This is a genomic window from Halomonas sp. LES1 (assembly GCF_031846005.1).
Classification (GTDB): domain Bacteria; phylum Pseudomonadota; class Gammaproteobacteria; order Pseudomonadales; family Halomonadaceae; genus Halomonas.
The window spans coordinates 1-56,140 of the sequence record NZ_JAVRGC010000011.1 but is presented as its reverse complement, the minus strand read 5'-3'; the positions used below and the strand labels follow the sequence as shown (position 1 = coordinate 56,140).

General features: G+C 65.6%; 48 protein-coding genes and 2 tRNA genes. 21 read left to right on the top strand and 29 right to left on the bottom strand.

Annotation, left to right across the window (positions count from 1 at the left end):
- Positions 1-793: 793 nt before the first annotated feature.
- On the bottom strand, positions 794-1,993 hold the full coding sequence (tyrS, locus tag RM463_RS17155) for a tyrosine--tRNA ligase (protein WP_195688478.1): 1,200 nt from the start codon (positions 1,991-1,993) through the stop codon (positions 794-796).
- Positions 1,994-2,107: 114 nt separating this feature from the next.
- Here tyrS and RM463_RS17150 point away from each other — a divergent pair, with 114 nt between their 5' ends.
- Positions 2,108-3,247: an anhydro-N-acetylmuramic acid kinase gene (locus tag RM463_RS17150; RefSeq protein ID WP_195688479.1), complete on the top strand. Its 1,140-nt coding sequence runs from the start codon at positions 2,108-2,110 to the stop codon at positions 3,245-3,247.
- Between the two features lie 22 nt (positions 3,248-3,269).
- Here the strand turns inward: RM463_RS17150 and RM463_RS17145 are convergent, their stop codons facing one another.
- The gene (locus RM463_RS17145) at positions 3,270-4,415 is read right to left on the bottom strand and encodes a PilT/PilU family type 4a pilus ATPase (RefSeq protein ID WP_195688480.1); all 1,146 of its coding nucleotides are present in this window, start codon (positions 4,413-4,415) and stop codon (positions 3,270-3,272) included.
- A gap of 56 nt (positions 4,416-4,471) precedes the next feature.
- Positions 4,472-5,500 carry a type IV pilus twitching motility protein PilT gene (locus tag RM463_RS17140; RefSeq protein ID WP_311430734.1) on the bottom strand — a complete coding sequence of 343 codons (1,029 nt, stop codon included), beginning with the start codon at positions 5,498-5,500 and terminating at the stop codon, positions 4,472-4,474.
- A gap of 80 nt (positions 5,501-5,580) precedes the next feature.
- Between RM463_RS17140 and RM463_RS17135 the strand changes: the two genes are divergently transcribed.
- From RM463_RS17135 to RM463_RS17110, 6 genes are all read left to right on the top strand, one after another.
- Positions 5,581-6,288 (top strand): YggS family pyridoxal phosphate-dependent enzyme, encoded by a 708-nt coding sequence (locus tag RM463_RS17135; RefSeq protein ID WP_195688482.1) that lies wholly within the window; start codon positions 5,581-5,583, stop codon positions 6,286-6,288.
- Positions 6,289-6,362: 74 nt separating this feature from the next.
- On the top strand, positions 6,363-7,187 hold the full coding sequence (proC, locus tag RM463_RS17130) for a pyrroline-5-carboxylate reductase (RefSeq protein WP_195688483.1): 825 nt from the start codon (positions 6,363-6,365) through the stop codon (positions 7,185-7,187).
- A gap of 52 nt (positions 7,188-7,239) precedes the next feature.
- Positions 7,240-7,833 carry a YggT family protein gene (locus RM463_RS17125; protein WP_311430733.1) on the top strand — a complete coding sequence of 198 codons (594 nt, stop codon included), beginning with the start codon at positions 7,240-7,242 and terminating at the stop codon, positions 7,831-7,833.
- Positions 7,834-7,875: 42 nt separating this feature from the next.
- Positions 7,876-9,033, top strand: coding sequence for a homoserine O-acetyltransferase (locus RM463_RS17120; protein WP_195688485.1), 1,158 nt, complete (start codon positions 7,876-7,878; stop codon positions 9,031-9,033).
- Positions 9,030-9,626: a methionine biosynthesis protein MetW gene (gene metW / locus RM463_RS17115; RefSeq protein ID WP_195688486.1), complete on the top strand. Its 597-nt coding sequence runs from the start codon at positions 9,030-9,032 to the stop codon at positions 9,624-9,626. Before RM463_RS17120 ends, metW begins: the two co-directional genes overlap by 4 nt.
- Positions 9,627-9,682: 56 nt before the next feature.
- The gene (locus tag RM463_RS17110) at positions 9,683-10,138 is read left to right on the top strand and encodes a DUF4426 domain-containing protein (protein ID WP_195688487.1); all 456 of its coding nucleotides are present in this window, start codon (positions 9,683-9,685) and stop codon (positions 10,136-10,138) included.
- Positions 10,139-10,180: 42 nt separating this feature from the next.
- Here the strand turns inward: RM463_RS17110 and sfsA are convergent, their stop codons facing one another.
- Both sfsA and RM463_RS17100 read right to left on the bottom strand, forming a co-directional pair.
- Positions 10,181-10,939 (bottom strand): DNA/RNA nuclease SfsA, encoded by a 759-nt coding sequence (sfsA, locus tag RM463_RS17105; protein WP_195688488.1) that lies wholly within the window; start codon positions 10,937-10,939, stop codon positions 10,181-10,183.
- A 9-nt stretch (positions 10,940-10,948) separates the two neighbouring features.
- Positions 10,949-12,109, bottom strand: coding sequence for a pyridoxal phosphate-dependent aminotransferase (locus RM463_RS17100; RefSeq protein ID WP_195688489.1), 1,161 nt, complete (start codon positions 12,107-12,109; stop codon positions 10,949-10,951).
- A 253-nt stretch (positions 12,110-12,362) separates the two neighbouring features.
- Between RM463_RS17100 and dksA the strand changes: the two genes are divergently transcribed.
- The 11 genes from dksA (at position 12,363) to RM463_RS17045 (ending at position 24,816) form a co-directional block, all read left to right on the top strand.
- The gene (gene dksA, locus RM463_RS17095) at positions 12,363-12,800 is read left to right on the top strand and encodes an RNA polymerase-binding protein DksA (protein ID WP_311430732.1); all 438 of its coding nucleotides are present in this window, start codon (positions 12,363-12,365) and stop codon (positions 12,798-12,800) included.
- 84 nt (positions 12,801-12,884) lie between these two features.
- Positions 12,885-13,787: a tRNA glutamyl-Q(34) synthetase GluQRS gene (gluQRS, locus tag RM463_RS17090; protein WP_195688490.1), complete on the top strand. Its 903-nt coding sequence runs from the start codon at positions 12,885-12,887 to the stop codon at positions 13,785-13,787.
- A gap of 16 nt (positions 13,788-13,803) precedes the next feature.
- Complete coding sequence (locus tag RM463_RS17085; protein ID WP_195688491.1) at positions 13,804-13,980, top strand: hypothetical protein; 177 nt, start codon at positions 13,804-13,806, stop codon at positions 13,978-13,980.
- An 89-nt stretch (positions 13,981-14,069) separates the two neighbouring features.
- Positions 14,070-17,006, top strand: a complete 2,937-nt coding sequence (locus tag RM463_RS17080; RefSeq protein ID WP_195688492.1) for an ATP-binding protein — start codon at positions 14,070-14,072, stop codon at positions 17,004-17,006.
- Positions 17,003-18,406: a sigma-54 dependent transcriptional regulator gene (locus RM463_RS17075; RefSeq protein WP_195688493.1), complete on the top strand. Its 1,404-nt coding sequence runs from the start codon at positions 17,003-17,005 to the stop codon at positions 18,404-18,406. Before RM463_RS17080 ends, RM463_RS17075 begins: the two co-directional genes overlap by 4 nt.
- An 897-nt stretch (positions 18,407-19,303) precedes the next feature.
- Positions 19,304-20,710, top strand: coding sequence for a polynucleotide adenylyltransferase PcnB (pcnB, locus tag RM463_RS17070; protein ID WP_195688494.1), 1,407 nt, complete (start codon positions 19,304-19,306; stop codon positions 20,708-20,710).
- A complete protein-coding gene (gene folK / locus RM463_RS17065) occupies positions 20,707-21,207 on the top strand; it encodes a 2-amino-4-hydroxy-6-hydroxymethyldihydropteridine diphosphokinase (protein ID WP_195688495.1) in 501 nt (166 codons plus the stop codon). The genes pcnB and folK overlap by 4 nt, the downstream gene beginning before the upstream one ends.
- A 112-nt stretch (positions 21,208-21,319) precedes the next feature.
- Positions 21,320-22,111: a 3-methyl-2-oxobutanoate hydroxymethyltransferase gene (gene panB / locus RM463_RS17060; protein ID WP_195688496.1), complete on the top strand. Its 792-nt coding sequence runs from the start codon at positions 21,320-21,322 to the stop codon at positions 22,109-22,111.
- Between the two features lie 91 nt (positions 22,112-22,202).
- Positions 22,203-23,051 carry a pantoate--beta-alanine ligase gene (panC, locus tag RM463_RS17055; RefSeq protein ID WP_195688497.1) on the top strand — a complete coding sequence of 283 codons (849 nt, stop codon included), beginning with the start codon at positions 22,203-22,205 and terminating at the stop codon, positions 23,049-23,051.
- Positions 23,052-23,079: 28 nt separating this feature from the next.
- Positions 23,080-23,460, top strand: a complete 381-nt coding sequence (panD, locus tag RM463_RS17050; RefSeq protein ID WP_195688498.1) for an aspartate 1-decarboxylase — start codon at positions 23,080-23,082, stop codon at positions 23,458-23,460.
- A 180-nt stretch (positions 23,461-23,640) separates the two neighbouring features.
- Positions 23,641-24,816 carry an acetyl-CoA C-acetyltransferase gene (locus tag RM463_RS17045; protein WP_195688499.1) on the top strand — a complete coding sequence of 392 codons (1,176 nt, stop codon included), beginning with the start codon at positions 23,641-23,643 and terminating at the stop codon, positions 24,814-24,816.
- Between the two features lie 107 nt (positions 24,817-24,923).
- On the opposite strand, the gene pnp is transcribed toward RM463_RS17045, so the two are convergent.
- From pnp to rlmE, 15 genes are all read right to left on the bottom strand, one after another.
- The gene (gene pnp / locus RM463_RS17040; protein WP_195688500.1) at positions 24,924-27,059 is read right to left on the bottom strand and encodes a polyribonucleotide nucleotidyltransferase; all 2,136 of its coding nucleotides are present in this window, start codon (positions 27,057-27,059) and stop codon (positions 24,924-24,926) included.
- Positions 27,060-27,374: 315 nt separating this feature from the next.
- On the bottom strand, positions 27,375-27,644 hold the full coding sequence (gene rpsO / locus RM463_RS17035; RefSeq protein WP_110070029.1) for a 30S ribosomal protein S15: 270 nt from the start codon (positions 27,642-27,644) through the stop codon (positions 27,375-27,377).
- A gap of 78 nt (positions 27,645-27,722) precedes the next feature.
- Positions 27,723-28,640: a tRNA pseudouridine(55) synthase TruB gene (gene truB, locus RM463_RS17030; protein ID WP_195688501.1), complete on the bottom strand. Its 918-nt coding sequence runs from the start codon at positions 28,638-28,640 to the stop codon at positions 27,723-27,725.
- A complete protein-coding gene (gene rbfA, locus RM463_RS17025) occupies positions 28,640-29,047 on the bottom strand; it encodes a 30S ribosome-binding factor RbfA (protein ID WP_132042116.1) in 408 nt (135 codons plus the stop codon). The genes truB and rbfA overlap by 1 nt, the downstream gene beginning before the upstream one ends.
- Before the next feature lie 16 nt (positions 29,048-29,063).
- Entirely contained in the window at positions 29,064-31,592 is a 2,529-nt protein-coding gene (infB, locus tag RM463_RS17020; protein WP_195688502.1) for a translation initiation factor IF-2, read from the bottom strand.
- 117 nt (positions 31,593-31,709) lie between these two features.
- On the bottom strand, positions 31,710-33,200 hold the full coding sequence (gene nusA / locus RM463_RS17015; protein WP_195688503.1) for a transcription termination factor NusA: 1,491 nt from the start codon (positions 33,198-33,200) through the stop codon (positions 31,710-31,712).
- A gap of 82 nt (positions 33,201-33,282) precedes the next feature.
- Positions 33,283-33,744 carry a ribosome maturation factor RimP gene (rimP, locus tag RM463_RS17010; RefSeq protein ID WP_195688504.1) on the bottom strand — a complete coding sequence of 154 codons (462 nt, stop codon included), beginning with the start codon at positions 33,742-33,744 and terminating at the stop codon, positions 33,283-33,285.
- 243 nt (positions 33,745-33,987) lie between these two features.
- Positions 33,988-34,064 (bottom strand) — tRNA-Met (locus tag RM463_RS17005).
- A gap of 142 nt (positions 34,065-34,206) precedes the next feature.
- Positions 34,207-34,293: transfer RNA gene (locus tag RM463_RS17000), tRNA-Leu, on the bottom strand.
- Between the two features lie 34 nt (positions 34,294-34,327).
- Entirely contained in the window at positions 34,328-34,690 is a 363-nt protein-coding gene (gene secG / locus RM463_RS16995) for a preprotein translocase subunit SecG (protein WP_195688505.1), read from the bottom strand.
- Positions 34,691-34,694: 4 nt separating this feature from the next.
- Positions 34,695-35,444 (bottom strand): triose-phosphate isomerase, encoded by a 750-nt coding sequence (gene tpiA / locus RM463_RS16990; protein WP_311430731.1) that lies wholly within the window; start codon positions 35,442-35,444, stop codon positions 34,695-34,697.
- Between the two features lie 90 nt (positions 35,445-35,534).
- Positions 35,535-36,893, bottom strand: a complete 1,359-nt coding sequence (gene glmM, locus RM463_RS16985) for a phosphoglucosamine mutase (RefSeq protein WP_195688507.1) — start codon at positions 36,891-36,893, stop codon at positions 35,535-35,537.
- A complete protein-coding gene (gene folP / locus RM463_RS16980; protein WP_311430735.1) occupies positions 36,893-37,678 on the bottom strand; it encodes a dihydropteroate synthase in 786 nt (261 codons plus the stop codon). Before folP ends, glmM begins: the two co-directional genes overlap by 1 nt.
- 228 nt (positions 37,679-37,906) lie before the next feature.
- Positions 37,907-39,892: an ATP-dependent zinc metalloprotease FtsH gene (gene ftsH, locus RM463_RS16975; RefSeq protein ID WP_311430730.1), complete on the bottom strand. Its 1,986-nt coding sequence runs from the start codon at positions 39,890-39,892 to the stop codon at positions 37,907-37,909.
- A 202-nt stretch (positions 39,893-40,094) separates the two neighbouring features.
- The gene (gene rlmE, locus RM463_RS16970; protein WP_195688510.1) at positions 40,095-40,754 is read right to left on the bottom strand and encodes a 23S rRNA (uridine(2552)-2'-O)-methyltransferase RlmE; all 660 of its coding nucleotides are present in this window, start codon (positions 40,752-40,754) and stop codon (positions 40,095-40,097) included.
- 167 nt (positions 40,755-40,921) lie between these two features.
- Here rlmE and yhbY point away from each other — a divergent pair, with 167 nt between their 5' ends.
- Complete coding sequence (yhbY, locus tag RM463_RS16965) at positions 40,922-41,248, top strand: ribosome assembly RNA-binding protein YhbY (protein WP_195688511.1); 327 nt, start codon at positions 40,922-40,924, stop codon at positions 41,246-41,248.
- 246 nt (positions 41,249-41,494) lie between these two features.
- On the opposite strand, the gene greA is transcribed toward yhbY, so the two are convergent.
- The 6 genes from greA to RM463_RS16935 all read right to left on the bottom strand — a co-directional run bounded on the left by greA (position 41,495) and on the right by RM463_RS16935 (position 48,899).
- Positions 41,495-41,971, bottom strand: a complete 477-nt coding sequence (gene greA / locus RM463_RS16960; protein WP_299233770.1) for a transcription elongation factor GreA — start codon at positions 41,969-41,971, stop codon at positions 41,495-41,497.
- On the bottom strand, positions 41,968-45,198 hold the full coding sequence (gene carB, locus RM463_RS16955; RefSeq protein ID WP_311430729.1) for a carbamoyl-phosphate synthase large subunit: 3,231 nt from the start codon (positions 45,196-45,198) through the stop codon (positions 41,968-41,970). Before carB ends, greA begins: the two co-directional genes overlap by 4 nt.
- Positions 45,199-45,267: 69 nt before the next feature.
- A complete protein-coding gene (gene carA, locus RM463_RS16950) occupies positions 45,268-46,416 on the bottom strand; it encodes a glutamine-hydrolyzing carbamoyl-phosphate synthase small subunit (protein WP_311430728.1) in 1,149 nt (382 codons plus the stop codon).
- Positions 46,417-46,845: 429 nt separating this feature from the next.
- Complete coding sequence (gene dapB / locus RM463_RS16945; protein WP_311430727.1) at positions 46,846-47,652, bottom strand: 4-hydroxy-tetrahydrodipicolinate reductase; 807 nt, start codon at positions 47,650-47,652, stop codon at positions 46,846-46,848.
- A gap of 57 nt (positions 47,653-47,709) precedes the next feature.
- Positions 47,710-48,624, bottom strand: a complete 915-nt coding sequence (locus RM463_RS16940) for a DMT family transporter (RefSeq protein WP_311430726.1) — start codon at positions 48,622-48,624, stop codon at positions 47,710-47,712.
- Positions 48,621-48,899 (bottom strand): DUF2218 domain-containing protein, encoded by a 279-nt coding sequence (locus RM463_RS16935; protein WP_311430725.1) that lies wholly within the window; start codon positions 48,897-48,899, stop codon positions 48,621-48,623. The genes RM463_RS16940 and RM463_RS16935 overlap by 4 nt, the downstream gene beginning before the upstream one ends.
- A 179-nt stretch (positions 48,900-49,078) precedes the next feature.
- Between RM463_RS16935 and corA the strand changes: the two genes are divergently transcribed.
- Positions 49,079-50,044 carry a magnesium/cobalt transporter CorA gene (corA, locus tag RM463_RS16930; RefSeq protein WP_311430724.1) on the top strand — a complete coding sequence of 322 codons (966 nt, stop codon included), beginning with the start codon at positions 49,079-49,081 and terminating at the stop codon, positions 50,042-50,044.
- Between the two features lie 109 nt (positions 50,045-50,153).
- On the opposite strand, the gene dnaJ is transcribed toward corA, so the two are convergent.
- The 3 genes from dnaJ to grpE all read right to left on the bottom strand — a co-directional run bounded on the left by dnaJ (position 50,154) and on the right by grpE (position 54,096).
- A complete protein-coding gene (dnaJ, locus tag RM463_RS16925) occupies positions 50,154-51,305 on the bottom strand; it encodes a molecular chaperone DnaJ (RefSeq protein ID WP_311430723.1) in 1,152 nt (383 codons plus the stop codon).
- A gap of 104 nt (positions 51,306-51,409) precedes the next feature.
- On the bottom strand, positions 51,410-53,341 hold the full coding sequence (gene dnaK / locus RM463_RS16920; protein ID WP_299233784.1) for a molecular chaperone DnaK: 1,932 nt from the start codon (positions 53,339-53,341) through the stop codon (positions 51,410-51,412).
- A 125-nt stretch (positions 53,342-53,466) separates the two neighbouring features.
- Positions 53,467-54,096, bottom strand: coding sequence for a nucleotide exchange factor GrpE (gene grpE, locus RM463_RS16915; protein ID WP_311430722.1), 630 nt, complete (start codon positions 54,094-54,096; stop codon positions 53,467-53,469).
- A 274-nt stretch (positions 54,097-54,370) separates the two neighbouring features.
- Here grpE and recN point away from each other — a divergent pair, with 274 nt between their 5' ends.
- Positions 54,371-56,044 (top strand): DNA repair protein RecN, encoded by a 1,674-nt coding sequence (recN, locus tag RM463_RS16910; protein ID WP_311430721.1) that lies wholly within the window; start codon positions 54,371-54,373, stop codon positions 56,042-56,044.
- Positions 56,045-56,140 lie beyond the last annotated feature (96 nt).

Below are 56,140 nucleotides of genomic sequence, written 5' to 3'. Positions count from 1 at the left end.
ATGACGAGTCGCTTGCCTTGATGGTTCTGTGACATGATCACCGAGCCATCGACAAGCGCCCACATGAATTACCTGATCGATTGTTAAAGAGCGGCTCACGTCTCGTTGAGAGCGGAGCGTCTCGCTTACTGTCGAGCCGTCGCTTTATCACCTGGTACCGAACTGCATACCGAAGAAGCGGCGGTCTCGCCAGCGCCCTGCGAGGAAGGCGTATTCTACGTGACTGGCTGTCATTGTCAACCCGGCGAAGCATTCCGAGGAACCTTGCGAGCGACCGACACCTTTCGACACTCAACCCTTGAAGGGTCGTTTCGAGAGGATCGCCGCGGAGGCCTTGAGGCCGCCGTCACGAGTGGCGCACATTCTAGCGAATCTGCCGCGACTGTCAACCGGTGTTTCTCGACGCTTTGCGAAAAAACCATTGCAGAACAGTCACTTCTGCCACCTCCACCGCCTGCAACGTTTGCCCGTCGCCGGCAGCGGATGCGTACTTTACGGCTTTCCCCGCGGGTCCGCAAGGCCTTCCTGTAAAAAAGTTTCAGGGACCTGATAAATGGTCGAAGCCGGCGCCTCGGCTCGCACCCAGCCCATCCACAGCCCCTCATCGAAACACCTTGTGGATATCCTGGCTGAGCGAAGTCTTCGGTTAACGTCGTCGCCTGAAAGAGGGCTGAAAAAAGAAGGCCGAAAGAAGTGAAGAGATAAAAGCGAGAGATAACCGCCAGAAACAGCGGCGCCCGCACTCGGCGGGCGCAACGTCCTCGTCGACCGTGGCCGACCAGGCCCTCCTTCGTTACTTGAGCGTCACGCGGGCATAGCGCTTCTTGCCCGCCTGAATCACATAGCTCTTCCCGGTATCCAGCATATGATCACGTTCGACGGCCTCGCCATCGACCTTGACGCGCCCATTACCGAGCATGTCCTTGGCCTGGGCACTGTTCTTGGTCAGTCCGGAGCGATTGAGCACGGTGGCGATCGGGGCCTGGGCGCTACCCTCGAAGTCCACCTCGATCTCGGGAAGGTCCTCGGGAAGCTCTCCATCGGCGAGCTGGTTCCCCGCGGAACGGTGGGCGTTGGCGGCGGCCTCGTCACCGTGATAGCGGCCGATCAGCTCTCGCGCCAGCTCCATCTTGATATCACGCGGGTTGGCACCGGCCTCCACGTCTCGCTTGAGCGCCTCGATCTCCTCGTTGGGCTTGAGAGAGAGCAGTTCGAAGTAGCGCCACATCAGGCTGTCGGGCATGGAGACCAGCTTGTTGAACATCGACCCCGGCGTCTCGTCGACCCCGACGTAGTTGCCCAACGACTTCGACATCTTCTGCACGCCGTCGAGCCCCTCGAGCAGCGGCATGGTAATCACCACCTGCGGCTGCATGTCGAAGTGCTTCTGGATCTCGCGCCCCATCAGCAGGTTGAACTTCTGGTCGGTACCGCCCAGCTCGATATCCGCCTTCAGGGCCACGGAGTCGTAGCCCTGGACCAGGGGGTAGAGGAACTCATGGATGGAGATCGACTGGCCGTTCTTGTAGCGCTTCTCGAAATCGTCGCGTTCGAGCATGCGGGCCACCGTGCTCTGCCCGGCCAGCTCGATCATGTCGGCGGCACTCATGGCGGTGAACCACTCGGAGTTGAAGCGCACCTCGGTCTTCTCGGGGTCGAGGATCTTGAACACCTGCTCCTTGTAGGTCTGGGCGTTGGCCTTGACCTCCTCCTCGGTAAGAGGCTTGCGAGTGACGTTCTTGCCGGAGGGGTCGCCGATGCGGCCGGTAAAGTCACCGATCAGGAACACGACCTCATGGCCGAGGTCCTGAAACTGGCGCATCTTGGTCAACAGCACGCTGTGGCCCAGGTGCAGGTCGGGTGCCGTGGGGTCGAAGCCCGCCTTGATGCGCAGCTTGCGCCCGGACTCCAGCTTCTTGACCAGCTCCTCTTCCAGCAGGATCTCCTGGGTGCCCCGCTTCAGCAGCGCCAGTGCGCTCGCCACATCGCTCATCGTCTCCCACTCCACGTATCAGGTTGCTCGACCCCTCGGGGCCATATCGAATGGGGCAGAATGGTAGCATGTGTCGATGCGTCGCGCTGACACCATATTGCTCGAGGGACCGCCATGACTCTTTATATCGGCCTGATGTCCGGCACCAGCCTGGATGGCGTAGATGCCGCCCTGGTGGAGATCGACGACGAGCCAACGGCCGGCCGGCCCAGGCTGCTGGCCAGCCATGCCGAACCGATGCCGGCTCGACTGCGCACGCTGTTATGGCAGCTCTGCCACGCCGACCACGTCGCCTTCGCCGAGCTTGCGGCGGCGGAGGAAGCCTTCTGCAAGCTTCAGGCAGAGGCCGTGGCCGCACTTCTGACCGCCAGCCATGTACCGAACGAGAGAGTGGAAGCCATCGGCAGTCATGGCCAGACCATCGAGCATGCGCCGCATGGCCATGCCGGCGGTCCCGCCTACACCCTGCAGCTCGACAATCCCAGCCGGCTGGCCGAGCTTACCGGCATCGCGGTGGTGGCCGACTTCCGTCGCCGTGACCTGGCGGCCAGTGGCCAGGCCGCCCCCCTCGCGCCGGCCTTTCATCAGGCGCTGTTCCGGGCCCCTGACGAGTGGCGGCTGGTGCTTAACCTGGGGGGCTTCGCCAACCTGACGCTGCTGCCACCCGAGGCGGACAGCCGTGCGCCGCTGGGATTCGACTCGGGGCCGGCCAACGCCCTGCTGGACGCCTGGCACGCACGCCATCGCGGCGGCGCCTTCGACCCCGATGGCGCCTGGGCAGGCTCCGGTCGGGTTGACGACACACTGCTGGCAGCCCTGCTGGAAGAGCCCTTCTTTCACCTGCCGCCGCCACGCAGCACCGGCCGTGAACTGTTCCATCTCGACTGGCTGGCAGAACACCTGAATGGCAGGGAGCGCCCCGAGGATGTGCAGGCAACGCTGGCCGAGCTGACGGCAACGAGCGTCGCCCTGGCCGTGGAGATGGCCCGGGAGCGCCTCGCTGCCCCGCCTCCGACGCTGCTGATTCCCTGCGGCGGCGGTGCCCATAATCGCGACCTGCTGAGTCGGCTGGCACGTCGCCTTCCCGACACGCCCCTGGGCGACTGCGCCGAGTGGGGCTGGCCCGCCGACTGGCTGGAAGCCGGCGCCTTCGCCTGGCTGGCCTGGCGCCGCCTGGCGGGCCTGCCGGGTAACCTGCCCAGTGTGACCGGGGCCACAGGCCCTCGCGTACTGGGCGGCGTCTTCGCCCCCTAGGAGCGCCCCACGCGGAGGCGCCTCAGAAGTCGTCCTCGCTGCGCAGCGAGAGTGACGCGGCAGCCTCCTTGGCCTGATCGACTCCCTTGCTGCCCGCACCACCGCCAAACTTGATCATCATGCGCAGGTCATTGGGCGAATCGGCATGCACCATGGCCACTTCCTCGGAAACCCTACCCGCCGTGTAGAGGTCATAGAGCGCCTGATCGAAGGTCTGCATGCCAAGGTCCCGTGAACGGGCCATGACGTTCTTGATCTCGGAGACCTCCCCCTTGCGCACCAGGTCACCGATCAACGGCGAGTTGAGCATGATCTCGATGGCCGGGCAGCGCCCGCCATCCAGTGTGGGCAGCAGTTGCTGAGCGACGATGGCACGCAGATTGAGCGACAGGTCGAGCCATATCTGGGCGTGCCGTTCGATGGGAAAGAAGTTGATGATGCGATCGAGGGCCTGGTTCGCATTGTTGGCGTGCAGGGTGGCCAGACAGAGGTGACCAGTCTCGGCAAAGGTCAGGGCATGCTCCATCGTCTCGCGGCTACGCACCTCGCCGATCAGGATCACATCCGGCGCCTGGCGCAGGGTGTTCTTCAATGCCACCTCGAAGGACTCGGTGTCGATTCCCACCTCGCGCTGGTTGATGATCGCCTTCTTGTGCGGATGTATGTACTCGATGGGGTCCTCGACGCTGATGATATGGCCGCCCAGCGTCTCGTTGCGCTGCTGGATCATCGATGCCAGGGTGGTCGACTTGCCGGTGCCGGTCCCTCCCACCACGAACACCAGGCCCCGCTTGTTGTTGACCAGATCACCAAGAGTGGTGGGCAGCGACAGCTCTTCCAGATGAGGAATATCGAAACCGATGCGCCGGATCACCATCGCCTTCTGGTTGCGCTGTTGAAAGGCACTGACTCGAAAACGCCCCTTGCCCTTGCGGCTGAGTGCAAAATTGGCCTCCCGCTCGGCCGTGAAGCGGGCCTGCATCGACTCCGGAATGGTGACATTGACCAGCTCGTTGACCTGCTGAACGCTGAGTCTCTGCTCACCCAGGGGCGTGAGCCGCCCTGCCATCTTGAGAGTGGGAGGGGCCCCCACCGAGATCAGCAGGTCCGAAGCGTCCTTGTGCACCATGATATCCAGCAGCTGATTGAGCCACTCTTGAGCCGTCATATCCCCGCCCCCTCTACCTGTATCGTTATTCTCTTCTGCTCTGCGCAACTGTCTGTTCAGATGATGCCCTTGGCCTTGGTTTGGGCCTCGTCACGTGCCACCACGTTGTCCGCCACCAGCTTGGCCATGGCGGCATCGAGGGTCTGCATGCCCTGGTTGCCACCGGTCTGGATGGCCGAGTAGATCTGCGCCACCTTGTCCTCTCGAATCAGGTTGCGCACCGCCGAGGTGGCAATCAGGATCTCATGGGCTGCCACCCGACCACCGCTCATGCGCTTGAGCAGCGTCTGGGAGACCACCGCCTGCAGCGACTCCGAGAGCATCGAGCGCACCATCGACTTCTCGTCACCGGGAAAGACATCGATGATCCGGTCGATGGTCTTGGCCGCGGAGGTGGTATGCAGGGTGCCGAACACCAGGTGACCGGTCTCGGCCGCGGTCAGCGCCAGGCGAATGGTTTCCAGGTCACGCAGCTCGCCGATCAGGATGATGTCCGGGTCCTCGCGCAGGGCACTTCGCAGCGCCGGGGCAAAGCCGAGAGTATCGCGGTGTACCTCACGCTGGTTGACCAGGCAGCGCTTGCTGCGGTGGACGAACTCCACCGGGTCCTCGATGGTGAGGATATGCTCGTAGCGATGGTCGTTGATGTAATCGATCATCGCCGCCAGGGTGGTGCTCTTGCCCGAGCCGGTGGGGCCGGTGACCAGCACCAGGCCGCGTGGCAGCATGGAGAGCTGGCGGAATGTCTGGCCCATCCCCAGATCCTCGAACGTCAGTACCTCGGTGGGAATGGTGCGGAACACCGCCCCCGCGCCACGGGCCTGGTTGAAGACGTTGACACGGAAGCGCGAGATACCCGGCACCTCGAAGGAGAAGTCGGTCTCGAAGTACTCCTCGTAGTCGCGACGCTGGCGATCCGCCATGATGTCGTAGATCAGCTTGCGGACTTCACGATCTTCCATGGCCGGCACATTGAGCCGCCGGATATCGCCATCCACGCGAATCATCGGCGGCAACCCGGCCGACAGGTGGAGGTCCGAGGCGTTCTGCTTTGCCGAGAACGCCAGCAGTTCGGTAATATCCATGCGTTTTCCCTGCTCCCGATAGGATGCGTCTTGTTGTGAGGCCCAATATGTGTGAGGTCCAGTATGACAGAGCTTGAGACATGACCGAGCCGGCCGTCTCCGAATCCCTTGCCGCCGCACGGCAACGCCTGGCCGATGCCCTGAAGGCGGCCGGCCGCCCGGTCGCCGATGCACGCCTGCTGGCGGTGAGCAAGACCAAGCCCGCCGCGATGATTCGTGAGGCCTGGCACCTGGGCCAGCGCGACTTCGGCGAGAACTACGTCCAGGAGGCGCTGAGCAAACAGGACGAGCTCGCCGAGCTCGAGGGTATCGTGTGGCATTTCATCGGCCCACTGCAATCCAACAAGAGTCGAGAGGTAGCCGAGCGTTTTTCCTGGGTCCATAGCGTAGACCGTGAGAAGGTTGCCCGGCGCCTGAACGATCAACGTCCCGCGTCACTCGCCCCTCTGAGCATCTGCCTGCAGGTCAATATCAGCGCCGAATCCTCCAAGTCGGGAGTGAGTCTCGCCGAGTTGCCCACGCTGGCCGAGGCGGTGCTGACCATGCCGCGCCTCCGCCTGCGCGGACTGATGGCGATCCCCGCTCCGGCCAAGGGTATGGAGGCCCAGCGTGCACCCCTGGCCCGGCTACGCGAGGCCCTTGAAGAGCTCCGTGAGCGCTTCCCCGAGGCACCGCTGGACACCCTCTCCATGGGCATGAGCGACGACCTGGAGGCCGCCGTGATGGAGGGCGCCACCCTGGTACGCCTGGGTACCGCCGTCTTCGGAGCAAGACAACGACATGAGTGACCCAATGCCGCGGTCGCCGGCGGCGGCCACCTACCCCGAATAGCACACCATCCCGAATAGCACAGGACCTCCCCATGGCAAACCGAATCACCTTTATCGGCGCCGGCAACATGGCCGGCGCCATCATCGGCGGCATGATCGATAGCGGCTTCCGCGCCGGCGATATCACCGCCACCTCTCCCGATGACACCATGCTGGCCCCTCTTCGTGAGCGGCTCGGCATCAATACCGCCACCGACAACGCCGCGGCGGTGAGCGATGCCGATGTGGTGGTGCTGGCGGTCAAGCCACAGATCATGCGCCAGGTATGCGAGGGACTGGGCGAGGCCATTCAGGCGCGTCGGCCGCTGATCGTCTCGGTCGCCGCCGGCCTGCCCGCCGCGACCCTCGAGCGCTGGCTGGGCGATGACCTGCCGCTGGTACGCTGCATGCCCAACACTCCCTCGCTGGTCGGCGCCGGTGCCGCCGGGCTCTACGCCAATGCCAGGGTCGACGAGACGCAACGGCAGCTGGCCAGCGAGCTGATGGAGGCCGTGGGGCTGGTGGAGTGGGTAGACGATGAGGCACTGCTGGACGCCGTCACCGCCGTATCCGGCAGCGCGCCCGCCTACTTCTTCCTGATGTTCGAGGCCATGGAGGAGGCCGGCATCCGCCAGGGGCTTCCCGCCGAGACCGCTCGCCGACTGGCGATGCAGACCGCCTATGGTGCGGCGAAGATGGCCATGGCCAGCGACAAGACGCCGGCCGAGCTCAAGCGCAACGTGATGTCACCCGGTGGCACCACTGAGCGTGCCATCGAGCACCTGGAGCAGGCCGGCCTGCGCACCACCCTGGCCGAGGCCATGGACGCCTGTTCGGCTCGCGCCCGCGAGATGGCCGACGAACTCGACGAGAACTGAGCGGCGTGTCGACACGCTACCCAACTTCAAGCCAATTCTAAGGAGGGCCCATATGGGCAGCCAACTGGGCAGCGCCGGCCTGATGCTGGTCAACACCCTGATCAATATCTACATCTTCCTGTTGATGCTGCGCTTTCTGCTGCAGGCATCCCGGGCCGACTACTTCAACCCCATCAGCCAGTCGGTGGTCAAGGTCACCCAACCGGCGGTGCGCCCCTTCCAGAGCTTTCTGGGACCGGTGATGGGCCGCTTCGACCTGGCCACCCTGGCCTGCGGCCTGGTGATCAAGGCGGTCGGCATCGTGCTTATCCTGCAGATCGCCGGGTTCGGCATGCCATCCATCGCGGGGGTGGCCATCGGCGCCGTGGCGGCGCTGGCCAACGCCATTCTCAAGATCTACTTCTTCGCCCTGATCGTGATGATCATCCTCAGCTGGGTGGCGCCCAACGCCAGCCATCCGGGCGCCCTGCTGGTGATGCAGCTGCTCGAGCCGATCATGGCACCGGTGCGAAAGGTGATACCGCCGCTGGGCATGATCGACCTGTCACCGATCTTCGTCTTCATCGCCATCAGCCTGATCGATGGTATCGTGGTGGCCTCGCTAACCCGAGCCGCCGGGATCGCCGGGGCCCTGGTAGGCCTCTGACGAGAGCGGCGAACCCTGCAACGACTGGACATGGAAGGACCAATGCCCGAGATCGCACGCGACTCGGTCGGCCTGGTGACGCCCCAGACGGCGCACTTCGACGACCCCCTGGACCTGGCCTGCGGCATGACACTGCCGGCCTACGACCTCGTCTACGAGACCTACGGCACCCTCAACGCCGAGCGCTCCAACGCCGTGCTGATCTGTCATGCGCTCTCCGGCCATCACCACGCCGCCGGCTACCACGACGCCGAGGAGCGCAAGCCGGGCTGGTGGGATGCGCATATCGGTCCTGGCAAGTCCATCGACACCGAGCGTTTCTTCGTGGTCTCGCTCAACAACCTGGGCGGCTGCCACGGCAGCACCGGCCCCAACAGCATCAATCCGGCGACGGGTCGCCTGTGGGGGCCGGAGTTCCCCATGGTGACCGTGAGCGACTGGGTCCACAGCCAGGCCCGCCTGGCCGACCGCCTGGGGATCACGCGCTTCGCCGCGGTCATCGGCGGTAGCCTGGGCGGGATGCAGGCACTGCAGTGGGCCCTGAGCTACCCCGAGCGCGTCGGCAGCGCCGCGGTCATCGCCGCCACGCCCAAGCTGTCGGCCCAGAACATCGCTTTCAACGAGGTGGCGCGCCAGGCCATCCGCTCCGATCCCGAGTTCCACGACGGCTGGTATGCCGAGCATTCGGCGATACCCCGACGCGGGCTCAAGCTGGCACGCATGGTGGGGCATATCACCTACCTCTCGGAAGATGCCATGGGCCACAAGTTCGGTCGCGACCTGCGTAACCATGACTTCAACTTCGGCTACGGCGTCGAGTTCCAGGTCGAGTCCTACCTGCGCTATCAGGGCGACACCTTCTCCACCTCCTTCGACGCCAACACCTACCTGCTGATGACCAAGGCGCTGGACTACTTCGACCCGGCGGCGGCACATGGCGGTGACCTGGCCCGCGCCCTCGCCCCGGCCCGCTGCCCCTTCCTGGTAACCAGCTTCACCACCGACTGGCGCTTTCCGCCCTCGCGCTCCAGGGAGCTGGTCGATGCCCTGATCCGCGCCGGCAAGCCGGTCAGCTACGCCAACATCGAATCGAGTCACGGCCACGACGCCTTCCTGATGCCCGAGCCCCGCTACCAGGCGGTGTTTGCCGCCTTCATGTCGCGGGTGGCTCGGGACCTGGGGCTGGAGGAACGCCCATGAATCGCCCGGACCTCAAGCTGATCCATGAGTGGGTGCCGACCGGCGCCCATATCCTCGACCTGGCCTGCGGAGATGGCACCCTGCTGGCGACCCTCGCTCGCAGCAAGGGGGTGACCGGCTACGGCCTGGAGATCGACCCCGAGGGCATCACCGCCTGCATCGCCAAGGGAGTCAATGTCATCGAGCAGAACCTCGACGACGGGCTGGCCAACTTCGATGATGGTGCCTGTGACCTGGTGGTAATGACCCAGGCCCTGCAGGCCCTGCGCCGTCCCGATCTCGCCCTCGACGAGATGCTGCGGGTGGCCGGCGAGGCGATCATCACCTTCCCCAATTTCGCCTACTGGCGCCACCGGGTCCATCTGGGCATCCGTGGCTACATGCCGGTCTCCAAGTCGCTGCCTCACGCCTGGTACGACACGCCCAACATTCATCTCTCGACCTTCAACGACTTTGAACAACTCTGCCGCGACAAGGGTCTGATCATCGTCGACCGAGCAGTGGGCATTGGCGACCACGAGGGCCACTGGACCTCGCGGCTATGGCCCAACCTGTTCGGCGAGATCGCCATCTTCCGGGTCGCCCGCGGCTGACCAGGAAGGGTCCAGTGAATGACGGCAAGAGGGGTAAGCGCATGAGGAGTCAGCGCATGACGCGAGGCATCCTGTCCGCCCTGCTCGCGGGCACTCTGGCACTGCTGGCCAGCACCGCCGCCGCCCAGCAGTTCGAGCAGATAGGCGACGTCCAGATTCACTACAGCGCGGTGAGCACCAGCTTCCTGCCCGAGGCAGTGGCGCGTGAACACCAGATCCAGCGCAGCCCGGCACTGGCGCTGCTCAACGTCAGCGTGCTCGAGGAGCGTGAAGACGGCACCACCCGCAACGTGCCCGCCAGGGTCGATGGTCGGGTCGGCGGCATCGGCGAGAGTGACGACGGCAGGCCGCTGAGCTTCCGCACCCTGCGCATCGGCGACACCCCCTCTCAGGTGGCGGTGTTTCGTATCGACGACGGGGCGCCGATGCGCTTCGACCTGGAGGTGTTCCACGACCGCAACGCCGAACCGGCCCAGTTGCAGTTTATCCAGCGCTTCTATATCGACCGTTAGCGACCGGGGTGCGGCGCCGGCCGCCGCACTCTCGACGCTTCCTCAGCCGCTATAGCGGCGCTCGAGTGCCACCGGCAGTTCGACATCCAGATGGATATCGACCGGCCTCCCGTCACGCCGCTGCACCCGGCAGCGCTGCGCCAGCACCTCCACGCCGTTCGCCGCTGCCTCGCGCAGGGTAGCCGCATAGGCGGGATCAAGGTGCTCGGCGGGAGCCACGTCGGGGATCCCCTCGTGGGCCACGCAGAACAGCAGCACCGCACGCTGCCCCGCCTGCGCCAGGCCCATCAGTGCCTCCAGGTGCTTTCTGCCCCGCTCGCTCACCGCATCCGGAAAGTAGCCGTGCCCATCGGGCTCCCTGAGCGTCACCTGCTTGACCTCCACGAAGGCCGTGCCACGCTCGGGATCGTCGAGCCGGAAGTCGATCCGCGAGGCCTTCTCTCCCTGAGTGGCAACCGCAACCTCGCGCCGCAATTCGGCATACCCGGCGAGCGCCGGGACCCGCCCGGCACGCAGCGCCCCCTCGACGATGCGGTTGGCCCGCCCGGTCTGCACCGAGGCCATCGCCAGGCTGCCATCGGGCTGCGGCAGCTCGATCAGCTCCCAGGTCCAGGCCAGCTTGCGTTTCGGGTTGTCGCTGGGCGATAGCCATACCCGGCAACCCGGAATGTTCACCGCTCGCATGGAGCCGGTATTGGGGCAGTGAGCCACCACCTCGCGGCCATCGTCGAGAAGCACATCGGCCAGGAAGCGTTTGTAGCGGCGCAACAGCACGCCTGGCACCAGCTCGGGATACGCCATGTTCGCCATCTACTGGCGCGCCACGAAGCGTTCGAGTCGGCTCACCGCCTCCTCCAGGCGCTCGATGCCGGTCGTGAAGGCAATACGTACATGCCGTTCGCCGCCCTGCACGGCGAAGTCGACTCCCGGCGTGATGGCGACATTCTCCTCCTCCAGCAGGCGCTGGCAGAAGGCCTGGCTATCGTGGCTGTAGCGGGAAATATCCAGCCACAGGTAGAAGGCCCCCTGGGGCGGCAGCGAGGGAGTGAGGTCGAGCCGCGAAAGTCCGGCCAGCAACGCATCCCGGCGGCGTCCCAGCTCGACTCGGCGCTCCTCGAGAATGGCGCGACAGTCGGGCGCGAAGGCGGCCAGGGCAGCATGCTGGGCCGGGGTGGGGGCGGCCAGGAAGACGTTCTGGGCCAGCCGCGTCAGCGGCTCGACTGCCTCCTCGGGCGCCAGCAGCCACCCCAGGCGCCAGCCGGTCATGCCGAAGTACTTGGAGAAGCTGTTGACCACGAAGGCATCGGGAGTGATCGAGGCCACCGAGAGGGGCTCGAGGTCATAGCAGAGGCCCTGGTAGATCTCGTCCACCAGCAGATGACCGCCGCGTCCGGCCACGGTCTCGGCCACCGCTGCCAGTTGGCCGGCATCCAGCATATGACCGGTAGGGTTGGAGGGCGTCGCCAGCATCGCCAACCGCGTTGTCGCCTGCCAGTGGGACTCGACCAGCCCGGCATCCAGCTGCCAGCCACTCTCCGGCCCGACCGGCACGACATCCACCTCGGCCCCGGCCAGGGCCATGAAGTGACGGTTGCAGGGATAGTTGGGATCGGCCATCAGCACCCGGTCACCGGGCCCGGCCAGCAGCTGGCTGGCCAGCAGCAGCGCGCCGGAAGCACCGGGGGTGACCAGGATGCGTCGCGGATCCACCTCGGCACCGAAATGGTCCGCGTAGTGGCCGGCGATCGCCTCGCGCAGGGCTGGTAACCCAGCCGCCGGCGTGTAGCGGGTGTGACCCGCCGCCAGGGCGGCCTGACCGGCGGCGACCACCGGCTCGGGGGTCGGGAAGTCCGGCTCGCCGACCTCCAGATGGATCACATCATGGCCGGCCGCCTCGCGGGCCTGGGCAGTTTCCAGCAGGCTCATCACCCGAAAGGGGGCGACCTGATCGACTCGGGGGCTCCAGGCCATGGCAGGACTCCTGTCGTTGGGCCAACATGCCAGGGAGTCAATCCTCCCACGGCACGGTCAAAGTGTGGTGTCACTGGGCCCTAGTGTAGCGACTTTGGTGGCAAGATCGCAGCCATATGCCCAGTCGAGCTTGCAAAGATAGGGTTTATCGGCTAAACAAGCATGCCTTTGGCGTGAGATATCTTGCCAGGCGGCGAGTATCGATCAGCAGTCACACCAGTAACGAGGCAGCACCATGCCAGGAGGCAGCACCATGCCAGTAGCCGACAAGAAAACGGAAGCTCCCGAGAAGTTCACCCCCTACGAACCGGCGGCGGGTGAGGAGTACATGAACGAGAAGCAGCTGGAGCATTTCCGACAGATCCTGCTGGGCTGGAAACAGGATCTCATGGAAGAGGTGGACCGCACCGTGCGCCATCTGCAGGAGGAGGCAAACAACTACGTCGATCCGGCCGATCGCGCCACCCAGGAGGAGGGCTTCAGTCTGGAGCTGCGCACCCGGGACCGCGAGCGCAAGCTGCTCAAGAAGATCAACGAGACGCTCGACATGATCGACGAGGACGACTACGGCTTCTGCGAGGCCTGCGGCGTCGAGATCGGCATTCGCCGGCTGGAAGCCCGTCCCACGGCCACCCTGTGCGTGGACTGCAAGACGCTGGCCGAGCTCAAGGAAAAGCAGCTGGGCGGCTGATCCGGCGATGCCGGTGCTGTGGCTGATCCTTCATGACGGGCACCCCAGGGTGCCCGTCTGCGCATCTGACGCCTGGAAATCTGCATGAGTCTCTACCGCGGACGCTTCGCCCCCACTCCTTCGGGAGCACTGCACTTCGGCTCGCTGATTGCGGCCCTGGCCAGCTTCCTGGATGCTCGGCAGGCCGGTGGCGAGTGGCTATTGCGCATCGAGGATATCGACCCGCCACGCTGCCCGGCCGGTGCCGCCGACGAGATCCAGCGCCAGCTGGAGGCCTTTGGACTGCAGTGGGACGGTCCCGTACTCTGGCAGCACGCCCGTGATGACGCCTATCAGGCCGCCCTCGAACGCTTGACCGATCAGGGTCTCGCCTATCCCTGCAGCTGCTCGCGCAAGCAGTGGCGTGACCACCCCGTCTACCCCGGCTGGTGCCGCCACGGCGTCCGTGACCCCGGCAAGCCGGTGGCCTGGCGACTGCGCAGCGACCGGGGGCTGCGCCCGGTGGTATGGCAGGACCGGCTGTTTGGCGAACAGCGCTTCGACCCGGCCCGACTCGGCGATGTGGCACTCAAGCGCAAGGATGGCCTGTGGGCCTACCAGCTCGCCGTGGTGGTGGATGATGCCGACCAAGAGATCAATAACGTCGTACGCGGTTTCGACCTGCTCGACAACACCCCCTGGCAGCGCCAGCTGCAGCACGCCCTGGGTGCCGCCACGCCCGGTTACCTGCATCTGCCGCTGATCATCGGTGAAGGTGGCCAGAAGCTTTCCAAGCAGAACCTCGCCCCGGCGCTGCCCACCCGGGACGCCGCGGTACGCCCGCTGCTGCATGCCGCCCTGAAGGCGCTCGACCAGGCGCCCCCGGAGACACTTGCCACCGCCCCCGTGACCGAGCAGCTCGCCTGGGCCGTGGAGGCCTGGTCGGTGGCGCGCATTCATCCCCGGGCCGAACGGCCCCTCGCCGACAATCGGGTCACGGCGTCGTGATGGAGAAGGAGGCGCCATGTACGTCTATCGACTGATGCTGTTCCTGGTGTTTATCGGCTACCTGCTCTCACCGCTGATGATGAGCGGCTGGGCCACTCCCGACGTGGCCTGGTACCGTCCCTTCATCATCTGGGGTGTACTGATCGCCCTGACCCTGTGGCTGGAGCAGAAGAGGAAGCTCGATGAGCGCTAGTCTGGCACCCCCGGGCATCACCTCTGCTGGCATCACCTGGGGCGTGCCGGACGCCGAGCCGCTGGAGCATGAGCAGAGGAGGAGGCTCGATGAACGCTAGCCTGGTCGGCATGCTCGGCGTGGGTGCCTGCTTCCTGCTGCTGCTCTGGCTCTGCGCACTGGCCGTGGAGCGTGGCTGGATTTCCACGCATGTCACCCGCCACCCGCTCGTCTACGTTCTGGCGCTGGGCGTCTATGCCAGTGCCTGGGCGATCTATGGCAGCCTGGAGCTGGCTGCCACCTCCGGTTACGGCTACCTGACCTACTACCTGGGCATGGCCGGCGCCTTCCTGCTGGCCCCGGTACTGCTGGTGCCGATCCAGCGCATGGTACGCACCCATCAGCTGGCCTCGCTGGCCGACCTCTTCGCCTTTCGCTATCGCTCGCGCTGGGTCGGCACCCTGATCACCCTGGTCAGCCTGCTGGCGGTACTACCGCTGCTGGCCCTGCAGGTGCAGACCATGGGCAACGCCATCTATCTGATGACCGGCGCCGCTTCTCCGGCCACGCTGGCGCTGGTCTTCTGTGTGCTGCTGGCGCTGTTCGACATGACCTTCGTGGGGCGACGCCAGCGTATCGACGGACAACACGACAGCCTGCTGGCCGTGATGGCGCTCTCCTCGCTGATCAAGCTGCTTGCCATGCTGGGCCTCGGTGGCTTCGCGCTGTTCGCAATCTTCGATGGGCCCGCCGATGTTCAGGCGTGGCTCGAGGGCCCCGGCCAGGCCTTCCAGTCCAGTGTGGTCCAGACCGACCCGGCACACTGGCGCTCACTGCTGCTGCTGTTCTTCGCCGGCCTGCTGATGCCGCATATCTTCCATCTGGTCTTTACCGAGACCCGCTCCCGCCACACCCTGCTGCAGGCCAGCTGGGCGCTGCCGCTGTTCCTGCTGTTGATGGCGCTACCGGTACCGCTGATCCTGTGGGCCGGCCAGCGCCTGGGGCTCGATGCCACCTTCGACACCGGCTACCTGGCGTTCGGACTCTCCGAGTCCCTGTCCCTGAAGGCCCTGGCCTTCCTCGCCGGGCTGGCCGCCACCAGCGCCACCACCCTGCTGATCGCCCTGGCGCTGTCGGGCATGCTGACCAACCATGTCTTTCTGGTGGCACACCCCCCTGAGGCCCACCATGACCTATACCGCTGGCTACGTTGGCTGCGCCGCGGCCTGGTTGCCGCGGTGGTGCTCGGCGGCTGGCTGTTCTATCGCATCGTCGGCGTGCACCACGACCTGACCAGCCTGGGGCTCGCGGCCTTCGTGGGCATGGCGCAGTGTCTCCCCGGACTTCTGGCCCTGCTCTACTGGCCGGGCGCCAACCGGCGCGGCATGGTAGCGGGGCTGATCGTCGGGGTGGGTGTATGGCTCTCCGGGCTATGGGTGCCCCTGCTGACCGGACTCCCCGCCCTGGCGATCATTCCCCCCGGGCTCGAGGCGCTGAGTGGCGAGCCGGCCTGGTACACGGTGACCCTGGTCTCCCTGGCAAGCAACGCCATGGTCCTTATCGTGGTCTCCCTGGCCACCCCGACATCCGAAGGGGAGCGTGCCGCCGCCGAGGCCTGTTCGGTGGATGCGGTGATCCGTCCCAAGCGCTTGCCGCTGGAGGCCGCCAGCGGCGAAGAGTTCAAGCCGCACCTGGCCCGTGCGCTGGGCGAGTCGGTGGCGCGGCGCGAGGTCGACCGCGCCCTGGATGATCTCGGCCTCTCACCGCTTGACGGCCGTCCCTACGCGCTGCGCCGGCTACGCGACCGCCTGCAGGCCAACCTCTCCGGGCTGATGGGTCCCTCGGTGGCCCAGGACATCGTCGACCGCTATCTGCCCTACCGCCAGGGAGGCCCCGGCGCCACCGAGGATATCCACTTCGTGGAGAGTCGCCTGGAGGCCTACCGCTCGCGGCTTACCGGCCTGGCACGGGAACTCGACGGCCTGCGCCGCTACCATCGACGCACTCTCACGCGACTCCCCGTGGGGCTATGCGCCTTCGGCGAGGATGGCGAGCTGCTGATGTGGAACGATGCGCTGGCCCGACTCTCGGGCATCGAGGGCAGCGGTGTCGTGGGCGCCAGGCGCGAGAGCCTGCCCGCTCCCTGGAACGAGCTGCTGGGGCGCATCATCGCCGAGCCCGAAAGCCAGCTCTACAAGCACCCCGTCACTCTCGACGGCACCACCCGCTATCTCAGCCTGCACAAGGCCGCACTGGAGGGCAGCCACAGCGAGCCCGGTGGCATGGTGATCCTGATCGAGGATCACAGCGAGATGAAATGGCTGGAGGATGAACTGGTCCACGCCGCTCGGCTGGCCTCCATCGGACAGCTGGCCGCCGGCGTGGCCCACGAGATCGGCAACCCCATCACCGGTATCTCGTCGTTGGCACAGAACCTGCGCTTCGAGGCCGATGATCCCGAGGTGGTGGAGACCACCGAGCAGATCCAGCAGCTCACCGATCGCGTCTCGCGCATCGTCTCCTCTCTGGTGGGCTTCGCCCATGGTGGCCGCCACCTCGCCGGCCGCGAGCTCGTCCCGGTGGCCATTGCCGAGGTGGTCGACGAAGCCATTCACTTGATCCACCTGGCCCGCTCGAGGGAGGATGTGCGCTTCGACAATCGCTGTTCGCGGGAGGCGTGCGTGGAGGGCGACGCCCAGCGTCTGCTGCAGGTGATGGTCAACCTGCTGGGCAACGCTCGCGATGCCAGCGGACCGGGAGACAGTGTGACCGTCGAGACCGTCCCGGAAGGCTCGGGGGTGAGGGTCAGTGTCACCGACGAGGGCGCCGGCATCGACCCCAGCGTCCGCGACCACCTCTTCGAGCCCTTCACGACCACCAAGCCCCCCGGCGAAGGCACCGGTCTCGGCCTGCCGCTGGTCTACAGCATCGTTGCCGAACATCACGGCACCCTGGACGTCGAGTCACCGCTGCCGGAAAGCGAGGGCGGTACTCGCATCAGCCTGTGGCTGCCGCGTCACCAGAAGGAGGGTGAGAGACCCCGATGAGCCGGATCCTGATCGTAGAAGACGAAGCCATCATCCGCAGTGCGCTGCGCCGCCTGCTCGAACGCCACGACTACCGAGTCGAGGAGGCCGGCTCGGTCGCCGAGGCCATGGCCCTGGATCCGCAACGCTTCGACCTGGTGATCAGCGACCTGCGCCTGCCAGGCGAGCCCGGCACCGAACTGATCACCCGCGCCGCTCCGGTAGCGGTGCTGATCATGACCAGCTACGCCAGCATGCGCTCCGCCGTGGACGCCCTCAAGCTGGGTGCCGTGGACTACGTGGCCAAGCCCTTCGACCACGATGAACTGCTCGAGACCGTGGCCCGTGTGCTGCACCAGCAGGGCAGCCTGCAAGCCACTCCCCCCGATATCGCCGACCCCGGCGGCCAGGCACGGCCGATGATCGGCAACTGCGAGGCGATGCAACGGGTCTACGCACGGATCAGCAAGACCGCTCCGGCCGATGTCACCGTGCTGGTCCAGGGCGAGTCCGGCACCGGCAAGGAGCTGGTGGCCCGCGCCCTGCACCAGCAGAGCAAGCGAGCCCAGGCACCGCTGATCTGTGTCAACTGCGCGGCGATTCCCGAGACGCTGATCGAGTCGGAGCTGTTCGGCCACGAGAAGGGAGCCTTCACCGGCGCCAGTGCGGCACGCACCGGCCTGGTAGAGGCCGCCGACGGTGGCACCCTGTTCCTCGACGAGATCGGGGAGCTGCCTCTGGATGCCCAGGCACGGCTGCTGCGAGTGCTTCAGGAGGGCGAAATCCGCAAGATCGGCTCGGTGGAGACTCGTCACGTCGATGTGCGCCTGATCGCCGCCACCCACCGCGACCTCCAGGCCCTGTCGAAGACCGGCGAGTTCCGCCTCGACCTCTACTACCGCCTCAATGTCATGCAGATCGACCTGCCGCCCCTCCGCGAGCGGGAGGACGATGTGCTGCTGATCGCCGACGCCCTGCTGGAAAAGGCCTGTCGGCGCCATGATCGCGGTGGGCTGCGCCTCTCCCGCGCCGCCCGCGACGAGATCCGCCACTACCCCTGGCCCGGCAACGTTCGCGAGCTGGAGAATGCCCTGGAACGTGGCGTGATCCTGGCCGAGGGCCACCTGATTCACCCCGACGACCTGGGCCTCACCGCGGCCTCCGGTGCCCCCCCGCTGTCGCGGCGCGCCGCCCCCACTCAGCAAGCCCCCGCCCCCGAAAAGGCGGATAGCGTCGATAGCGCCCCCGTGGATGACCTCTCCCTGGAGGACTATTTCCAGCACTTCGTGCTGGAGAACCAGGACCATATGAGCGAGACCGAACTGGCCCAGAAGCTCGGCATCAGCCGCAAGTCGCTATGGGAGCGCCGACAGCGCCTCGGCATCCCGCGCAAGAAGAGCTCCCGCCGCAAGACCGACTGACTCTCGCCAGGGCCAGTCGCCCCTGACCCCGAGCCCTCTTCGACCAAGGTGCAAGACCGGCCTCCGGCCCGAAATTGGCACACCGAGCCGCGCGTCCGCACTCCCCACGCACCATTTGTTACCGTCCCACACAGAACATGCCCGATTACTGCACCATCGGGGTAACACTCAGCCCCTCCGCAGAAGCCTCCACTTGATGACACCCATGTAACATCTTGGTTTTATGACGATAAAAAGATAATGGCATGCCATCTGCAATATACAGGGCAAGAAAAACAAGTTCCGGCGTCATCCGCTGCCCGCCACAACAAACGGCCACAACAACAACAGCGCAGCCCGGATGACACAGGCCCACCACAACAATGCCAAGAGGCGTGGGCCAGTGCCGCTACAGGCACGACATCAACAAGAACAACAGAGTGACGTGCCCGGCCCCTCGAGCCTAACAACAACAGCAAAATACGAGGCACCGGAAAAAAATCAGGACGCGACGCGCCAGCCCCGCCCACAACAAGAACAACGGGCCCGCGAGGCGCACCCCCGGAAACAACACCAACACGCCGGGGGAAGGCAGACTCACTGCCGTCGTGGTTGGATTATTGTTTTGAATACGAGGCGGTCTCCACCGGGAGCGCCAACAAGGACAACAACACTGCTTGCCTGAACTCCTTGGTGACTGTGGTGCGTATTCAAGGCGATGTGCCATCACGAAGAAGAAACAGCCGCATGGACGCTGCAACGCTGCTTGAGGGGGAGGCCATTGGCCTCCCCCTTCTACGTTCGGGTATCGGAGACGGAGAAGCCCCGATGCTATGCAAGCTCCTGGGGGTCCGCTACACTCAATGCCTTTGCACGTTTACCACGAGCTTTCTCCGCCCTGCGAGTCGATATCGCCGCATGTTCAAAGGATTTACCCGTTTTCTGCAGAGTCCCGGCGAGAGCCTGAAGTCACTGTTCGGTACCGAAGCCACCGCCGGCGTACCCGAGGTTCGCGTCATTCCGCGCGAGGAGCACCCGGTATCGCGTCAGCATCTCAGCGATGCGGCCCTCAAGGTTCTCTATCGGTTGCACAACGCCGGCTTCGAGGCCTATCTCGTCGGTGGCTGTATCCGTGACTCCCTGCTGGGGCGCATGCCGAAGGACTTCGATGTGGCTACCAACGCCACACCGGAAGAGGTCAAGGGGCTGTTCCGCAACTCACGGATCATTGGCCGCCGCTTCCGAATCGTCCATGTGCGCTTCGGCCGCGAAGTCATCGAAGTCACCACCTTCCGGGGCAAGCCCGGTGACGACCACGCCGACCATATTGCTCAGCAGTCCGACGATGGCCTGCTGCTGCGCGACAACGTCTGGGGCGATGTTCAGGAAGATGCCCTGCGCCGCGACTTCACCATCAACGCCCTCTATTACAGCATCGCCGATTTCTCGATCCACGACTTCGCCGATGGCGTTCGCGATATCCAGGCACGCACCCTGCGCCTGATCGGCGACCCGGCGACCCGTTATCGCGAGGACCCGGTGCGCATGCTGCGGGCCGTGCGCTTTGCCGCCAAGCTCGACTTCCAGCTGGCTCCGGCCACCGAGGCGCCGATCCACGAGCTCGCCCCCCTGCTACTGCAGATCCCCCCGGCACGCCTGTTCGACGAGGTACTCAAGCTGTTCATGGCCGGGCACGGCGTCGAGACCTTCCGTCTGCTGCGCCACTACGGCCTGTTCGAGATGCTACTACCCGAGGCCGCCGAGGCCATGGACGAGCTACCCTGGGCCGAGCGCCTGGTCGAGGAGGCCCTGGCCAGCACGGATCGCCGCATCCATGAGGAGCGTCCGGTGACGCCGGCCTTCCTGTTCGCCGCCATGCTATGGCCACCGGTGGTACTTCGCCAGGCCGAACAGGAGGCCAATGGGCTGCCGCCGATCCCCGCCCTGCAGGCCGCTGCCCAGCAGGTGATCTCGCGCCAGCTCCAGCATGTGTCGATCCCCAAGCGCTTCAGCATGCCCATGCGCGATATCTGGGACCTCCAGCAACGCCTGCCGCTGCGCCGCGGCCGCCGAGTGTTCCAGACCCGAGAGCATCCGCGTTTCCGCGCTGCCTACGATATGCTGCTGCTACGCGAAACCGCCGGTGAACTGGCCCCGGGCCTCGGCGACTGGTGGACCGACTTCCAGAATGCCGATGAGCACGAACAGGCTCGCCTGCTCGACCGGGTCGGCGCCAACCCCGCCGGCAGTGGCAAGCCCGGCCGCAAACGGCGTCGCCGCCGTCGCAAGCCCCGCGACAACAATGGCGGTGGCTCGGAGACATGAGCCTGCAGCGCGCCTGGGTCGGTCTGGGCAGCAATCTCGAGAGCCCCCGCCGACAGATCGAGTCGGCCATCGAGGCGCTCGATCGGCTGCCGCTGACCCGCCATGTGGCCGCCTCGCCCCTGTATGCCAGCCGTCCCGTCGGCCCCCAGGACCAGCCCGACTTCATCAATGCCGTGGCCTGCCTGGAAACACGCCTCTCGCCACTCGCACTGCTCGACCAGCTGCAGGCCCTGGAGCAACGCCACCGCCGCGTACGGGCTCGCCGCTGGGGTCCCCGCACCCTCGACCTGGATCTGCTACTGTTCGGTGACAGCACCCTGTGTCTGCCGCGCCTGACGGTGCCACACCCGGAGATGACTCGGCGCGCCTTCGTGCTGGTGCCACTGCTGGCCGTTGATGCACGACTGCGCCTCCCCGACGGGCGACGAGTGGCTGACCTGAAGGCCGCGCTGGCCGACAACCTCTCGAGTGAGGTGTTACCGCTCGAGGAGGAGTGACCGCCAGAAAGTGTTACCCATCGACACAGCATGCCCATTCGGGTAACAATCGTGGGTTACACGGGCCGGCACTCCACGCCGCGACCCGACGTCATAACCGAGAGAGCACGCCATGAAACCCATCACCCTGAGCACGCTGCAGGCCTACAAGCGCGCCGGTGACACCTTCAGCTGCCTGACCGCCTACGACGCCTCCTTCGCCAGGGCCGCCAGCGATGCCGGCATCGACGTACTGCTGGTGGGCGACTCCCTGGGCATGGTCCTGCAGGGCCATACCAGCACCCTGCCGGTCACGCTGGAGGAGATCTGCTATCACACTCGCTGCGTGGCTCGTGGCAAGGGCGCCAGCCTGCTGATGGTCGACCTGCCCTTCATGGGCAATGCCAGCCAGGAGCGGCTGCTGGAAAACGCCGGCGAACTGATGCGTGCCGGAGCCGAGCTGGTCAAGGTGGAGGGCGAGGCATGGATGGCCGACGGCATCCGTGAACTGACCCGCCGGGGCGTGCCGGTATGTGCCCATCTGGGACTGACGCCACAGACCGTCTATCAGCTGGGTGGCTACAAGGTGCAGGGCCGCGATGCCGACCGCGCCAGCCAGATCCTCGAGGACGCCCGCACCCTGGTCGAGGCCGGCGCCTCGGTCATCCTGCTGGAGTGCGTGCCGGCCGATCTGGGCCGCACCATCACCGAGGCCCTCGACGTGCCGGTGATCGGCATCGGCGCCGGCCCCGACACCGATGGCCAGATTCTGGTCATGCACGACCTGCTGAACGTCACCCCGGGCCGCAAGCCACGCTTCGTCAAGAACTTCATGGCCGAGGCCGAGGACATCCATGGCGCCTTTCGACGCTACCACGAGGACGTCAAGGCACGGCGGTTCCCCGCCGAGGAGCACTGTTTTTAACTTTGGTTGTCAACTTTAATATTTAACTTCGGTTTTCAGCCCCAGTTTTCAAGAAACGTAGCTTACTACCGCTTCTAGCCGGAACCTTGCCATGCGTACCCTGAGAGACATTCCCGCCCTGCGTGAAACGCTGGGCGACGCCCGCCGGCGCGGCGACCGCGTCGCCCTGGTGCCCACCATGGGCAATCTTCACGAAGGTCATCTGGCCCTGGTCGCCGCCGCCCGTCAGCGGGCCGAGGTGGTGGTCGCCACCATCTTCGTCAACCCGCTGCAGTTCGGTCCCGGCGAGGACCTCGACGCCTATCCGCGCACCCTCGCGGAGGATCAGGCACGGCTCGAGACGGCCGGTTGTGACCTGCTCTTCACCCCGGACACCGACACCCTCTATCCACGAGGCCTGGAAGCCCAGACCCGCATCGTGGTGCCCGAAATGACCGAGGGGCTGTGTGGGGCCTCGCGCCCCGGCCACTTCGATGGCGTCTCCACGGTAGTCGGCATGCTCTTCAACCTGGTGCAGCCCGACCTCGCCTGCTTCGGCGAGAAGGACTACCAGCAGCTGGCGGTGATCCGACGCCTGGTCGCCGACCTGCACCTTCCCATCGAGATTCTCGGCGTGCCCATCGTGCGTGCCGAGGACGGCCTGGCGCTCTCCTCGCGCAACGGCTACCTGAGTGCCGAGCAGCGCCGCATCGCCCCGCACCTCTACGCCATCCTCTGCAAGCTGCGCGATACGCTGGAGTCCGGTGGGGAGGCCTCCGCCAGCCTGGAGCAAGGATGGGCAGAGCTGAAGGAGGCCGGCTTCGACCCCGACTACCTGGAGCTGCGCGCCGCCGACCTCGGCCCGGTGACCGTCTCGACCCGTGAAGCGATACTGCTGGCCGCCGCCCGTCTCGGCCCTACCCGGCTGATCGACAATCTCGCCCTGAGCCTGCCGCAATGATGCGGCCCAACCGGAGGATGCTGTCTCGATGTATACCGTCATGCTGAAGGCCAAGCTGCACATGGCCCGCGTCACCCACGCCGTGCTCGACTACGAGGGCTCCTGTGCCATCGACGGCGAGCTGCTCGACATGTCCGGCATCCGCGAGAACGAGCAGGTCCAGATCTACAATGTCGCGAACGGTCAGCGTTTCACCACCTACGCGATTCGCGCCGAAGAGGGCTCCCGAGTGATCTCGGTAAATGGTGCCGCCGCCCATCTCGCCGGTGAAGGCGACCGCGTGATCATCTGCGCCTACGCCCACTACAGCGACAGCGAGCTGGACGCTCACCAGCCCGCCCTGGTCTACCTCCAGGAAGGCAACCGGGTCAGCCACACCAGCCACGCCATTCCCGTTCAGATGGCCTGAGCAACAAACGGCATCCCCGGCCTCGTCGCCGGGCTGCCTCCCTCTCGAACGCTTACCACCAAAGAGCCGCACGCAAACATTGCGGCAGCGCACAAGACTCCCCTATGCTGGAGGCCCCGGTCGTGTCCGGCTGTCGTGACAGGGCCGTAAGCTCGTCTTTCCAGCAAGGAGAGTGCTCCCATGCAAGAAGTGGTTATCGTTGCCGCCCGCCGCACCGCCGTCGGCTCATTTGGCGGTTCCCTGGCCGGCGTCCCTGCCAGCGACCTGGGTGCCCAGGTGATCAAGGATATCCTGGCGACTACCGGCGTCGCCGGCGACCAGGTGGACGAGGTGCTGCTTGGCCAGGTGCTGACCGCCGGCGTCGGTCAGAACCCGGCGCGCCAGGCCTCCATCAAGGCTGGACTGCCCGAGAGCGTGCCGGCCATGACCATCAACAAGGTATGCGGCTCCGGCCTCAAGGCGCTGCACCTGGCCACTCAGGCGATCCGCTGCGGCGATGCCGAGCTGATCATCGCCGGCGGCCAGGAGAACATGTCCGCCTCGCCCCACGTGCTGCCCAACTCGCGTAACGGCCAGCGCATGGGCGACTGGAAGGCCGTGGACAGCATGGTGCACGACGGCCTGTGGGACGCCTTCAACAACTACCACATGGGCATTACCGCCGAGAACCTGGCCGAAAAGTACGGCATCACCCGCGAGGAGATGGATGCATTCGCCGCCGACTCCCAGCAGAAGGCCGCCGCGGCCATCCGCGAGGGCAAGTTCAAGGGGCAGATCGTTCCAGTGGAGATTCCCCAGCGCAAGGGTGATCCGGTGGTCTTCGACACCGACGAGGGCCCGCGTGACGTGACCGCCGAGAAGCTTTCCGGCATGCGCCCGGCCTTCAAGAAGGATGGCACCGTTACCGCCGGCAACGCCTCCTCCATCAACGACGGTGCGGCCGTGGTGATGCTGTGCACCGCCGAGAAGGCCAAGGCCCTGGGCCTCGAGCCACTGGCCCGCATCAAGGCCTACAGCAATGCCGGTGTCGAGCCCTCCATCATGGGCATCGGCCCGGCCCCGGCGACCCGCCGCTGCCTGGAGAAGGCCGGCTGGAGCATCGACGACCTCGACCTGATCGAGGCCAACGAGGCCTTCGCCGCCCAGGCCCTCTCCGTCAACAAGGAGCTGGGCTGGGATGCCAGCAAGATCAACGTCAATGGTGGTGCCATCGCCATCGGTCACCCCATCGGCGCCTCCGGCTGCCGCATCCTGGTGACCCTGGTCCACGAGATGATCGCCCGTGACGCCAAGAAGGGCCTCGCCACCCTCTGCATCGGTGGTGGACAGGGCGTGGCGCTGGCCATCGAAAGATAAGCTCGAAGCTCGAAGACAAGCCTAAACAGAACCGCCCCCGCAGCCAGGCTGCGGGGGCGGTTTTACTTACGGCTTACAGCTTATCGCTTACAGCTCGCCGAAGGCGCTTACAGCTCGGGTTCAGCGACCGCCTCGGCCTCGAATGCCGCCTTCTCTTCCGGGGTAATCTCCTTGATGGTGAGCTTCACCCGGTTGCGGTTGTCGATATCGAGCACCTTGACGATGGGCTCGTCGCCCTCGTTGAGGAAGTCACGCACGTCATTGACCCGCTCCGGCACAATCTGGGAGATGTGCACCAGACCGTCGGTGCCGGGCATGATATTGACGAAGGCGCCGAAGTCGGCGATGCGCACCACCTTGCCACGGTAGAGCTTGCCGATCTCGGGCTCCGCGGTGATCGCCAGCACGGTGTCGATGGCCGCCTTGGCCGCCGACTTGTCCTCGGCATAGATGCGCACGGTGCCGTCATCATCGAGATCGATGGAGGCGCCGGTATCCTCGCAGATCTTGCGGATCGTGGCGCCACCCTTGCCGATGACGTCACGGATCTTCTCGGGATCTATCTTGATGGTCGCCATGGAGGGCGCGTTCTCGGAGACCTCGGCACGGCTCTGGTTGATCACCGCATTCATCTGCTCGAGGATGCTGAGGCGCGCTTCCAGGGCCTGCTGCAGCGCCTGCTCCATGATCTCCTCGTTGATGCCCTCGATCTTGATGTCCATCTGCAGGGCGGTCACGCCATCGGCGGAGCCGGCCACCTTGAAGTCCATGTCGCCGAGGTGGTCCTCGTCACCGAGGATGTCGGTCAGCACGGCAAAGCCGTCCTCGTCCTTGACCAGGCCCATGGCGATACCCGCCACCGGCGACTTGATCGGCACGCCGGCATCCATCAGGGCCAGCGAGGAGCCGCACACGGAGGCCATGGAGCTGGAGCCGTTGGATTCGGTAATCTCGGAGACCACCCGGATGGTGTAGGGGAACTCCGCCTCGTCGGGCAGCATGGCCTGCACGCCGCGACGCGCCAGGCGGCCATGGCCGATCTCGCGACGCTTGGGGCCGCCCATGAAGCCGGCCTCACCCACGCTGTAGGGAGGGAAGTTGTAGTGCAGCAGGAAGCGGTCCTTGCGCTCCCCCTCCAGCGACTCGATCAGCTGGGAGTCACGCAGGGTACCCAGGGTGGCGACCACGATGGCCTGGGTCTCGCCACGGGTAAATATCGCCGAGCCGTGGGCCTTGGGCAGGCTGCCCACTTCGATCTCCAGCGGACGCACGGTCTTGTGGTCGCGGCCATCGATACGCGGCTCGCCTTTCACCACACGGGCACGTACCACGCGCTTCTCGAGGCTTGAGAAGGCGCCTTTGACATCGTCGGCCGCAAACTTGCCTTCTTCCTCACCGGCCAGCTGCTCCACCGCCTCGGCCTTGAGGGCCGACAGGGCATCCTGACGCTGCATCTTGTCGGTGATGCGATAGGCCTCGCCCACGCGGGCCTCGAAGGCCTCGGCAATGGCGGACTTGAGCGCGGTGTTCTCCTCCGGCGGCTGCCAGTCCCACTTCGGCTTGCCCGCTTCGGCGACAAGCTCGTTGATGGCCTGGATCGCCGTCTGCATCTCCATATGGCCGTAGAGCACGGCGCCGAGCATCTCGTCCTCGAGCAGCTCATCGGCCTCGGACTCGACCATCAGCACCGCCTTCTCGGTACCGGCGACGACCATGTTCAGCTCGGAGGTGGTGAGCTCTTCCACGGTGGGGTTGAGGAAGTAGCCCTGCTCCTCGTTGAAGCCGACGCGGGCCGCGCCGATGGGGCCACTGAAGGGCACCCCGGAGATGGCCAGGGCCGCGGAGGTGCCAAGCAGCGCCGCGATATCCGGATCATGGTTACGATCGGTGGAGAGCACGGTGCAGACGACCTGCACCTCGTTCATGAAGCCCTTGGGGAAGAGCGGTCGGATCGGGCGATCGATCAGCCGCGAGGTGAGCGTCTCCTTCTCGGTGGGGCGCCCCTCGCGCTTGAAGAAGCCGCCGGGGATCTTGCCGACCGCATAGGTCTTCTCCTGATAGTGCACGGAGAGCGGGAAGAATGGCTGCGCGGGATTGGCATCCTTCCTGGCGACCACGGTGCACAGCACCACGGTATCGTCCATGGTGACCATTACGGCACCGGAGGCCTGGCGGGCGATGCGCCCGGTTTCCAGGGTGACGGTGCTGCGACCGTACTGAAATGTCTTCTTGACCGGATTCACGGCGACTTCCTTCAATATCTACTTTTCTGTGTTTGGGTCGTTTCGACTTCGCCGACCATTTTAGGGGTTGACGCGCCCCGCGGCCACCGGATAGCAAGATTTCCCCTTATCTCCTTCGTGAGGAGCGCCGGGGATAGGCTGAAGGGGAGGTCCGAGGACCAGGGATGGCCGAGGTAGCGCCCAGGGACGGGTTCACAGCGCCTCCCCGAAAACCTATCGCCGGATCAGCTCCGGGCCCAGGCCCGCTAGATGGCCCAACAAACAAAACGGGCAACCCGAAGGCTGCCCGTTTCGTTACCGCGTGGGGTGCGACGCTTAGCGACGCAGGCCCAGGCGCTGGATCAGAGCCTGATAGCGCTCGAAGTCCTTGCGCTTCAGGTAGTCCAGCAGCTTGCGGCGCTGGTTGACCATGCGGATCAGGCCACGACGGGAGTGGTGATCCTGCTTGTTGGTCTTGAAGTGATCCTGCAGGCCATCGATGTTGGCGCTCAGCAGGGCCACTTGAACTTCGGGGGAACCGGTGTCGTTCTCGCCACGACCAAATTCGCTGACGATTGCGGACTTCTGCTCGGCTGTCAGTGCCATCTGTCTCTCCAGTAAGCAATATGCCTGAATGATGAGTGTGTGAGACCACGCATATTTGCAGTCTCGGGCGTTTCTCCCTCAATCGGCTGCGGTGCTCAGCAGCCGTTTCGGCGCCACCTCCTGTGGCGTCGTCACCGCACCGAGACCCAGGAAGGCATCGTTGCAGTAGAGTCTTGCCGTCTCGCCGACGGCGATATCGCCGGCATCCACCGCGGCCGCCTGACCCTGGGTCAGGCGTCGGGCCGCCTCGGCGTCGACCTCGAGTCGCGGCAGGTGAGCGGCCAGCACGTCGACTGGCAGCAGCGTCGCTTCCCGGGACGACTGGTCGGGCAGAGCCTGCAGCGACTCGAGGGTCAGCATGCCGTCGGCGCCGAAGGGCCCGGTGGTCAGGCGACGCAGCGCACTGATATGTGCCCCGCTGCCCAGTTCGCGTCCGATATCCTCGGCCAGGGTACGCACATAGGTCCCCTTGCTGACCGACACTTCCAGTTCGAAGGCACTGCCCTCGAAGGAAACGAGCCGGGCATCATACACGGTCACGCGCCGCGCTGCACGCTCGACCGACTTGCCCTCGCGGGCCAGCTCGTAGAGCTTGCGCCCCTGGTGCTTGAGCGCCGAGTACATCGGTGGCACCTGCTCGATCTCGCCATGAAAGCGAGCCAACACGGCCTCCACTTCGGCAGCGGTCAGAGCCGGGATCGCCAGGCGTTCGACCACCTCACCCTCGGCATCACCGGTATCGGTCACCACGCCCAGTTCCACCCGGGTACGGTAGACCTTGTCGGAGGCCAGCAGATGGGCGGAGAACTTGGTCGCCTCGCCGAAGCACACCGGCAGCAGGCCGGTCGCCATCGGATCCAGGGTGCCGGTGTGGCCGGCCTTCTGGGCCTGGAACAGGCGTCGGGCCTGCTGCAGCGCGTGATTGCTGGTCAGGCCCGCGGGCTTGTCCAGCAGCAGCACGCCATTGACGGGGAGGCCGCGACGTCGACGTGCCATCAGTCCCGCTCACCCTCGTCATCGGAAGTCGGCTCCTCACCCAGGCGGGTGCGGTCGCTCTCCACCGCCTCGTCGATCAGCGAGGAGAGGCGCTGGCCGCGCACCACGCTCTCGTCGTAGTGAAAGCGCAGCTCCGGCACGTGGCGCAGCTTGATGCGCCGGGCGATCTGCCCGCGCAGGAAGCCGGCGGCCTGCTTGAGAACCTTGAGGTTCTCCTTGATCCGCTCCGGGGTATCCTCGCCCAGCAGGGTCACGTGAACGTCGGCATAGCCGAGGTCACGACTGACCTCGACGCCGCTGACGGTGACCATGCCCAGGCGCGGGTCCTTGACCTCGCGCTGGATGAGGACCGCCAGCTCCTTCTGGAGCTGGTCGGCCACCCGGTCGGTACGCTTGAACTCGCGCATGCTTGACTCCTGGCGCTTAGAGCGTCCGCTCGACCTTGATCTGGTCGAAGACCTCGATCTTGTCGCCGACTTGGACGTCGTTGTAGTTCTTCACGCCGATGCCGCACTCCATGCCGTTGCGCACTTCCTGGACATCGTCCTTGAAGCGACGCAGCGACTCGAGTTCACCCTCGTAGATCACCACGTTGTCGCGCAGCACGCGGATCTTCTTGTTACGGAAGACGGTACCCTCGACCACCATACAGCCGGCCACCGCACCGATCTTCGGTGCACGGAAGACGTCGCGAACCTCGGCCACGCCGACGATCTCTTCCTTCCACTCCGGTGCCAGCATGCCGCTCATCGCCTGCTTGACCTCATCGATCAGCTGGTAGATGACGCTGTAGTAGCGCAGGTCGAGGCCTTCGCGCTCGATGATCTCGCGGGCCGCGACATCGGCACGCACGTTGAAGCCGACCACGATGGCCTCCGAGGCCAGTGCCAGGTTGGCGTCGGTACCGGTGATGCCACCCACACCGGAGGAGACCACTGCCACTTCCACCTCGGCGGTGGAGAGCTCTTCCAGGGCGCTCTTGATCGCCTCCAGGGAGCCCTGGACGTCGGCCTTGAGCACGATGTTGAGCTTGGCGGCCACATCCTGGCCCATCTGGCTGAACATGTTCTCCAGCTTGGCCTTCTGCTGGCGTGCCAGGCGCACCTCGCGATACTTGCCCTGACGGAAGTTGGCAACCTCACGGGCCTTCTTCTCGTCGGCCACCACCATGAAGTCGTCACCCGCCTCGGGCGTCCCGTCGAGGCCCTGGATCTCCACCGGCATCGCCGGGCCGACCTCTTCGACCTGCTTGCCCAGCTCGTTGGTCAGGGCACGCACGCGGCCGTAGTGCAGGCCGGCCAGCACGATATCGCCACGCTTGAGGGTGCCGTTCTGGACCAGCACGGTGGCCACAGGACCACGCCCCTTGTCCAGGCGCGACTCGACCACCACACCCTTGCCGGGTGCCTCGGGGACGGCCTTGAGCTCGAGCACCTCGGAGACCAGCAGCACCGCCTCGAGCAGCGCATCGATGCCCTCACCGGTCTTGGCGGAGACATGCACGAACTGGGTGTCACCCCCCCACTCCTCGGAGATGACGCCGTGCTGCGAGAGCTCGTTCTTGACGCGATCCGGATCGGCGGCCGGCTTGTCGATCTTGTTGACGGCGACCACCATGGGAACCTCGGCGGCCTTGGAGTGCTCGATCGCCTCGATGGTCTGGGGCATGACGCCGTCATCGGCGGCCACCACCAGGATGACCACGTCGGTCGCCTTGGCACCGCGGGCACGCATGGCGGTAAAGGCCGCGTGGCCCGGGGTGTCCAGGAAGGTCACACCGTGGGAGTTGTTCACCTTATCGGCCGCGACATGATAGGCGCCGATATGCTGGGTGATACCGCCGGCCTCGCCGGTGGCCACCTTGGCCTGGCGAATATGGTCGAGCAGCGAGGTCTTGCCGTGGTCGACGTGACCCATCACGGTCACCACCGGGTCGCGGGTCAGCTCCTCACCCTCGTAGGAGATGCTGTCCAGCACTTCCTCCTCGAGCGCATCGTCCTTGACCAGCTTGGGCGTGTGACCCATCTCCTCGACCACGATGGCGGCGGTGTCCTGATCGATGGTCTGGTTGATGGTCACCGCGGCGCCCATGGTGAACATGGTCTTGATGACCTCGTTGGCCTTGATCGACATCTTGTCGGCCAGCTCGGCGACGCTGATCGACTCGGGGATCGAGACCTCACGAACGATGGGCTGGGTCGGCTTCTGGAAGCCGTGCTTGCCGTTGCCCTGGCTGCTGCTGCCACCACGACGGCCGCCGCGGCGCTCGGCACGCTTGGCCTTCTTGCCGCCACGGCGACGGTCCTCGCGCTCGCCACGGTCGTCATCGCGATCGTGACGCCCCTTCTTGGCGGCGGCCTTCTTGGGCGGCGCGGTGCGGCGATCGGTGCGGCCCTCCTTGGGCGGGGCCGGGGGCTCGTCGCCGGGTGCCGGGGTCTCGAGCTCGGGCACCGGGATATCGGGCACTTCGGCGGCCTTCTGGGCCTCCAGCTTGGCAGCGGCCTCGCGCGCGGCCTCCTCGGCGGCACGCGCCTTGGCCTCCTCGGCCTCGCGGGCTTCCTTGGCGGCCTGAGCCTGCTGGGAGTCGGCCATGTCGCCGACCAGCTGGCGCGGACCGGTGTCCTCCACCTGCTTCGGCTTGGTCTCTTCCTCGGCGCGCTTGACGTAGGTACGCTTCTTGCGCACCTGCACCTCGATGGTCTTGCCCCGCTCACCGGTGTTGATGCGGCTGCGCGTCTTGCGCGTCAGGGTGATGCGGTTCTTCGGCGCGGCCTTCTCGGCGCTGCCGCCGTGGCTCTTGGTCAGGAAGTCGAGCAGCTGACGCTTGTCTTCCTCGGACACGGCATCGCTCTCGGACTTGTGCTTGAGCCCGGCTTGTTTCATCTGTTCCAGCAGGCGGGGAACGTCGCGTCCCACCTTCGCTGCAAAATCCTTAACGGTCATGTCTGACATGTAGACCCTCCTGAGCCCGTGACCCCAATTCTGTTCGCTTCGAATACTGCCGGTCCGAGCGCTGGGCATCGGACCCTTGTCTGCACGTTATTCGCCTTCGAGCCGTTCCTGTGCGAACTACTCGTTTTCAAACCAGGGCGCACGGGCAGTCATGATCAGTGACGCGGCACGCTCCTCGTCCATGCCCTCGATATCCAGAAGATCATCGACGGACTGCTCGGCCAGATCCTCCATGCTGACGACTCCCCGGCTGGCCAGGATGAAGGCCAGGTGGCGCTCCATGCCGTCCATCTCCAGCAGGTCGTCGGCTGGCTGGGCACCATCCAGCGCCTCCTCGGAAGCGATGGCGAGGTTGAGCAGCTCATCCTTGGCACGCGAGCGCAGCTCCTCGATGGTCTCTTCATCGAATTCCTCGATCTCGAGCATCTCCTCAACCGGTACGTAGGCGATCTCCTCCAGGGTGGTAAAGCCCTCTTCCACCAGCAGGCGCGCCACATCGTCGTCGATATTGAGGTGCTGCACGAATTGCTCGACCAGGCTATCGACCTCCTGGTCACGCTTGTCCTCCGCCTCGGCCTCGGTCATCACATTGATCCGCCAGCCGGTCAGCTCGGAGGCCAGACGCACGTTCTGACCGCTGCGACCGATGGCCTGGGCCAGGTTGTCCTCGGCGACGGCCACGTCCATGGCGTGGGCATCTTCGTCAACCAGAATGGAGGCGACATCCGCCGGCGCCATGGCGTTGATCACCAGCTGGGCGGGGTTGTCGTCCCACAGCACGATATCGACGCGCTCGTTCTGGAGCTCCGTGGAGACGGCCTGGACCCGTGAGCCACGCATGCCCACACAGGCCCCCACCGGATCGATACGGCGGTCGTTGGTCTTCACCGCGATCTTGGCGCGGGACCCGGGGTCGCGAGCGGCCCCCTTGATCTCGATAAGCTGTTCGGCGATCTCCGGCACCTCGATGCTGAACAGTTCGATGATCAGCTCGGGACAGGTACGCGACAGGATCAGCTGCGCACCGCGCGCCTCCGGGTCGACCTTGACCAGCAGGGCACGAACCCGCTCGTTCATGCGGTAGCGCTCACCGGGAATCATCTCGCTGCGCGGCAGGAACGCCTCGGCGTTGTCGCCCAGGTCGATGATCAGGCCATCGCGGGTCGTCTTCTTGACGATGCCCGAGACCAGCTCACCCTCGCGATCGGCATAGAGCCGCACGACCTCGGCACGCTCGGCCTCGCGCACCTTCTGCACGATCACCTGCTTGGCGGTCTGGGCGGCGATGCGACCGAACTCGGCATTCTCGATGCGCTCCTCGACCACGTCACCCAGGCCCAGGGGCGGATCGCGACGCTCGGCAAAGGTCAGCTTGATCTGGTGGTCGGGGCCGTCGAAGTCATCGTCCTCGACCACTTCCCAGCGACGAAAGGTCTCGTATTCGCCGGTGCTGCGATCGATATGCACCCGCACGCTGGCCTCTTCATCCTCGAAGCGCTTGCGCGACGCGCTGGCCAGGGCCGCCTCGACGGCCTCGAAGATCACCGTGCGGGGAACCCCCTTCTCGTTGGAGATCGCATCCACGACCGCCAGAATCTCTTTACTCATGCCTTTGCCTCGCCAGAAAGCTGTTCTCGAGCTGATGCTCAACATGCCTCCCCCGGGGGAGGCCGAATCCTTGAACCGCGGGCTAATCCTCGAAACGGGGCACCACGCGCGCCTGATCGATGCCGTCGACGGGGAAGCAGTACTCCTCGCCATCGACCTGCACCAGCACCTCGTCACCCTCGACGCCGGCCAGCAGGCCCTGGAACTTGCGCCGCCCCTCGAAGGGCGCACGCAGCTTCAGTGCCACCTCGTGGCCGCGATAACGGGAAAAGTGATCGAGGGTGAACAGGGGGCGATCCATCCCCGGAGAGGAGACCTCGAGGCGATATTCGCCGTGAATCGGGTCCTCGACATCGAGTAGCGCACTGATCTGGCGGCTGATGTCCGCACAGTCGTCGACGGAGACGCCGTCTTCGTGATCGATATAGATCACCAGACGCGAGTGCTTACCCTGGGAGAGATAGTCGATGCCCCACAGCTCGAAACCCATGGCGGTAACCACCGGGTCGATCAAGGTGTGTAGCGCAGCATCCTTGGTAGCCACGGAATAGACTCCTACAGCCGTTGCATCAGGCACCTGGCCGGGAGTGAACTGGAAAGTCAGGTGGCTGATTGGCATTGCCCGGAACAGTGCCCCGACGCTTGGCGCCCTGAGCAAGCTGCTAACAAAAAGCCCCTTCACAGGAAGGGGCTTTCACAAGAAACCTGTAAACCACTCCGGCGGTCAATGGCTGCCCCTTCACTCGATCATGCTAGCTTGCATGTTCGACAGGCACCTGCCGGAAGATGGTAGCGGGGACCGGATTTGAACCGATGACCTTCGGGTTATGAGCCCGACGAGCTACCAGACTGCTCCACCCCGCATCAATCTAGGTCGATGATATTACACGCAGCCGACGAATACGTCAAGAGCTGCACACCGCTTTGCCAATCCTGCTTCTGAAGGATCGTCGGCATCGTCATGTTAACCATCGAGTGTTAACCAGGGACGCCGCGATGAATCAGATGGTGCCGAAGGCGGGACTTGAACCCGCACGACCGTAAGGTCACTACCCCCTCAAGATAGCGTGTCTACCAATTCCACCACTTCGGCATCAGGGGAGGCTGGATGATGGCGAAACGACGCATTACTGCTCGTCGCCGCTCTCCAGCACTGGCGCAGCATTATCCATGCTCGAGCCCCCTTCGTCAAGGGTCGGCACGTTATTCTGCTGTTCGATCAGGCGCGCGTCCGGAATGCCTGCCTCGGGGGCATCGCTGGCCTGGCTGGCGAACCAGGCCAGGGTCAGGGAGGTGGCGAAGAAGGCAGCCGCCAGCACGGCGGTAAACTTCGACAGGAAGCCGCCGCTACCGCGGGAGCCGAACACGGTCTGGGAGGCACCGCCACCGAAGGCGGCACCGGCCTCGGCCCCCTTGCCCTGCTGCAGCAGGATCAGGACGACCAGGGCGATGGCGACCGCCACGTGGATCATAAGAATGGCAACTTGCATGGAATCAACCTGCTGACTGACAGATGGCTAGGAAATCGTCGACCTTGAGCGAGGCACCGCCCACCAGGCCGCCGTCGATATCGGGCTGGGCAAGCAGCTCGGCCGCATTGCCCGCGTTCATGCTACCGCCGTAGAGCAGCCGCAACCCATCCGCCAGGCCGCGATCGAACTCGGACAGGTAGGCGCGAATGCCGGCCATGACCTCCTGAGCCTGCTCGGGAGTGGCGGTACGGCCGGTACCAATGGCCCAGACGGGCTCATAGGCGATGATCACGCGCTCGCGCTGCGCCGGCTCCAGCCTCGACATCACGTACCCGACCTGGTGCAGCACCACGCTCAGGGTATTACCGGCATCGCGCTCGGCGAGGCTCTCGCCCACGCAGAGCACCGGCACGATATCGACCTCGAGCGCGGCCAGCAGGCGCTCATGCACCTGCTCGTCGCTCTCGCGATAGAGCTGACGACGCTCGGAGTGCCCCACCAGGGCATACTGGACCCCGAACTCGCGCAGCATGGGGCCACTCACCTCGCCGGTGTGCGCCCCCGCCGGGTGCGGATTGAGCGTCTGGGCACCGAGCGCCAGCGGCGTCTCGGCGAAGGCAGCTCGCGCCGCCCCCAGATAGGGATAGGGCGGAAAGATCGCCGCTTCCAGGGAGTTGGGTAGCGCGGCACTCGAGAAGGCCTGACCGAAGGCCTCGACCAGCTCGGTCGAGCCGTTCATCTTCCAGTTGCCGGCGATCAGCGGCGTGCGCATCGACTGTCCTCTTTCAAGATGGAGCGAAATGGTATAGGAGAGGCCCTGTCAAGACAACCGGCCACCCCCGAGCCCTCGACCAGCGAGTCCTCAGGCGCCGAGCAGCGCCTCGACCCGTTCGGCGAGACGCCGTGCCAGACCGTCCACGTCCAGGTGAGGACGACCCTCGACCATCACGCGGATCAGCGGCTCGGTGCCGGAGGGGCGCAGCAGCACCCGCCCCTCTTCACCGAGCTCCCTCTCGACCTCGCTCACCGACTCCTTGAGGGCCGGCATCGCCATCACCGCCCGGGCATCGCTGCCGGGGGTCAGCCGCACATTGACCAGCGCCTGAGGGGCCTTCTCCAGCCCCGCCAGCAGACTCTGCAGCGACTTGCCCTCGCGCATCATGATGGCCAGCACCTGCAGCGCCGAGACGATACCGTCGCCGGTCGTCTGTACATGGCCACAGACGATATGACCGGAGGACTCACCACCCAGCTGCCAGCCGTTGGCGGCGAGCCGCTCGATGACATAGCGGTCGCCGACCTTGGCGCGCTCGAAGGGCACCCCCATGGTCTCCAGCGCCGCGGCCAGGCCGAAGTTCGACATCAGGGTGCCGACCACGCCGCCACCCAGCTCGCCACGCGCATGGCGATCGCGGGTGATCAGATAGAGGATGTCGTCGCCATCGATCTCGCGGCCGTCGCTATCCACCAGCAGCACCCGGTCGCCGTCACCGTCGAAGGCCACTCCCAGGTCGGCCCCCTGCTGGATCACCGCCGCGCGCAGCGCCGCCGGATGGGTGGAGCCTACCTCACGATTGATATTGAGCCCGTCGGGGGCGGCACCGATCACGCTCACCTCGGCACCCAACTCGCGAAACACGCTGGGGGCGATGTGGTAGGTGGCACCGTGGGCACAGTCGAGCACCACCCTGAGCCCCTCGAGGCTGACCCGATCGGGGATGGTCGACTTGCAGAACTCGATATAGCGGCCGTCGGCATCATCGATGCGCTCGGCCTTGCCCAGGCGGTCCGCGGCCACGGTGGTCAGCGGCTCATCGAGCATCGCCTCGATCGCCTCCTCGACCTCATCGTTGAGCTTGGCGCCGTCGGTGGAGAAGAACTTGATGCCATTGTCGGCGAAGGGATTGTGGGATGCCGAGATCACGATGCCGGCATCGGCACGAAAGGTGCGTGTCAGGTAGGCGATACCCGGGGTCGGCATGGGGCCGAGCAGGGCCACATCGACCCCCGCCGCCGAGAGTCCCGCCTCCAGGGCCGACTCGAACATGTAGCCGGAGATGCGGGTGTCCTTGCCGATCAGCACCCGGCAGCGCCGCTTGCCATGGCGTGCGGCGAGCACATGCCCGGTGGCCCAGCCCAGCTTGAGCATGAAGTCGGCGGTGATCGGTGCCTCGCCGACGGTGCCGCGAATTCCATCCGTTCCAAAATAGCGTCGAGCCATCAGCAACTCTCCTTGAGTACTGCCCAGGTCATGTTCACCGCATCCACGCTGGGGGCGACATCGTGGACACGCAGGATGCGGGCGCCGCGCTCTACCGCCAGCGCCGTCAGCGCCAGGCCGCCGGGCAGGCGCTCCTCCACCGGGCGCTCGAGCACCTTGCCGATCATGCTCTTGCGCGACATGCCCACCAGCATCGGCAGTTCGAGCTCGGCAAGACGCTCCATGCGGTTGAGCAGGCGTAGATTGTGCTCCACCGTCTTGCCGAAGCCGAAGCCCGGGTCGAGCAGCATGCGATCACGATGCAGGCCAGCCTGCTCGCAGGCCGCCACGCGCGCCGCGAGATATTCGGCTACCGCCTCCTCGATGGGCACATCATAACGGGGCCCCTGCTGCATGTCGCGGGGCTCGCCCTGGCGATGCATCAGACACACCGGCAGGCCGCTGCCGATGGCGGCGACCATCGCCCCCTCACGCTCCAGGGCGCGCACATCGTTGATCATGCCGGCCCCCAGGGCGGCACTCTCGCGCATCACCTCGGGACTGCTGGTATCCACCGAGACCAGGGCATCCAGCTCACGGACCAGCGCCTCCACCACCGGCGCCACCCGCTCGAGCTCCTGCTGGGGCGAGATCCCATCGGCCCCGGGACGGGTCGACTCGCCGCCGACATCGATGATCGCCGCCCCCTCCGCCAGCATGCGCTCGGCATGGCGCAGGGCATCGTCCAGGGACACATGGTGCCCCCCGTCGGAGAAGGAGTCGGGGGTGACATTGAGGATCCCCATGACGCGGGGGTAGGAGAGGTCGAGCCGATGCCGACCGCACATCAGGGAGGGGGAGTTCGCGTTCATCTTCGCTCGGAGGGTAGGTGAATCGAAGGGTAACAAGTTGAAGGGTAGTGAACTGAAGAACAGAGAATTGAATGATAGTGAATTGAAGGATAGAGAAAACGGGCCGATCAGAAAGGCAAAGGCGCCCCCGCGGGGGGCGCCTGACAGGGATGGGCTGCGGGCTCAGGAGCCGGCCGGGCCACCCAGCGGGTCGGAGGGCCGACGACGCGGCTCCTCGTCGTCATCCTCGTCACCGTCGACCTGCTCCGGCTCATCCGGGGTCGCCGCGTCGCGAGCCCCCTCGGTCACCGGGGCGCCAGGTCCGGAGGAGTCTCCATCCTCCCAATCCTTGGGCGGTCGCGGCGTGCGCCCGGCCATGATGTCCTTAAGCTGGTCGGCATCGATGGTCTCGTACTTCATCAGCGCATCGGCCATGGCGTCGAGCTTGTCGCGATTCTCCTCGAGGATCACGCGGGCCTGCTCGTAGCACCCGTCGATGACCTTGCGTACCTCCCTGTCGAGCTTGGAGATGGTCTCGCCGGACTTGAGCTTGCCGCCCTGACCGGGGCCACCCAGGAACTGGTGCGACTCATCCTCGTCGTACATGACCGGGCCCATCTCCTCGGAGAGCCCCCACTTGGCGACCATGTTGTGAGCCAGCTCGGTGGCGCGCTTGATATCGTTGGAGGCACCGGTGGTTACCCCGTTCGGCCCCAGCGTCATCTCCTCGGCGATGCGGCCACCGAACAGCGAGCAGATCTGGCTGATGATCTGCTGCCGCGACAGGCTGTAGCGATCCTGCTCGGGCAGGAACATGGTCACGCCCAGGGCACGGCCACGCGGGATGATGGTCACCTTGTAGACCGGGTCATGCTCCGGCATCACCAGGCCAATGATGGCATGGCCCGACTCGTGATAGGCGGTGTTGAGCTTCTCCTTCTCGGTCATGACCATGGAGCGGCGCTCGGCCCCCATCATGATCTTGTCCTTGGCCAGCTCGAGCTCCTCCATGCCCACCAGGCGTTTGTTGCGACGCGCGGCGAACAGGGCGGCCTCGTTGACCAGGTTGGCCAGGTCGGCACCGGAGAAGCCGGGCGTGCCGCGAGCGATCAGCGACGGCTTGACGTCATCGGCCAGCGGCACCTTGCGCAGGTGCACGTTGAGGATATGCTCACGGCCGCGGATATCGGGCAGCGGCACCACCACCTGGCGGTCGAAGCGTCCCGGACGCATCAGGGCCGGGTCGAGCACGTCGGGGCGGTTGGTGGCGGCGATGACGATGATGCCCTCATTGGCCTCGAAGCCGTCCATCTCCACCAGCAGCTGGTTGAGGGTCTGCTCGCGCTCGTCGTTGCCACCGCCCATGCCGACCCCGCGGGAGCGGCCCACGGCGTCGATCTCGTCGATGAAGATGATGCAGGGCGCCTGCTTCTTGGCCTGCTCGAACATGTCACGCACACGGGAGGCGCCCACGCCGACGAACATCTCGACGAAGTCGGAGCCGGAGATCGAGAAGAACGGCACCTTGGCCTCGCCGGCAATCGACTTGGCGAGCAGCGTCTTGCCGGTGCCGGGCGGGCCCACCATCAGCACGCCGCGAGGGATGGTGCCACCCAGGCGCTGGAACTTGGTGGGGTCGCGCAGGAAGTCGACCAGCTCCTCGACCTCCTCCTTGGCCTCGTCACAGCCCGCGACGTCGGCGAAGGTGGTCTTGATCTGATCTTGGGAGAGCAGCTTGGCCTTGGACTTGTCGAAGCTCATGGGGCCACCCTTGCCGGCCCCGCCGCCTTGCATCTGGCGCATGAAGAACATGAAGATCGCCAGAATCAGCAGGATCGGGAAGCTGGCGATCAGCAATCGCATCCACAGGCTCTGCTGCTCGGGCTTCTTGCCCACCACGGTGACGTTGCTGGAGAGCAGGTCATCCATCAGCTTGGGGTCCTCCGCCGCGGGGCGGATGGTCTGGAACTGGGAGCCATCGGTACGCTCACCATTGATGGTATAGCCATCGATGGTGACGCTGCGCACCTGCTGGTTCTGCACCTGCTGGACGAACTGGGAGTAGTTCATCGTCTGGGGTGAGCTGTCGACACTGAAGTTGTTGAACACCGTCAGCAGCACCGCCGCGATGACCAACCACAGGATCAGGTTCTTCGCCATATCGTTCAAGGGACTACCCTCAATATCTGAAATCTATCGGCCGCAAGGACCTGGCACGTTGGACACTACAGGAGCCGGCCGCGTTCGGCCACCGCCACTATGCAACTACATACGCGGTCATTCGCAACAGGCACTGTGACACACATTATTCTGCCTTGTCCTTCAATCGCCCCGTTAGGCCAGGGCTATCACGGCGCCATGACCTCTCGAGTCAACCGCGAAAGCCCTGCGCCAGCAGATAGACCTCGCGGGAGCGCGCCCGCGAGGCGCCGGGCTTGCGGGTCACCACCCGCGTGAAGGCGCCACGCAGCGCCTTCAGGTATTCATCGAAGCCCTCGCCCTGGAACACCTTGGCAAGGAAGGTTCCACCAGGGCGCAGGGTCTGGCCGGCCAGGTCCAGCGCCAGCTCCACCAGATACATCGCCTGGGGCTGGTCGATGGCGGCCATACCACTCATGTTGGGTGCCATGTCGGACATCACCAGGTCGACCGGGCGCTCGCCCAGCGTCGCAAGGATCGCCTCGAGGATCTCCTCCTCGGTAAAGTCTCCCTGGATAAAGTCGACCCCGGCCAGGGCATCCATCTCGAGGATATCGGAGGCGATCACCACCCCCTCGGGCCCCACCTTCTCGGCGGCCACCTGACTCCAGCCACCGGGGGCCGCCCCCAGGTCGATCACGGTCATGCCCGGAACGAGGAGACGATCCTTCTCGTCGAGCTCGAGCAGCTTGTAGCTGGCCCGCGAGCGATACCCCTCCAGCTTGGAGCGCTGCACATACTGATCATCGAAGTGCTCCTTCAACCAGCCCTTGCTGGTCTTGCTTGCGGAGTGCTTGCCAGAGGCGGGGGATGAGGTGCGGGAACGGGCCACGGCATCACCTGGGACGTAACGGGAGAAGACTTGGCGCGGAGCAAAAAACGGTACCGGAGCGCCGAGGAGTGGCCGGCTGAAACGGCGCTTTCGCCGAAGACGTTTTCGGCGTGACGATTTGCGCGTACCATGGCTGGTTGCGCGCAACCGAGAAGATGCAAGATACCATGAGCTTGTCACAGGCACAAAAGAAAGCATTTCGCAGCATCGGCCACCACCTCAACCCGGTGGTGATGATCTCCGAGAACGGCATCTCCGAGGGAGTGCTGGCGGAGCTCGACCGAGCCCTCAACGACCACGAGCTGATCAAGGTGAAGTTCGCCCTGCCGGAGCGCGATGAGCGCGAGGCCATGCTCGAGGAGCTGGTCGCGGCCAGCCGCGCCGAGCTGGTCCACAAGATCGGCAAGATGGCGCTGCTCTATCGCGCCAACCCCAGGGCCAACCCGAAGCTCTCCAACGTCCAGCGCTACGCGGACCACCACGGGCGACGTTAAGGTACGCCTTGAGGTAGGGAGGCACCCCTCGAGGTAGGAGGGAGACCCTGTCTCGCGACGGAGGCCGAAGACCTCCCGAACAGGCCACCCCGAGCCGGCCGGCACCGCCGGGCGCCTGCGGCGCCAGTCGCGATGCGAAGCATCCCTCCCACCGGCGGCTCCATACGACAACACCCCCCAAGGCGACGCCTTGGGGGGTGTTGAGGTTTTGACTTACAGCTTACGGCTTAAAGCTTACAGCTGGAGTCACAGATGCTCGACGCCCGAGATCTCGTACTCGACGTCGCCACCCGGGGTCTTGACCACCACCACATCACCCTCCTCCTTGCCGATCAGGGCACGGGCGATGGGCGAGGTCACGGAGATCCTGCCCTGCTTGATGTCCGCCTCATCCTCGCCGACGATCCGGTAGGTCACCTCCTCGTCGTTGTTGAGGTTGAGCAGCTCCACGGTGACACCGAAGATCACCTTGCCCGTCCTGGGCAGCTTGGTGACATCGATCACCTGGGCGTTGGAGAGCTTGCCTTCGATCTCCTGGATACGCCCCTCGATAAAGCCCTGCTGCTCGCGGGCCGCATGGTACTCGGCGTTCTCCTTGAGATCACCATGCTCGCGGGCCTCGGCGATGGCGGCGATCACCCTGGGACGCGCCTCGCCCTTGAGGTGCTCGAGCTCCTCGCGCAGACGCGACTCTCCGGCGACGGTCATCGGGACCTTGTTCATTGCGCAGCTCCTGCATGCAATTCCTGTAGCCGCCGCACCGTGATCTCGTTGCCGTACTCGAGCGCCAGACAAACGGCGTTCGCCCCCGCCAGCGTGGTGGCGTAGGGAACCTTGCGGGCAAGCGCGGTGCGACGGATCACCGAGGAGTCGTTGATCGCCTGGCGACCCTCGGTGGTATTGACGATATAGGCGATCTCGTCGTTCTTGAGCAGATCGACGATATGCGGGCGGCCTTCAAAGACCTTGTTCACGACCTCGACGTCGATACCCTCGGCCTTCAGGGCCGCCGCGGTACCGCCGGTCGCGCACAGTGTAAAGCCCAATGTTATCAGAGAACGGGCCACCCCGATAACACCCGCCTTGTCCGGCTCACGTACCGAGAGGAACGCCTTGCGCGGCCCGGAAAGCGGCGGAATCGCCTCGCCGGCCCCCAGCTGCGCCTTGTAGAAGGCCTCGGCGAAGGTATCCCCGCTGCCCATCACCTCACCGGTGGATTTCATCTCCGGCGACAGGATCGGGTCGACCCCCGGGAACTTGTTGAACGGGAAGACCGCCTCCTTGACGCTGAAGAAGTGCGGCACGATCTCGCGGGTGAAGCCCTGCTCCTCGAGGGTGGTGCCGGCCATGCAGCGCGCGGCGACCTGGGCCAGCGAGGTGCCGATGCACTTGGAGACGAAGGGCACGGTACGCGAGGCGCGCGGGTTGACCTCGATGATGTAGATCTCGCCGTCCTGCCAGGCCAGCTGCACGTTCATCAGCCCCTTGACGCCCAGCTCCACCGCCATCTGGCGCACCTGTTCGCGCATCGCGTCCTGCACTTCGGCGGGCAGCGAATAGGGCGGCAGCGAACAGGCGGAGTCACCGGAGTGCACGCCGGCCTGCTCGATATGCTGCATGATGCCGCCGATCACGACCTGCTTGCCGTCGCTGACCGCGTCGATATCGATCTCGACGGCGGCATTGAGGAAGTGGTCGAGCAGCACCGGCGAGTCGTTGGAGACCTTGACCGCGTGGGTCATGTAGTTCTCGAGCTCGGAGGCGTCATAGACGATCTCCATGGCGCGCCCGCCCAGTACATAGCTGGGACGCACCACCAGCGGATAGCCGATGGCCTCGGCCTTGGCGAAGGCCTCCTCGAAGCTGCGCGCGGTGGCATTGGGCGGCTGCTTGAGGCCCAGCTTGTCGATCATCTGCTGGAAGCGCTCACGGTCCTCGGCGCGGTCGATGGCATCCGGGGTGGTGCCGATGATCGGCACGCCGGCGGCCTCCAGCTCGCGGGCCAGCTTCAGCGGGGTCTGACCGCCGAACTGCACGATCACGCCGACCGGCTGCTCCTTGTCGGCGATCTCCAGCACATCCTCCAGGGTCACCGGCTCGAAGTAAAGGCGGTCACTGGTGTCGTAGTCGGTGGAGACGGTCTCCGGGTTGCAGTTGACCATCACCGTCTCGTAGCCGTCATCGTGCATGGCGAAGGCGGCGTGGACGCAGCAGTAGTCGAATTCGATGCCCTGGCCGATCCGGTTGGGCCCACCGCCCAGCACCATGATCTTCTGGCGGTCGGAGACCTCCGCCTCGCACTCCTCCTCATAGGTGGAGTACATGTAGGCGGTGTCCGAGGCGAACTCGGCGGCACAGGTGTCGACCCGCTTGTAGACCGGGCGGATACCGGCCTTCTGACGCGTCCTGCGAAACTCCTTCTCGGAGACACCGAGCAGCGAGGCAAGGCGGGCGTCGGAGAAGCCCTTGCGCTTGAGACGGAACAGCTCGCGGGCGTCGAGTTCGGAGAGCGAGCGCTTGGCGACCTCGCCCTCGGTGGCGACCAGGTCCTCGAGCTGCACCAGGAACCAGGGGTCGATATTGGTCAGCGTGAAGATCTCATCGCGCGTCATGCCGGCGCGCATGGCATCGGCGATAAAGAAGATGCGCTCGGCCCCGGCGGCCTGCAGCTCGCCCTTGATATGGGCCATCCCGTCGGCATCGAAGCGGGTCACCTTGGGGTCCAGACCATCGTTGCCGGTCTCCAGGCCGCGCAGCGCCTTCTGCAGCGACTCCTGGAAGGTGCGGCCGATCGCCATCACCTCGCCCACCGACTTCATCTGGGTGGTCAGGCGGTCGTTGGCCTGGGGGAACTTCTCGAAGGTGAAGCGCGGAATCTTGGTGACCACGTAGTCGATGGAGGGCTCGAACGAGGCCGGGGTCTGGCCGCCGGTGATGTCGTTCGAAAGCTCGTCCAGGGTGTAGCCCACGGCCAGCTTGGCGGCGATCTTGGCGATCGGGAAGCCGGTGGCCTTGGAGGCCAGCGCCGAGGAGCGTGACACCCGCGGGTTCATCTCGATGACCACCATGCGCCCGGTCCTGGGGTCGACGCCGAACTGCACGTTGGAGCCGCCGGTCTCGACGCCGATCTCGCGCAGCACCGCCAGCGAGGCGTCGCGCATGATCTGGTACTCCTTGTCGGTCAGCGTCTGGGCCGGGGCCACGGTGATGGAGTCACCGGTGTGCACGCCCATGGGGTCGAAGTTCTCGATGGCGCAGACGATGATGCAGTTGTCGTTGCGATCACGCACGACCTCCATCTCGTACTCCTTCCACCCCAGCAGCGACTCGTCGATCAGCAGCTCGTGGTTGTTGGAGAGCTCGAAGCCGCGGGTACAGATCTCCTCGAACTCCTCCTTGTTGTAGGCCACGCCCCCGCCGGAACCGCCCATGGTGTAGGAGGGGCGGATGATCACCGGGAAGCCGAGCTCGCCCTGGATCTCCCAGGCCTCGTCCATGGTGTGAGCCACCTTGGCCTTGGGGCACTCCAGGCCGATGCGTTTCATGGCCTGGTCGAAGAGGTCACGGTCCTCGGCCTTGTTGATGGCATCGGCATTGGCACCGATCATCTCCACGCCGTGCTTGGTCAGCACGCCATGCTTGTCCAGCTCCAGGGCGCAGTTGAGCGCGGTCTGCCCGCCCATGGTGGGCAGAATGGCATCCGGCTTCTCGGCCTCGATGATCTTCTCCACCGCCTGCCAGGTGATCGGCTCGATATAGGTGGCATCGGCCATGGCCGGGTCGGTCATGATGGTGGCCGGGTTGGAGTTGACCAGGATGACCCGGTAGCCCTCCTCGCGCAGCGCCTTGCAGGCCTGGGCGCCGGAGTAGTCGAATTCACACGCCTGGCCGATGACGATAGGGCCGGCGCCAATGATCAGGATGCTCTGGATGTCGGTACGCTTGGGCATGGTGCTTCCCGCAGAAGTAGGTGACGAGTGGTGACGTGTCTCTGGCTCTAACTGGCTCTAAGTGCTAACTCAGGCCCGGCGAGCTCGCATCATCTCGACGAATCGCTCGAACAGCGGCGCCACGTCGCACGGGCCTGGGCTCGCCTCGGGGTGGCCCTGGAAGCTGAAGGCCGGGCAGTCGGTGCGCTCGACCCCCTGCAAGGTGCCGTCGAACAGCGAACGGTGGGTGGCACGCAGATTGGCCGGCAGCTGGGCCTCATCGGCGGCGAAGCCGTGGTTCTGGCTGGTGATCATCACGCGGCCGCTATCGAGATCCTGCACCGGGTGGTTGGCCCCGTGGTGGCCGTGGTTCATCTTCATGGTGCTGGCACCGCTGGCCAGCGCCAGCAGCTGATGCCCCAGGCAGATGCCGAACATCGGAATCCCGCTCTCGAGGAGCTCCTGGATCGCCGTGATGGCATAGTCGCAGGGCTCGGGGTCACCGGGACCGTTGGAGAGGAAGATCCCGTCCGGGCTCATCGCCAGCACCTCGGCGGCCGGAGTCTGGGCCGGCACCACGCTGAGACGGCAGCCGCGGGAGGCCAGCATGCGCAGGATGTTGTACTTCACGCCGAAGTCGTAGGCCACCACATGGAAGGGGCGCTCGCCCTGGCTGGCGTCGCTGTAGCCCTGGCCCAGGGTCCACTCGCCCTCGGTCCACTCGTAGGGCGCCTTGCAGGAGACCACCTTGGCCAGATCCATGCCCGCAAGGCCCGGGAAGTCACGGGCGGCGGCCAGTGCACGCTCGACGGCATCCTCACCTTCGGCCTCGGTACCGGCCAGAATCGCGCCGTTCTGGGCACCCTTGTCACGCAGCAGGCGGGTCAGGCGACGGGTGTCGATCTCGGCGATGCCCAGCACATTCTGGCTCTTGAGATAGTCGGAGAGGGTCTGCTCGCAGCGGAAGTTGCTGGCCAGCAGCGGCAGGTCGCGAATCACCAGGCCGGCGGCGGCGATGCCGCTGGACTCCACGTCCTCGGCATTGACGCCGGTATTGCCGATATGGGGGTAGGTCAGGGTGACGATCTGGCGAGCATAGGAGGGATCGGTAAGAATCTCCTGATAGCCGGTCATGGCCGTATTGAACACCACCTCACCGCTGGTCTGTCCATCAGCGCCAATCGCCGTGCCATGAAACACACTGCCGTCTTCCAGGGCCAGTATCGCGGGTCTGTTCAAGGTAACGTCCTCCTGCTCGTCAAGGGATTCTCAGCGCCGCCGTACGCCAGTCGCAAAAAAGCGGGATGAAACCTGATATGGACCGGTTTCATCCCGCTTGTTGTCATTCGCTCGGAACTGATGTGCTCAGAACTCTGGGGGCCGAAGCAACAAGCGCTGTGAAGGGGCTCTCACCCATGCGCCCGGCCAAAATTTTGGGGATATTACAGGAATCGCTGCCCGGCGACTACCCCTCCGCCTCCATGGCAGGGCTATCGCAGATGACGGCACCGCTCAAGGCTGTTCCGGCGACAGGCCTTCGAGGGGGCGCTACGAGTACCTCCCTGTAGGCTACCTCGGCCATCCTTGGTCCTCGGACCCCCTCTCCGGCCTGGCCCCGGCGCCTTTCACTATCCATGGCGGTAACAGCGATAGTCCTGGGTTACCCCCTCACTCCAGACCGAGCACGTCCTGCATCGCATAGCGGCCGTTGCCCTGACCGGCGACCCAGCGTGCCGCGCGCACCGCGCCCTTGGCAAAGGTCATGCGACTGGAGGCCTTGTGGGTGATCTCGATGCGCTCACCCTCGCTGGCGAACATCACCGTATGCTCACCGACGATATCCCCGGCGCGCACGGTGGCGAAGCCGATCTCCTTGTCGCTGCGCGGGCCACACTGACCGACACGCTCATACACACCGTACTCCTTGAGCGGGCGCTCCAGGGCATCGGCCATTACCTCGCCCATCTTGAGCGCCGTGCCGGAGGGCGCATCCACCTTGTGGCGATGGTGCGCCTCGATCACCTCGATATCGTACCCCTCGTCGCCCAGCGCCTTGGCCGCGGTTTCCAGGAGCTTGAGGGTCAGGTTGACCCCGACGCTCATATTGGGCGCGAAGACGAAGGGCAGCCGCTCGCTGTAGCCCTCCAGCGTGGCCAGCTCCTCATCGGCAAGCCCGGTGGTCCCGATCACCATGCGCTTGCCATGCTCGGCACAGAACGCCAGGTTGGCCAGCGTGACCCGGGGGGCGGTGAAGTCGATCAGCACATCGAAGTCATCGACGATGGCCTCCAGCGACTCCACGGCGGCCACGCCCAGCCTGCCGACTCCCGCTAGCTCGCCGATATCGGCTCCCGCCAGCGTACTGCCCGGCTCGACGATGCCCCCCGCCAGGGTGGCGCCATCATCCTGCTGAACGGCGTTGACCAGGGTGCGGCCCATGCGGCCGGCGACACCGACGATGGCGATACGGGTCATAGGAACTCCTGCGTAAGCGGTAGGTTGGCGAATGACCGGAGTATATCAGAGCGAAGGCTATCCCAGCCGTGGCGAGGGCCGCTCGTGCCGCATCAGCAGCGCCATGGCCAGCAGTACCATCAGGCTGCCGGGCAGCCACACCCAGCCGATCTGCGGCGGCGAACGCATAAATAGCAGCAGCATGGAGACGAAGGGCACCAGATAGCCGTAGGCGGTGACCACTCCCGGGGTCAGCGCCGCGGTGGCTCGCTGCATCAGCCAGAAGGTCAGGGCGCTGGAGCAGAGTCCCAGATAGACCAGCAGCGCCAGATCCAGGGCGGTCATGTTCGCCAGATGCTCCAGTGGCTCGGTGGCGAGCCCCAGCGCGCCGACCAGCACGCCCCCCAGCCCCAGGCTCCAGAAGGTGCGAACTGCTGCCGACTCCGGCAGATGCTCTCTGGCCAATCCCCAGCGGCTAAGCACCGGATAGAGCGCCGAGGAGAGGCAGCCCGCGAAGAACACCGCCTCGCCGAGACCGAAACGCAGCTCGCCGCCCTGCTGCCACCCCTCGGCAACAGCCAGCCCCAGGGCACCGAGGGCCCCCAGGGCGAGGATCGCCGGCAACCGCCAGCCCGGGGCCTCCACTCGCAACCCCCGCCCCAGCAGGAAGGCCAGCAGCGGTACCGTGACATACAGGGTCGCCATGGAGAGTGCCGTGGCGTGATGGGCGGCCCAGAACATCGCCGCGAAGAAGCCGGCCAGGCATGCCCCCATCAGCGCATAGAGCGGCAGACTTCGTCCTTGCGGCAAGAAGTTCGCCGAACGCCTGGCCAGCAGATAGAGGCCGGCGCAGGCGATGGTGAAGCGCAGGGCGGTAAGCAGCAGCGGCGGCAACTCGCTCATCAGCCCCACCACGGGAAAGGAGAGCCCTACCAGCATCGCCCACACCAGCATGCCGAGATGGGCACCACGGGCGGTTACGTTCTGGCTCACGCCTCCCAGACGATATCCAGCTCGACGCCCCTGAGCTCATCCAGGGCATTGTCCACCTGGCCCTCGAGCTCGTTGTGGCTCTCATCATCCAGGGCCTCCACCACCACCAGCAGCTTGTCCGGCTGGGCCTGCAGGTAGCAACTGCCCTCCTCGAAGGTCACCTGCACCGGATCGCTGGCACGATCTATCTCCTTGGCACCGGCCCAGCGCTTGCAGAGCTGGTCGATCAGGGCCGCCGCATCCTCGGCGTGCAACTCGGCGCGTGAAACAGGCATAACGCTTATCCTCTGCAGAAATGTCGAGACTCCAGACTATGATGCCGCCCCGTGGAACGCCACCCCCTCCCCGCCTACGCTGCCCGCCACGCCACCGGCGCCAACGGGAGTCACATCGGGCGACTTCCTGGCACACTGGGGTCATCCAGGACACCAGTCATGACCGGGAGGGTTAGCCAATGCTCATCAACTGTGTGGTCTACGACAAGGGCCACCGCCTGCACGATATCCAGCCCGACCAGATCGGCGACTACCTGGGGCAGCCCGACCGATTTGTCTGGGTGGCCCTGCACGACCCCAGCGCACAGGAGATGGCACACTACCAGGAGGCGTTCGGCCTTCATGAGCTGGCCGTGGAGGACACCCTGAAGGGTGACCAGCGCCCTAAGCTCGAGGAGTACGACTCGGCGCTGTTCATGATCATGCACATGGTCTCCATGACCGAGGGCGAACTGCAGTCTGGGCAGGTGGCGGTATTCGCCGGCCCCGGCTACGTGCTCTCGGTGCGACTGCATCCGGGCCAGGGCTTCGCCGAGGTGCGCAGGCGCTGCGAGAGCGACCCCAAACTGCTCAGCCAGGGGCCGGCCTTCGTGCTCTACGCGCTGCTGGATGCGGTGGTCGACCACTACTTCCCGATGGTGCAGGCACTGGAGGCGGAGCTGGAGAGCATCGAGGACCAGATCTTCGTCCAAGGGTCGGCTCGCACCAGCCTGGAGCGGCTCTACCAGCTCAAGCGCCAGACCATGCAGCTGAAGCACGCCGCCATGCCGCTGGGCGAGGCGGTCAGTCACCTGTTCGGCGGCCGGGTGCCGGCACTCTGCCGCGAGACCCGGGAGTACTTCCGCGACGTCTACGACCACCTGCACCGCATCGAGTCGGCGGTGGACACCATCCGCGAGATGATCATCACCGCCATCCAGGTGAACCTCTCGATGGTTGCCATCGACGAGGGCGAGGTGAACAAGCGGCTCGCCGCCTGGGCAGCGATCTTCGGCGTGGCCACCATCTTCGCCGGCATCTGGGGGATGAACTTCACTCATATGCCCGAGCTCGACTGGCGGATCGGCTACCCCCTGGCCCTGCTGGCCATGGGTGGCGCCTGCGGCGCCCTCTATCGACGCTTCCGCCGTGCCGGGTGGCTGTAGTGAAGTCATTGGCCTCCACCTGAGGCGCTGAGTCATGCCTTGAAATGCAGCAGGGCCCCGTCACCTCTCGGTGACGGGGCCCTGCCAGGCGCTTGCCAGGAAGAAACCGTTACGGCTTCATATCCTCGAAGAACTTCTTCACGCCGTCGAAGAAGCCGCTCTTCTTGGGCGAGTGGTGGGCACTGCTGGAGCCACCCAGGCTGTCCTGGAACTGACGCAGCAGCTCTTTCTGTTCTTCCGTGAGCTTCACCGGCGTCTCGATCACCACCTTGCAGATCAGGTCGCCAGGCGCGCCACCGCGCACCGGCTTGACGCCCTTGCCCCGCAGGCGGAAGAGCTTGCCGGTCTGGGTCTCGGCCGGGATCTTCAGCTTGACCCGCCCCGCCAGGGTGGGCACCTCGAGCTCGCCACCCAGCGCCGCATCGACGAAGTTGATCGGCACCTCACACTGCAGGTTGCGGCCGTCGCGCTGGAAGATCGGGTGCGGCTTGAGGTTCACCTGCACATAGAGATCCCCGGGCGGGCCGCCGTTGATGCCGGCTTCGCCTTCGCCGTTAAGGCGAATGCGGTCGCCGGTATCCACCCCGGCGGGAATCTTCACCGACAGGGTGCGGGTCTCGCGTACACGCCCCTCGCCATTACACTTGTGGCACGGCACCTTGATGTGCTGACCGGAGCCATGACAGGTCGGGCAGGTCTGCTGCACGGCGAAGAAGCCCTGCTGCATGCGCACCTGGCCGTGGCCGGAACAGGTCGGGCAGGTCTCCTTGCTGGAGCCCGGCTCGGCACCGTCGCCGTCACAGCGCTCACACTCGATATGGCGCGGCACGCGGATATCCACGCTGGTGCCGGATACGGCATCCTCGAGGTCGAGCTCGAGGTTGTAGCGCAGGTCGCTGCCGCGGGCCGGGGCGTTGGGATGACGCCGGCCACCGCCGCCACCGAAGATATCGCCGAATACGTCGCCGAAGATATCGCTGAAGCCACCGGCACCGGCGCCACCGAAGCCGCCTCCGCCGAAGCCACCACCCTGGCCATCCACGCCGGCATGACCGAACTGGTCATAGGCGGCACGCTTCTCGCTGTCGCTGAGTACCTCGTAGGCCTCGGAGACCTCGCGAAACTTCTCCGCCGCGCCGTCATCATCCGGATTGCGGTCGGGATGGAATTTCTGGGCGAGCCGGCGGTAGGCCCTCTTGATCTCTTTGGTATCGGCACCGCGCTCTACGCCCAGCACCTCGTAATAGTCGCGTTTGGACATGGGTCTGTCCGCCTCCGTCGCGGTCCCTCGGAAACACCAACGCGGGAGTCAGGCCCCCGCGCTGGTGTCATCCATGGCTTAGATGCGTCGTTCAGATGCGTAGTTTACTGCTTCTTCTGGTCGTCGTTGACTTCTTCGTACTCGGCGTCGACCACGTCATCTTCCGGCTTGGCACCGGCGTCGCCCGCCTCGGCACCTTCCTGCTGGCCGGCTTCGGCCTGGGCGGCATACATCTTCTGCGCCAGGTTGCCGGAGGCCTCGGTCAGCTTGTCGAGCTTGGCCTGGATGTCATCCTTGTCGTCACCCTTGATGGCCTCTTCCAGCTCCTTGGCGGCGCTTTCGATGGCTTCCTTCTCTTCGTCGGTGGCGTGCTCACCGGCTTCTTCTACGGTCTTGCGTGCGGCGTGGACCATGCCATCGGCCTGGTTGCGCAGCTGAACCAGCTCCTCGAACTTCTTGTCCTCGTCGGCGTGGGCCTCGGCGTCCTGGACCATCTGCTCGATCTCGTCATCGGAGAGACCACTGGAGGCCTTGATAACGATCGACTGCTCCTTGCCGGTGGCCTTGTCCTTGGCGGACACGTTGAGGATGCCGTTGGCGTCCAGGTCGAAGGCGACCTCGATCTGCGGCACGCCACGCGGTGCCGGCGGAATGTCGGCCAGGTCGAAGCGACCCAGTGACTTGTTGCCGCCCGCCTGCTTGCGCTCACCCTGCAGCACGTGAATGGTCACGGCGGTCTGGTTGTCATCCGCGGTCGAGAAGGTCTGGGTCTTCTTGGTCGGGATGGTGGTGTTCTTCTCGATCAACGGCGTCATCACGCCACCCAGGGTCTCGATGCCCAAGGTCAGCGGCGTGACGTCGAGCAGCAGCACGTCCTTGACGTCGCCGCCCAGCACGCCGCCCTGGATGGCAGCACCCACGGCCACGGCCTCGTCCGGGTTGACGTCCTTGCGGGCGTCCTTGCCGAAGAAGTCGGCAACCGACTGCTGAACCATGGGCATGCGGGTCTGACCACCGACCAGGATGACGTCATCGATCTCGGAGGCGGACAGGCCGGCATCCTTGAGCGCGGTCTTGCAGGGCTCGAGAGAGCGCTTGACCAGGTCCTCGACCAGCGACTCGAGCTTGGCACGGGTCACCTTGACGTTGAGGTGCTTGGGACCGGTGTTGTCGGCCGTGATGTACGGCAGGTTGACGTCGGTCTGCTGGGCACTGGAAAGCTCGATCTTAGCCTTCTCGGCGGCTTCCTTGAGGCGCTGCATGGCGAGGTTGTCGCCGGACAGGTCGATGCCGCTGTCGCTCTTGAACTGGTCGACCAGGTAGTTGATCAGCGCCAGGTCGAAGTCCTCACCACCCAGGAAGGTGTCACCGTTGGTGGCCAGCACCTCGAACTGAGTCTCGCCGTCGACATCCGCCACCTCGATGATGGAGATATCGAAGGTGCCGCCGCCCAGGTCGTAGACAGCGATGGTCTTGTCGCCACGTGACTTGTCCATGCCGTAGGCCAGCGCCGCCGCGGTCGGCTCGTTGATGATGCGCTTGACCTCGAGGCCGGCGATGCGACCCGCGTCCTTGGTGGCCTGGCGCTGGCTGTCGTTGAAGTAGGCCGGCACGGTGATGACCGCCTCGGTGACTTCCTCACCCAGGTAGTCTTCCGCGGTCTTCTTCATCTTCTTCAGCACTTCAGCGCTGACCTGGGGCGGTGCCAGCTTCTTGCCCTTCACCTCGACCCAGGCGTCGCCATTGTCGGCCTCGGCGATCTTGTAGGGCACCATCTTGATGTCCTTCTGGACCACGTCGTCCTTGTAGCGACGACCGATCAGGCGCTTGATGGCATACAGGGTGTTCTCGGGGTTGGTGACCGCCTGGCGCTTGGCCGACTGCCCAACCAGCGTCTCGCCATCATCGGTGTAGGCGATGACGGAAGGTGTTGTGCGGGTACCCTCGGCGTTCTCGATCACCTTGGCGCTGTCACCGTCGAGCACGGCGAGACAGGAGTTGGTGGTACCCAGGTCAATTCCGATGATGCGTCCCATAGGAAATCCTCGAAAGTCGTGTGATGTATTCAGGAGTGGTATTCAGCGGCCTGCGCCGCGGAGTTGCTTTCTATCTGGGGGCCGCGGAGAACTTTTCAAGCCTTGCGACCCGGATTTGTTGCCGTTCAGCCGGCAGCCTGGCTGACCACCACCATGGCCGGACGCACCAGGCGACCGTTGAGCAGATAGCCCTTCTGGACCACCTCCATCACGCTGTTGGGGTCGAGCTCGGGGTTGGGCACCATGGCCATGGCCTCGTGGTACTGCGGGTCGAAGGGCTCACCGGCGGGGTCCACCACCTCGACGCCGAACTTGCCGAGCACATCGAGCTGCAGCTTGAGGGTCATGGAGACACCTTCGCGATGGCTCTCGCTCGCTCCGTCGGCCATGGCCTCCAGCGCCTTCTCGAGGCTGTCGACCACCGGCAGCAGCTCCTTGACGAACTTCTCCAGGGCGAACTTGCGCGCCTTCTCGGCGTCCTGCTCGGCGCGGCGGCGTACGTTCTGGGCCTCGGCGGCGGCGCGCAGCGCCTGGTCCTTGGCCTCCGTTACACTCTGCTCGAGCTCCTCGACACGGGCCGCCAGCACCTCGGCCTCGGGGTTGTCACTCTCCGCTGCTGCCTGGTCGGCCTGATCAGCGGCCTCGGCCGCGTCCTCCAGCTCACCTTCCACGAGCTCCGGCTCGGCCTGGGGCTCTGCCTCCTCCTCGTGGTGCTTGAGCTCCTCGTCCAGCGGGGTCTGGGGGTCTTTGGCCATGGGTCTCTCCTGAAGCGCTTGTCTAGGGTGCGAAAACGGCGTCGCGAGGGCGCCGATGCTGCATGTATGGCTACGTGAAACGGTTATGCCCGCTATATGGGGACGCCTCGTCGGAACTCAAGGCATCGAGTCTCAACTCGCGATTCAACTCGTTTTTCAAACCAGGTTTCATCGACCGACTGTGCATTGTCGGGAGCCCTGAACTACTGTATAAAAACTCAATTCTTGTATGCATGAACAGTAGCCAGCAGACAGGCCCGCCCGGGGAGACACCATGCTGACGGAACTTGCCATTCGCGACTTCGCCATCGTCGACCATCTCGAGCTGGAACTCGCCGGCGGCATGACCGCCATCACCGGCGAGACCGGCGCCGGCAAATCGATCCTGCTCGGGGCTCTCGGCCTCTGCCTGGGCGAGCGTGCCGATGCCGCCAGCGTGCGCCACGGCCGGGAGCGCGCCGACCTCTCCGCCCGCTTCGATATCACCGACCTGCCCCAGGCCCGCGACTGGCTGGCCGCCCGGGAGCTACCCGGCGACGACTGCCTGCTGCGGCGAGTGGTGAGTGCCAACGGCCGCTCCAAGGCATGGATCAACGGCCAGCCGGTGACGATCGCCGATCTGCGCGGCCTGGGCGAGCACTTGATCGAGGTGCATGGACAGCATGCCCATCAGCAGCTGTTGCGCGAAGAGACCCACCTTCGCCTGCTCGACGACTTCGCCGGACATCGCGACACCGTCGCCGGCATGGCCGAGCGCTTTCGCGCCTGGCAGGCCGCCCGGCGACGGCTCAAGCGCCTGGCCGAGGATGGCGACGAGCTGAGCGCCCGCCGCCAGCTGGTGCGCTACCAGGTCGAGGAACTCGACCAGCTGGGCCTCGCCGAGGGCGAACTGAAGGCCCTGGAGGAGGAGCAGGAGGAGCTGGCCCACGCCGAGGAGCGCCTGCGCGAGGCGCAGTTCGCCAGCGAGTGCTGCGACAGCGACGAGGGTGGCGCCATCAGCTGTCTCACCCAGGCGATCACTCGGCTCGAAACGCTGCCTGGCTGCGACCGAGGTCGCCTGGCGGAGACGCTGACCATGCTCGGGGAGGCGCGCATCCAGGTCGAGGAGGCGGCCCGCGAACTGACCCACCTCGCCGCGGATACCGAGCTCGACCCCGAGCGCCTGGCCTGGGTGGATGAGCGCCTGGGGGCCGTGCACCGCCTGGCACGCAAGCACCATGTGATGCCCGAGGAGCTGCTGGCGCTGCATCAGGACCTGCAGGCCGAGCTGGCGACCCTCGAGGAGGGTGACCAGGACCTGGACAGCCTCTCCGCCGAGGTCGAGGCCCTGCGCGAGGAGTGGAAGCGCCTGGCCCGGGAGGTAGGCGAGGCGAGGCGCCAGGCGGCCGCACGCTTCGGCGAGGCCGTGCAGGAGCAGCTAGCCTTCCTGGCCATGGGCAAGGCACGCTTCGAGGTCGAGGTGAGCGAGCGTGAGACGCCCGCCGCCGAGGGACTGGACAGCGTGCGCTTCCTGATTGCCGCCAACCCCGGCCAGCCGGCACGGCCACTGGCCAAGGTCGCCTCGGGGGGCGAGCTGTCGCGCATCAGCCTGGCGATCCAGGTGGTGGCGGCACGCCACTCCACCATCCCCAGCCTGGTGTTCGACGAGGTGGATGTGGGTATCTCCGGCGCCACCGCCGAGATCGTCGGCCAGCTGCTGCGCCGGCTCGGCGAACAGGGGCAGGTGATGACGGTGACCCACCTGCCCCAGGTGGCGGCCCAAGCCCACCGCCATCTGCATATCGAGAAGCAGGCCGAGGGCGACACCACCCTGACCCGCATGGCGCTGCTCGATGAGGCCGGCCGGGTCGGCGAGCTGGCGCGCATGCTGGGCGGGGTCAACCTCTCCGACCGCACCCTGGCCCATGCCCGGGAGATGCTCGATGCCAGCCAGCACCCCCACCACTGATCGCTGCCTGACCGCCGAACAGTGAGTACCGGCCGCGGATAATCGGCCCAGAAACGCCACGGCCCCGATCGGTGATCGGGGCCGTGGCGTTTTAGA

Coding starts and splice junctions, on each gene's coding strand:
- tyrS (WP_195688478.1), bottom strand. CDS start 1,993: ATGAGCGATGTGGCGAGCGCACTGGCGCTGCTGAAGCGGGGCACCCAG.
- RM463_RS17150 (WP_195688479.1), top strand. CDS start 2,108: ATGACTCTTTATATCGGCCTGATGTCCGGCACCAGCCTGGATGGCGTA.
- RM463_RS17145 (WP_195688480.1), bottom strand. CDS start 4,415: ATGACGGCTCAAGAGTGGCTCAATCAGCTGCTGGATATCATGGTGCAC.
- RM463_RS17140 (WP_311430734.1), bottom strand. CDS start 5,500: ATGGATATTACCGAACTGCTGGCGTTCTCGGCAAAGCAGAACGCCTCG.
- RM463_RS17135 (WP_195688482.1), top strand. CDS start 5,581: ATGACCGAGCCGGCCGTCTCCGAATCCCTTGCCGCCGCACGGCAACGC.
- proC (WP_195688483.1), top strand. CDS start 6,363: ATGGCAAACCGAATCACCTTTATCGGCGCCGGCAACATGGCCGGCGCC.
- RM463_RS17125 (WP_311430733.1), top strand. CDS start 7,240: ATGGGCAGCCAACTGGGCAGCGCCGGCCTGATGCTGGTCAACACCCTG.
- RM463_RS17120 (WP_195688485.1), top strand. CDS start 7,876: ATGCCCGAGATCGCACGCGACTCGGTCGGCCTGGTGACGCCCCAGACG.
- metW (WP_195688486.1), top strand. CDS start 9,030: ATGAATCGCCCGGACCTCAAGCTGATCCATGAGTGGGTGCCGACCGGC.
- RM463_RS17110 (WP_195688487.1), top strand. CDS start 9,683: ATGACGCGAGGCATCCTGTCCGCCCTGCTCGCGGGCACTCTGGCACTG.
- sfsA (WP_195688488.1), bottom strand. CDS start 10,939: ATGGCGTATCCCGAGCTGGTGCCAGGCGTGCTGTTGCGCCGCTACAAA.
- RM463_RS17100 (WP_195688489.1), bottom strand. CDS start 12,109: ATGGCCTGGAGCCCCCGAGTCGATCAGGTCGCCCCCTTTCGGGTGATG.
- dksA (WP_311430732.1), top strand. CDS start 12,363: ATGCCAGTAGCCGACAAGAAAACGGAAGCTCCCGAGAAGTTCACCCCC.
- gluQRS (WP_195688490.1), top strand. CDS start 12,885: ATGAGTCTCTACCGCGGACGCTTCGCCCCCACTCCTTCGGGAGCACTG.
- RM463_RS17085 (WP_195688491.1), top strand. CDS start 13,804: ATGTACGTCTATCGACTGATGCTGTTCCTGGTGTTTATCGGCTACCTG.
- RM463_RS17080 (WP_195688492.1), top strand. CDS start 14,070: ATGAACGCTAGCCTGGTCGGCATGCTCGGCGTGGGTGCCTGCTTCCTG.
- RM463_RS17075 (WP_195688493.1), top strand. CDS start 17,003: ATGAGCCGGATCCTGATCGTAGAAGACGAAGCCATCATCCGCAGTGCG.
- pcnB (WP_195688494.1), top strand. CDS start 19,304: ATGTTCAAAGGATTTACCCGTTTTCTGCAGAGTCCCGGCGAGAGCCTG.
- folK (WP_195688495.1), top strand. CDS start 20,707: ATGAGCCTGCAGCGCGCCTGGGTCGGTCTGGGCAGCAATCTCGAGAGC.
- panB (WP_195688496.1), top strand. CDS start 21,320: ATGAAACCCATCACCCTGAGCACGCTGCAGGCCTACAAGCGCGCCGGT.
- panC (WP_195688497.1), top strand. CDS start 22,203: ATGCGTACCCTGAGAGACATTCCCGCCCTGCGTGAAACGCTGGGCGAC.
- panD (WP_195688498.1), top strand. CDS start 23,080: ATGTATACCGTCATGCTGAAGGCCAAGCTGCACATGGCCCGCGTCACC.
- RM463_RS17045 (WP_195688499.1), top strand. CDS start 23,641: ATGCAAGAAGTGGTTATCGTTGCCGCCCGCCGCACCGCCGTCGGCTCA.
- rpsO (WP_110070029.1), bottom strand. CDS start 27,644: ATGGCACTGACAGCCGAGCAGAAGTCCGCAATCGTCAGCGAATTTGGT.
- truB (WP_195688501.1), bottom strand. CDS start 28,640: ATGGCACGTCGACGTCGCGGCCTCCCCGTCAATGGCGTGCTGCTGCTG.
- rbfA (WP_132042116.1), bottom strand. CDS start 29,047: ATGCGCGAGTTCAAGCGTACCGACCGGGTGGCCGACCAGCTCCAGAAG.
- infB (WP_195688502.1), bottom strand. CDS start 31,592: ATGTCAGACATGACCGTTAAGGATTTTGCAGCGAAGGTGGGACGCGAC.
- nusA (WP_195688503.1), bottom strand. CDS start 33,200: ATGAGTAAAGAGATTCTGGCGGTCGTGGATGCGATCTCCAACGAGAAG.
- secG (WP_195688505.1), bottom strand. CDS start 34,690: ATGCAAGTTGCCATTCTTATGATCCACGTGGCGGTCGCCATCGCCCTG.
- tpiA (WP_311430731.1), bottom strand. CDS start 35,444: ATGCGCACGCCGCTGATCGCCGGCAACTGGAAGATGAACGGCTCGACC.
- glmM (WP_195688507.1), bottom strand. CDS start 36,893: ATGGCTCGACGCTATTTTGGAACGGATGGAATTCGCGGCACCGTCGGC.
- folP (WP_311430735.1), bottom strand. CDS start 37,678: ATGGGGATCCTCAATGTCACCCCCGACTCCTTCTCCGACGGGGGGCAC.
- yhbY (WP_195688511.1), top strand. CDS start 40,922: ATGAGCTTGTCACAGGCACAAAAGAAAGCATTTCGCAGCATCGGCCAC.
- greA (WP_299233770.1), bottom strand. CDS start 41,971: ATGAACAAGGTCCCGATGACCGTCGCCGGAGAGTCGCGTCTGCGCGAG.
- carB (WP_311430729.1), bottom strand. CDS start 45,198: ATGCCCAAGCGTACCGACATCCAGAGCATCCTGATCATTGGCGCCGGC.
- dapB (WP_311430727.1), bottom strand. CDS start 47,652: ATGACCCGTATCGCCATCGTCGGTGTCGCCGGCCGCATGGGCCGCACC.
- RM463_RS16935 (WP_311430725.1), bottom strand. CDS start 48,899: ATGCCTGTTTCACGCGCCGAGTTGCACGCCGAGGATGCGGCGGCCCTG.
- corA (WP_311430724.1), top strand. CDS start 49,079: ATGCTCATCAACTGTGTGGTCTACGACAAGGGCCACCGCCTGCACGAT.
- dnaJ (WP_311430723.1), bottom strand. CDS start 51,305: ATGTCCAAACGCGACTATTACGAGGTGCTGGGCGTAGAGCGCGGTGCC.
- dnaK (WP_299233784.1), bottom strand. CDS start 53,341: ATGGGACGCATCATCGGAATTGACCTGGGTACCACCAACTCCTGTCTC.
- grpE (WP_311430722.1), bottom strand. CDS start 54,096: ATGGCCAAAGACCCCCAGACCCCGCTGGACGAGGAGCTCAAGCACCAC.
- recN (WP_311430721.1), top strand. CDS start 54,371: ATGCTGACGGAACTTGCCATTCGCGACTTCGCCATCGTCGACCATCTC.